Annotated in this window: 46 protein-coding genes; 32 read left to right on the top strand and 14 right to left on the bottom strand. The window is 56.2% G+C overall.

What is annotated here, in order from left to right; translation table 11 throughout:
* Window positions 1-136: 136 nt before the first annotated feature.
* Window positions 137-940: a trehalose-phosphatase gene (gene otsB, locus DEO48_RS11125; protein WP_109845189.1), complete on the top strand. Its 804-nt coding sequence runs from the start codon at window positions 137-139 to the stop codon at window positions 938-940.
* Entirely contained in the window at window positions 915-2339 is a 1425-nt protein-coding gene (gene otsA / locus DEO48_RS11120; RefSeq protein WP_109845188.1) for an alpha,alpha-trehalose-phosphate synthase, read from the top strand. Before otsB ends, otsA begins: the two co-directional genes overlap by 26 nt.
* A gap of 15 nt (window positions 2340-2354) precedes the next feature.
* Here otsA and uspC read toward each other — a convergent pair whose 3' ends face one another.
* Complete coding sequence (gene uspC / locus DEO48_RS11115; protein WP_023312265.1) at window positions 2355-2783, bottom strand: universal stress protein UspC; 429 nt, start codon at window positions 2781-2783, stop codon at window positions 2355-2357.
* A 794-nt stretch (window positions 2784-3577) separates the two neighbouring features.
* Here uspC and flhD point away from each other — a divergent pair.
* From flhD to cheW, 6 genes are all read left to right on the top strand, one after another.
* Complete coding sequence (gene flhD, locus DEO48_RS11110) at window positions 3578-3928, top strand: flagellar transcriptional regulator FlhD (protein ID WP_008500415.1); 351 nt, start codon at window positions 3578-3580, stop codon at window positions 3926-3928.
* Window positions 3929-3930: 2 nt separating this feature from the next.
* Window positions 3931-4509: a flagellar transcriptional regulator FlhC gene (gene flhC / locus DEO48_RS11105; protein WP_013096051.1), complete on the top strand. Its 579-nt coding sequence runs from the start codon at window positions 3931-3933 to the stop codon at window positions 4507-4509.
* 123 nt (window positions 4510-4632) lie between these two features.
* Window positions 4633-5520, top strand: coding sequence for a flagellar motor stator protein MotA (motA, locus tag DEO48_RS11100; protein WP_008500417.1), 888 nt, complete (start codon window positions 4633-4635; stop codon window positions 5518-5520).
* Entirely contained in the window at window positions 5517-6446 is a 930-nt protein-coding gene (gene motB, locus DEO48_RS11095) for a flagellar motor protein MotB (RefSeq protein WP_109845187.1), read from the top strand. The genes motA and motB overlap by 4 nt, the downstream gene beginning before the upstream one ends.
* Window positions 6447-6450: 4 nt before the next feature.
* The gene (gene cheA, locus DEO48_RS11090) at window positions 6451-8487 is read left to right on the top strand and encodes a chemotaxis protein CheA (protein WP_109845186.1); all 2037 of its coding nucleotides are present in this window, start codon (window positions 6451-6453) and stop codon (window positions 8485-8487) included.
* A 19-nt stretch (window positions 8488-8506) separates the two neighbouring features.
* Complete coding sequence (gene cheW / locus DEO48_RS11085; protein WP_023312262.1) at window positions 8507-9010, top strand: chemotaxis protein CheW; 504 nt, start codon at window positions 8507-8509, stop codon at window positions 9008-9010.
* Window positions 9011-9113: 103 nt separating this feature from the next.
* Here cheW and DEO48_RS11080 read toward each other — a convergent pair whose 3' ends face one another.
* Entirely contained in the window at window positions 9114-10373 is a 1260-nt protein-coding gene (locus tag DEO48_RS11080; protein WP_109845185.1) for a dicarboxylate/amino acid:cation symporter, read from the bottom strand.
* Between the two features lie 429 nt (window positions 10374-10802).
* On the opposite strand from DEO48_RS11080, the gene DEO48_RS11075 reads away from it, so the two are divergent.
* The 11 genes from DEO48_RS11075 (at window position 10803) to cheZ (ending at window position 22419) form a co-directional block, all read left to right on the top strand.
* Complete coding sequence (locus DEO48_RS11075; protein ID WP_023312260.1) at window positions 10803-11375, top strand: spore coat protein U domain-containing protein; 573 nt, start codon at window positions 10803-10805, stop codon at window positions 11373-11375.
* Window positions 11376-11387: 12 nt separating this feature from the next.
* The gene (locus DEO48_RS11070; RefSeq protein WP_109845184.1) at window positions 11388-11936 is read left to right on the top strand and encodes a spore coat U domain-containing protein; all 549 of its coding nucleotides are present in this window, start codon (window positions 11388-11390) and stop codon (window positions 11934-11936) included.
* Window positions 11937-11952: 16 nt separating this feature from the next.
* Complete coding sequence (locus DEO48_RS11065) at window positions 11953-12708, top strand: molecular chaperone (RefSeq protein ID WP_109845183.1); 756 nt, start codon at window positions 11953-11955, stop codon at window positions 12706-12708.
* The gene (locus DEO48_RS11060; RefSeq protein WP_109845182.1) at window positions 12684-15068 is read left to right on the top strand and encodes a fimbria/pilus outer membrane usher protein; all 2385 of its coding nucleotides are present in this window, start codon (window positions 12684-12686) and stop codon (window positions 15066-15068) included. The genes DEO48_RS11065 and DEO48_RS11060 overlap by 25 nt, the downstream gene beginning before the upstream one ends.
* Window positions 15065-16027, top strand: coding sequence for a spore coat U domain-containing protein (locus DEO48_RS11055; protein WP_109845181.1), 963 nt, complete (start codon window positions 15065-15067; stop codon window positions 16025-16027). The genes DEO48_RS11060 and DEO48_RS11055 overlap by 4 nt, the downstream gene beginning before the upstream one ends.
* An 84-nt stretch (window positions 16028-16111) precedes the next feature.
* Window positions 16112-17779: a methyl-accepting chemotaxis protein II gene (gene tar, locus DEO48_RS11050; RefSeq protein ID WP_109845180.1), complete on the top strand. Its 1668-nt coding sequence runs from the start codon at window positions 16112-16114 to the stop codon at window positions 17777-17779.
* A 44-nt stretch (window positions 17780-17823) separates the two neighbouring features.
* Entirely contained in the window at window positions 17824-19425 is a 1602-nt protein-coding gene (gene tap / locus DEO48_RS11045) for a methyl-accepting chemotaxis protein IV (RefSeq protein WP_045356785.1), read from the top strand.
* Between the two features lie 19 nt (window positions 19426-19444).
* Window positions 19445-20311: a protein-glutamate O-methyltransferase CheR gene (cheR, locus tag DEO48_RS11040; RefSeq protein ID WP_023312253.1), complete on the top strand. Its 867-nt coding sequence runs from the start codon at window positions 19445-19447 to the stop codon at window positions 20309-20311.
* Window positions 20308-21357 (top strand): chemotaxis response regulator protein-glutamate methylesterase, encoded by a 1050-nt coding sequence (locus DEO48_RS11035; RefSeq protein WP_023312252.1) that lies wholly within the window; start codon window positions 20308-20310, stop codon window positions 21355-21357. Before cheR ends, DEO48_RS11035 begins: the two co-directional genes overlap by 4 nt.
* Window positions 21358-21374: 17 nt before the next feature.
* Window positions 21375-21764, top strand: coding sequence for a chemotaxis response regulator CheY (cheY, locus tag DEO48_RS11030; protein WP_008500431.1), 390 nt, complete (start codon window positions 21375-21377; stop codon window positions 21762-21764).
* A 10-nt stretch (window positions 21765-21774) separates the two neighbouring features.
* Window positions 21775-22419 (top strand): protein phosphatase CheZ, encoded by a 645-nt coding sequence (gene cheZ, locus DEO48_RS11025; RefSeq protein WP_023312251.1) that lies wholly within the window; start codon window positions 21775-21777, stop codon window positions 22417-22419.
* A 48-nt stretch (window positions 22420-22467) separates the two neighbouring features.
* Here the strand turns inward: cheZ and DEO48_RS11020 are convergent, their stop codons facing one another.
* The 4 genes from DEO48_RS11020 to DEO48_RS11005 form a co-directional block, all read right to left on the bottom strand.
* Window positions 22468-23634 (bottom strand): fimbrial protein, encoded by a 1167-nt coding sequence (locus DEO48_RS11020; RefSeq protein WP_109845179.1) that lies wholly within the window; start codon window positions 23632-23634, stop codon window positions 22468-22470.
* A 4-nt stretch (window positions 23635-23638) separates the two neighbouring features.
* Window positions 23639-26095, bottom strand: coding sequence for a fimbria/pilus outer membrane usher protein (locus DEO48_RS11015; RefSeq protein ID WP_258306093.1), 2457 nt, complete (start codon window positions 26093-26095; stop codon window positions 23639-23641).
* Between the two features lie 93 nt (window positions 26096-26188).
* Complete coding sequence (locus tag DEO48_RS11010) at window positions 26189-26881, bottom strand: molecular chaperone (RefSeq protein WP_109845177.1); 693 nt, start codon at window positions 26879-26881, stop codon at window positions 26189-26191.
* Between the two features lie 133 nt (window positions 26882-27014).
* Window positions 27015-27590, bottom strand: a complete 576-nt coding sequence (locus tag DEO48_RS11005) for a fimbrial protein (protein ID WP_109845176.1) — start codon at window positions 27588-27590, stop codon at window positions 27015-27017.
* A gap of 506 nt (window positions 27591-28096) precedes the next feature.
* Here DEO48_RS11005 and flhB point away from each other — a divergent pair.
* Genes flhB through DEO48_RS10990 form a run of 3 tightly spaced genes read left to right on the top strand, consistent with a single transcriptional unit; the run spans window position 28097 to window position 31708 of the window.
* Window positions 28097-29245 (top strand): flagellar biosynthesis protein FlhB, encoded by a 1149-nt coding sequence (flhB, locus tag DEO48_RS11000; RefSeq protein ID WP_029741778.1) that lies wholly within the window; start codon window positions 28097-28099, stop codon window positions 29243-29245.
* Complete coding sequence (gene flhA, locus DEO48_RS10995; protein ID WP_109845175.1) at window positions 29238-31316, top strand: flagellar biosynthesis protein FlhA; 2079 nt, start codon at window positions 29238-29240, stop codon at window positions 31314-31316. The genes flhB and flhA overlap by 8 nt, the downstream gene beginning before the upstream one ends.
* Window positions 31316-31708: a flagellar protein FlhE gene (locus DEO48_RS10990; protein WP_109845174.1), complete on the top strand. Its 393-nt coding sequence runs from the start codon at window positions 31316-31318 to the stop codon at window positions 31706-31708. The genes flhA and DEO48_RS10990 overlap by 1 nt, the downstream gene beginning before the upstream one ends.
* Before the next feature lie 56 nt (window positions 31709-31764).
* On the opposite strand, the gene argS is transcribed toward DEO48_RS10990, so the two are convergent.
* Entirely contained in the window at window positions 31765-33498 is a 1734-nt protein-coding gene (gene argS, locus DEO48_RS10985; protein WP_047647442.1) for an arginine--tRNA ligase, read from the bottom strand.
* A 239-nt stretch (window positions 33499-33737) separates the two neighbouring features.
* On the opposite strand from argS, the gene DEO48_RS10975 reads away from it, so the two are divergent.
* Window positions 33738-34298 carry a VOC family protein gene (locus tag DEO48_RS10975; RefSeq protein WP_109845172.1) on the top strand — a complete coding sequence of 187 codons (561 nt, stop codon included), beginning with the start codon at window positions 33738-33740 and terminating at the stop codon, window positions 34296-34298.
* Window positions 34299-34376: 78 nt separating this feature from the next.
* Window positions 34377-35120 carry a copper homeostasis protein CutC gene (gene cutC, locus DEO48_RS10970; protein WP_109845171.1) on the top strand — a complete coding sequence of 248 codons (744 nt, stop codon included), beginning with the start codon at window positions 34377-34379 and terminating at the stop codon, window positions 35118-35120.
* Window positions 35121-35325: 205 nt separating this feature from the next.
* Here cutC and cmoB read toward each other — a convergent pair whose 3' ends face one another.
* Genes cmoB through DEO48_RS10945 form a run of 5 tightly spaced genes read right to left on the bottom strand, consistent with a single transcriptional unit; the run spans window position 35326 to window position 38906 of the window.
* On the bottom strand, window positions 35326-36297 hold the full coding sequence (cmoB, locus tag DEO48_RS10965) for a tRNA 5-methoxyuridine(34)/uridine 5-oxyacetic acid(34) synthase CmoB (RefSeq protein WP_109845170.1): 972 nt from the start codon (window positions 36295-36297) through the stop codon (window positions 35326-35328).
* Complete coding sequence (gene cmoA / locus DEO48_RS10960; RefSeq protein ID WP_109845169.1) at window positions 36294-37037, bottom strand: carboxy-S-adenosyl-L-methionine synthase CmoA; 744 nt, start codon at window positions 37035-37037, stop codon at window positions 36294-36296. The genes cmoB and cmoA overlap by 4 nt, the downstream gene beginning before the upstream one ends.
* 40 nt (window positions 37038-37077) lie before the next feature.
* The gene (locus tag DEO48_RS10955) at window positions 37078-37473 is read right to left on the bottom strand and encodes an MAPEG family protein (RefSeq protein WP_021240443.1); all 396 of its coding nucleotides are present in this window, start codon (window positions 37471-37473) and stop codon (window positions 37078-37080) included.
* Between the two features lie 51 nt (window positions 37474-37524).
* The gene (locus DEO48_RS10950; protein ID WP_109845168.1) at window positions 37525-38343 is read right to left on the bottom strand and encodes a DUF72 domain-containing protein; all 819 of its coding nucleotides are present in this window, start codon (window positions 38341-38343) and stop codon (window positions 37525-37527) included.
* Complete coding sequence (locus tag DEO48_RS10945) at window positions 38340-38906, bottom strand: hydrolase (RefSeq protein WP_109845167.1); 567 nt, start codon at window positions 38904-38906, stop codon at window positions 38340-38342. The genes DEO48_RS10950 and DEO48_RS10945 overlap by 4 nt, the downstream gene beginning before the upstream one ends.
* Before the next feature lie 263 nt (window positions 38907-39169).
* Between DEO48_RS10945 and aspS the strand changes: the two genes are divergently transcribed.
* The 6 genes from aspS to ruvB all read left to right on the top strand — a co-directional run bounded on the left by aspS (window position 39170) and on the right by ruvB (window position 44425).
* Window positions 39170-40942 carry an aspartate--tRNA ligase gene (gene aspS / locus DEO48_RS10935; protein WP_109845166.1) on the top strand — a complete coding sequence of 591 codons (1773 nt, stop codon included), beginning with the start codon at window positions 39170-39172 and terminating at the stop codon, window positions 40940-40942.
* 1 nt (window position 40943) lies between these two features.
* Window positions 40944-41387 (top strand): dihydroneopterin triphosphate diphosphatase, encoded by a 444-nt coding sequence (gene nudB, locus DEO48_RS10930; protein WP_023312237.1) that lies wholly within the window; start codon window positions 40944-40946, stop codon window positions 41385-41387.
* Window positions 41388-41414: 27 nt separating this feature from the next.
* Window positions 41415-42155, top strand: a complete 741-nt coding sequence (locus tag DEO48_RS10925; protein ID WP_008500447.1) for a YebC/PmpR family DNA-binding transcriptional regulator — start codon at window positions 41415-41417, stop codon at window positions 42153-42155.
* Window positions 42156-42189: 34 nt separating this feature from the next.
* Window positions 42190-42711: a crossover junction endodeoxyribonuclease RuvC gene (gene ruvC, locus DEO48_RS10920; RefSeq protein WP_003859749.1), complete on the top strand. Its 522-nt coding sequence runs from the start codon at window positions 42190-42192 to the stop codon at window positions 42709-42711.
* A gap of 80 nt (window positions 42712-42791) precedes the next feature.
* Window positions 42792-43406: a Holliday junction branch migration protein RuvA gene (ruvA, locus tag DEO48_RS10915; protein ID WP_023312236.1), complete on the top strand. Its 615-nt coding sequence runs from the start codon at window positions 42792-42794 to the stop codon at window positions 43404-43406.
* Window positions 43407-43414: 8 nt separating this feature from the next.
* On the top strand, window positions 43415-44425 hold the full coding sequence (gene ruvB, locus DEO48_RS10910; RefSeq protein WP_023312235.1) for a Holliday junction branch migration DNA helicase RuvB: 1011 nt from the start codon (window positions 43415-43417) through the stop codon (window positions 44423-44425).
* Window positions 44426-44482: 57 nt separating this feature from the next.
* Here ruvB and znuB read toward each other — a convergent pair whose 3' ends face one another.
* Window positions 44483-45268 (bottom strand): zinc ABC transporter permease subunit ZnuB, encoded by a 786-nt coding sequence (gene znuB / locus DEO48_RS10905; protein ID WP_047061093.1) that lies wholly within the window; start codon window positions 45266-45268, stop codon window positions 44483-44485.
* Entirely contained in the window at window positions 45265-46020 is a 756-nt protein-coding gene (gene znuC, locus DEO48_RS10900) for a zinc ABC transporter ATP-binding protein ZnuC (RefSeq protein ID WP_109845165.1), read from the bottom strand. Before znuC ends, znuB begins: the two co-directional genes overlap by 4 nt.
* Window positions 46021-46097: 77 nt before the next feature.
* Between znuC and znuA the strand changes: the two genes are divergently transcribed.
* Both znuA and DEO48_RS10890 read left to right on the top strand, forming a co-directional pair.
* The gene (gene znuA, locus DEO48_RS10895) at window positions 46098-47042 is read left to right on the top strand and encodes a zinc ABC transporter substrate-binding protein ZnuA (protein ID WP_146198265.1); all 945 of its coding nucleotides are present in this window, start codon (window positions 46098-46100) and stop codon (window positions 47040-47042) included.
* A gap of 15 nt (window positions 47043-47057) precedes the next feature.
* A partial coding sequence (locus DEO48_RS10890) for an OapA N-terminal domain-containing protein (RefSeq protein WP_181366996.1) occupies window positions 47058-47457 on the top strand: 400 nt, incomplete at its 3' end.

Below are 47457 nucleotides of genomic sequence, written 5' to 3'. Positions count from 1 at the left end.
TTCCCCCCTTAACCGCCTCGCCAGTAATACTGGCGGGGCGGTTGTCAAATGGCGAGCCACGTCACACTGTCTATACTTACATGGCTATGAAAGAGGTAAAGGCGTTTACCTCTCGTAAACCGTAAGGAGGAAAAGGGTGGCTGACTTGTTAACCGCACCGCCTGTACTGCCCGGAAAATATGCTTTCTTTTTCGACCTCGACGGGACGCTCGCCGGGATCCAGCCGCATCCTGACGACGTGGTCGTCCCGGATACGGTGCTAGAGAATTTGCAGCAGCTCTCAAGACTGAACGAGGGCGCATTGGCATTGATTTCAGGGCGCTCAATGGCCGAGCTGGACGTGCTCGCCAGTCCTTACCACTTTCCGCTAGCCGGTGTACACGGAGCGGAGCGCCGCGATATCCATGATCAACTGCACGTTGTATCACTTCCTGAGACCTTAATTAAGGCGTTACACACTCAACTTTCCTCGGCGCTTGAGTCGCTTCCGGGCACTGAACTGGAAGAGAAGGGCATGGCTTTCGCTTTGCACTATCGGCAGGCACCGCATCACGAGGCGGCGGTCTTTGCGATTGCTCGCAGCGTGGCCGATGCACACCCGCAGCTCGCGCTGCAGCCGGGGAAGTGCGTCGTTGAGATAAAACCTGAGGGGATTAATAAAGGTGCTGCTATTGCGGCGTTTATGGCGGAACCGCCATTTAAGGGACGTACACCGGTATTTATTGGCGATGACCTGACCGACGAGGCCGGGTTTCGCGTGGTGAATCAGGCCGAAGGGATCTCCGTCAAGGTGGGGCCTGGTGACACCGTTGCCGAATGGCGACTGGCGGATGTCGCTAGCGTCTGGCAGTGGATATCTGACATCGCTAACCAGCAACAACAACAAATAGCGCAAAGCAAAGGGGGAAACCATTATGGGTCGCTTAGTCGTCGTCTCTAACCGAATCGCACCGCCTGACGATAAAAAAGCCAGTGCAGGTGGCCTGGCGGTAGGGGTGTTAGGTGCCTTAAAAGCCGCTGGAGGGCTGTGGTTTGGCTGGAGTGGGGAAATCAGTGAAGAAGAGAAACCGCTCAAAAAGGTGACGCGCGGAAACATTACGTGGGCTTCATTTGCATTGAAAGAGAAAGACTATGACGAGTATTACTCGCAGTTCTCAAATGCCGTCCTGTGGCCTGCGTTTCACTATCGTCTTGACCTGGTCAAATTCCAGCGTGAATCTTTCGAAGGCTATTCGCGCGTGAATGCGCTGCTGGCGGATAAACTGCTGCCATTAATCGAAGAAGACGATATTTTATGGATCCACGATTATCACCTGTTGCCCTTCGCGCGCGAGCTGCGAAAGAGGGGGGTGAAAAACCGGATCGGCTTCTTCCTGCACATTCCTTTCCCGACGCCGGAAATTTTTACCGCGCTGCCGCCGCATGAAGAGCTGCTGGAGGCGCTGTGCGATTACGATTTGCTGGGCTTCCAGACCGAAAATGACCGCCTCGCGTTCCTTGACTCCGTGTCTGGCAAAGCGCGTCTGGTGACCAAAGGCGGGAAAACCCATACGGCGTGGGGGAAAACCTTCCACACCGAGGTCTATCCAATAGGGATTGAACCTGACGAAATCGCGGAGCAGGCTTCCGGCCCGCTGCCGCCGAAGCTGGCGCAGCTTAAGAATGAACTCAAGCACGTGAAAAATATCTTCTCGGTTGAGCGTCTTGATTATTCCAAAGGGCTGCCGGAACGCTTCCTGGCGTATGAAACGCTGCTGGATAAATACCCGCAGCATCACGGGAAAATTCGCTATACCCAGATTGCGCCGACGTCGCGCGGTGAGGTTCAGGCCTATCAGGATATTCGCCATCAGCTGGAGACAGAAGCAGGGCGCATTAATGGCCGCTACGGCCAGCTGGGCTGGACGCCGCTGTTTTACCTGAATCAACACTTTGACCGTAAGATCCTGATGAAGGTCTTCCGCTATGCGGACGTTGGGCTGGTCACGCCGCTGCGCGACGGGATGAACCTGGTGGCGAAAGAGTATGTGGCTGCCCAGGATCCTGCCGACCCGGGTGTTCTGGTGCTTTCCCAGTTTGCCGGGGCCGCAAATGAGCTCACGTCGGCACTCATCGTTAACCCTTACGACAGGGATGACGTGGCTAACGCGCTGAATCGCGCCCTGACAATGCCGCTCACGGAACGTATTTCCCGCCATGCTGACATGATGGAAACAATCCGGAAGAACGATATTAACCACTGGCAGGCGCGTTTTATTCAGGATCTCCGGGATATCGCTCCGCAAAGTCATGAAGGCGATCTGCAAAAAAAGATCGCTACCTTCCCTAAACTCGCCTGATTTACTGCTGGGGGGCTAATGCCCCCCAAGCGGCACTAATAGCACATCGACCTGGCTCGACGCGACAATAGATTTCGCCGCGCAGGCTGCCCGCGATAAAAAGCTGTGGTTATGGTTCCCGCAAATCACTAAATCAATATTTTGTTTACGACACATATCGAGAATATGGGCGTTAAGTTCCCCGGTCGCAATAACGGTCTCATAAACAGGATATTGTGCCTTTTCCACTAGTTCGCGCAGAAATTGCTGCGTTTCTTCCTGCAGAACCTCGCGAATATCCTCCAGCATGGGCGCGGCCAGCTGATTATACATCTCTGGCTCTGCGGCGAGCGTGATGAGGCTGATGCGGGCATTGTGGGGTCTGGCAATGGAAACTGCCCGGGCGACGAGCTGATGGCTTTCGGGGGAAACTGCAACGGAAACAAGAAGATGGGAGTAACTCATGGCGCACTCCTTGGGTGTCTGAAAGACAGCGTTTTACCACCTTTACCGCGAAATCCCTGGTTCTGCAAGAGCAGATTACGACATTAGTGTGAAGCTTATCATAATTATTCATTAATTATTCTTATAAGAAGAATAACTGAAAAATGCGCCTAAATGAAAAAAATTAACAACTTAACGTAAATCACACAAATCCACGCTTTGACTGTTAAATCGTTTTGATGCGTTACAAACTCATTTCGAATGATCACGTCCTGAAACATCTTTTTTGTGCTACCTGCATAACTATATGTTTTTTCACGGTAAGAAAAATGTTTCCAGGAGAGGGGCTTGATGTAAATGTTTCCGCGCGACGCTTACGGCTGGAAAAGCACGTTGCATGCCAGTTTGGATCACCCTTCTGCATGAGTATTCGTCAATTAAGAATACAAAACAGTACTGATTGGCTAAATATTGAACAAATTACAAGTCATACTGATGGATTTATGGGTCATATTCACTTAAATTGTGTGACGTGGATCACATTTTTTTTAAATTTGAGGGTGGCTGGATTGTATGTGTCAAAACTGACGAGTAGAGTTTGCGTCGAATTAGGAAAAATCTTAGTTATTTGTAAGAAATGATAAATCATGTAAGAGACGCATTCGCGGTTTCTCTCTTACGGTTTCAGTGAATACAAACCTAAATTCAACTATGCATTTAGCCTTTTCTTTTTTATACCGGGTGATTTCCCGGCGACATCACGGGGTGCGGTCTTTCCGCATAAAAATAATAGTTGGTTATTCGGGATGGGAACAATGCATACATCCGAGTTGCTAAAACATATCTATGACATCAATTTGTCGTATTTACTGCTCGCGCAGCGTTTGATTAGTCAGGACAAGGCGTCCGCGATGTTTCGTCTGGGTATTAACGAAGAAATGGCAACCATGCTGGGCGGCTTAACCCTCCCGCAGATGGTTAAACTGGCTGAAACGAATCAACTGGTTTGCCAGTTCCGTTTCGATGATTCGCAGACAATAACGCGTCTGACGCAGGAATCCCGTGTGGACGATCTCCAACAGATCCATACCGGTATTCTTCTTTCCACTCGCTTGCTTAACGAAATCAGCCAGCCTGATGACGTAGCCCGTAAGAAAAGGGCCTAGCAATGAGCGAGAAAAGCATTGTTCAGGAAGCGCGTGACATACAGTTGGCCATGGAGCTGATTACGCTGGGTGCTCGTTTACAAATGCTGGAAAGCGAGACTCAGCTGAGCCGTGGTCGTCTCATCAAACTGTACAAAGAGTTACGTGGTAGTCCCCCGCCGAAAGGCATGCTGCCGTTTTCTACCGACTGGTTTATGACGTGGGAGCAGAATATTCATGCTTCGATGTTCTGTAATGCCTGGCAGTATCTTCTCAAAACCGGTTTGTGCAGCGGCGTTGACGCCGTGATCAAAGCGTACAAACTTTACCTTGAACAATGCCCACAGCAGGAAGAAGGCCCTCTGCTGGCGCTGACCCGCGCATGGACGCTGGTGCGTTTTGTTGAGAGCGGAATGCTTGAACTGTCGCGCTGCAACTGCTGCGACGGCAATTTTATTACCCATGCTCATCAGCCTGCAGGCAGCTTCGCCTGTAGTTTATGTCAGCCTCCATCCCGCGCAGTAAAAAGACGTAAACTTTCCCGGGATGCTGCCGATATTATTCCACAACTGCTGGATGAACAGATCGAACAAGCTGTTTAACCCGAACGTGTGGGAAAGATTCCAGCAGCGGTAAGCAATTACCGCTGCTTTTTTTTACCCCGCAAACGGTAAACGCTGCGAGCTGGACGTCCTTGCCATAGTCACTAGCGGAAGGATGATGTCGTGCTTATCTTATTAGGTTACCTGGTAGTTCTCGGTACAGTTTTCGGCGGTTACATGATGACCGGCGGGCACCTTGGAGCACTCTATCAACCGGCTGAACTTATTATCATCGGCGGCGCAGGGGTAGGGGCTTTTATCGTTGGTAACAACGGTAAATCAATCAAGGGCACGCTGAAAGCGATTCCGTTGCTGTTCCGTCGCTCGAAATACACCAAAAGCATGTATATGGATCTGCTGGCATTGCTCTATCGCCTGATGGCGAAGTCGCGTCAGCAGGGCATGTTCTCGCTTGAACGGGATATTGAAAACCCGAAAGAAAGCGAAATTTTTGCCAGCTATCCGCGAATTCTTGCTGACGCCATGATGCTGGATTTCATCGTCGACTATCTGCGACTCATCATCAGCGGCAACATGAATACCTTCGAAATCGAAGCGCTGATGGACGAAGAGATTGAAACCCACGAAAGCGAATCTGAAGTGCCGGCCAACAGCCTGGCGCTGGTCGGCGACTCGCTTCCGGCATTCGGTATCGTTGCCGCGGTAATGGGCGTGGTTCACGCCCTGGCCTCGGCAGACCGTCCGGCAGCCGAGCTGGGCGCGCTGATTGCCCACGCGATGGTGGGGACTTTCCTCGGTATTTTGCTGGCGTACGGCTTCATTTCGCCGCTGGCGAGCGTTCTGCGCCAGAAGAGCGCGGAAACCACCAAAATGATGCAGTGCGTGAAGATCACGCTGCTCTCTAACCTCAACGGTTACGCGCCACCGATCGCGGTTGAGTTTGGCCGTAAAACGCTTTACTCCAGCGAGCGTCCGTCGTTTATCGAGCTTGAAGAACACGTGCGTGCGGTGAAAAACCCAAACCAACAGACGACAACTGAGGACGCATGAAAAACCAGTCCCATCCGATCGTCATCGTAAAAAAACGCAAGCACAAGGGCGGCGGGCATGGCGCACACGGCTCGTGGAAAATTGCGTACGCCGACTTTATGACGGCAATGATGGCGTTCTTTCTGGTGATGTGGCTGATCTCCATCTCCAGCCCAAAAGAACTGATCCAGATTGCCGAATATTTCCGCACGCCGCTGGCAACGGCGGTAGCCGGCGGGCCGCGTATCTCTAACAGCGACAGCCCGATCCCGGGCGGCGGCGATGATTACACCCAGCAGAAGGGTGAGGTGAAAAAAGAGCCGAACATCGACGAGCTGAAAAGAAAGATGGAGCAGGCGCGGTTGAAGAAACTGCGTGGCGATCTCGATCAGCTGATTGAGGCAGATCCGAAACTGCGCGCGCTGCGCCCACATCTGAAGATCGACCTGGTGCAGGAAGGGCTGCGTATTCAGATTATCGACAGCCAGAACCGCCCAATGTTTAAAACCGGGAGTGCGGAAGTCGAACCGTATATGCGCGACATTCTGCGTGCCATTGCACCGGTGCTGAACGGCATTCCTAACCGAATCAGCCTGTCAGGACACACGGATGATTTCCCGTACGCCAGTGGGGAGAAGGGATACAGCAACTGGGAGCTTTCTGCCGATCGTGCCAACGCCTCGCGTCGCGAGCTGGTGGTAGGTGGGCTTGATGATGGCAAGGTACTGCGCGTAGTCGGCATGGCCGCAACCATGCGCGTTTCCGACCGCGGGCCGGATGATGCCATCAACCGTCGTATCAGTCTTTTAGTGCTGAACCAGCAGGCGGAGCAGGCCATCCTGCATGAAAACGCCGAAAGTCAGAATGAGTCACTGGACGATTTAAAACAGCCTGGGGCCGTTCCTTCGGCTGCCGTTCCAACATCGCCACCAGCCAATCCGAGGTGATAGCGTGAGCATGGATATTAGCGATTTTTACCAGACATTCTTTGATGAAGCCGACGAATTGTTGGCCGATATGGAGCAACACTTGCTCGATTTGGTGCCCGAAGCACCGGACTCCGAGCAGCTCAATGCCATCTTCCGTGCGGCGCACTCTATTAAAGGCGGAGCCGGAACGTTTGGATTTACCATCCTGCAGGAAACGACCCATTTAATGGAAAACCTGCTTGATGAAGCACGACGCGGTGAGATGCAGCTCAATACCGACATTATCAACCTGTTTTTGGAAACCAAAGATATTATGCAGGAACAGCTCGACGCCTATAAAAGTTCGGCAGAGCCTGATGCCGCCAGCTTTGAATACATCTGCAACGCGCTGCGCCAGCTCGCCCTGGAAGCAAAAGGTGAGGTCGCTGCAGCCGTTGTCCCTGCGGCGAAACTGAGCGTTGTCGATGCGGTTGCTGCCGACGAGGCCGCGCCAGCCGCTGCACAAGCGGGCAAACTGCGCGTTGTGCTGTCACGTCTCAAAGAGAATGAAGTTAACCTGCTGGAAGAAGAGCTGGGTAACCTGGCGAAATTAAGCAACGTGGTAAAAGGCAAAGACAGCCTTGCCGCGACGCTTGATGACGGTATTGGGCAGGACGATATCGTGGCGGTGCTGTGCTTTGTGATCGAAGCTGACCAGATCGCCTTCGAAACCGAAACGGCTGCGGTTGACGCCCCTGCCGCTGCGGAAGAGGTGGCCGCTGTCGCTCAGGCCGCCGCACCGGCTGTGGCTCCTGCGGCTCCGGCGCTGAAGGCCGTGCCAAAAGAGGCCGCGGCACCTGGCCGTGGAGAGAAACCTGCCGCGCGCTCCAGCGAGTCAACCAGTATCCGCGTTGCCGTTGAGAAGGTCGACCAGCTGATTAACCTGGTTGGCGAACTGGTGATCACCCAGTCGATGCTGGCCCAGCGTTCTAACGAACTGGACCCGGTCACGCACGGCGATCTGATCACCAGCATGGGCCAGCTGCAGCGTAACGCCCGCGACCTGCAGGAATCGGTCATGTCCATCCGTATGATGCCGATGGAATATGTCTTCAGCCGCTTCCCGCGTCTGGTCCGCGACCTTGCCAGCAAGCTGAATAAACAGATTGAACTGACCCTGATGGGCAGCTCAACCGAACTGGATAAGAGCCTGATCGAGCGCATTATCGACCCGTTAACGCACCTGGTGCGTAACAGCCTCGACCACGGTATCGAACTGCCGGAAAACCGCATTGCCGCCGGAAAATCCCCGGTCGGTAACCTGATCCTCTCTGCTGAACACCAGGGCGGGAACATCTGCATCGAAGTGACCGACGACGGCGCGGGTCTTAACCGCGAGCGCATCCTTGCAAAAGCGATTTCGCAGGGGATGGCGGTCAATGAAAACATGACCGACGAAGAAGTGGGCATGCTCATCTTCGCGCCGGGCTTCTCTACCGCAGAGCAGGTGACCGACGTCTCCGGGCGCGGCGTAGGCATGGACGTGGTGAAACGTAACATCCAGGAGATGGGCGGCCACGTTGAGATCCAGTCTAAACAGGGTTCCGGCACCACCATTCGCATCCTGCTACCGCTGACGCTGGCGATCCTCGACGGCATGTCTGTCAAAGTGGCGGACGAAGTCTTTATCCTGCCGCTGAACGCCGTGATGGAATCCCTGCAGCCGCGTGAAGAAGATCTGCATCCGCTGGCGGGCGGCGAGCGCGTCCTCGAAGTGCGCGGTGAATACCTGCCGCTGGTGGAACTGTGGAAAGTGTTCGAAGTGGACGGGGCGAAGACAGAGGCCACGCAGGGCATCGTTGTGATCCTGCAAAGCGCGGGCCGTCGCTACGCGCTGCTGGTCGATCAGCTGATTGGCCAGCACCAGGTGGTAGTGAAGAACCTCGAAAGCAACTACCGCAAAGTGCCGGGTATTTCTGCCGCCACCATTCTGGGTGATGGTAGCGTGGCGCTGATCGTCGATGTGTCGGCGCTTCAGGGTTTAAATCGTGAACAACGTGTGGCGTACACAGCCGCCTGATTAAGTAGAAGGTAATAACATGACCGGTATGAGTAATGTAACGAAACTGGCGGGCGAGCCATCAGGGCAGGAATTCCTGGTATTCACTTTAGGCGATGAGGAGTACGGCATCGATATCCTGAAAGTGCAGGAAATCCGTGGTTACGACCAGGTTACCCGCATCGCTAACACGCCTGCTTTTATTAAAGGTGTCACCAACCTGCGTGGCGTCATTGTGCCAATCGTGGACCTGCGCGTGAAGTTCAGCCAGGGCGACGTTGACTACGACGACAACACCGTGGTGATCGTTCTGAATCTGGGGCAGCGCGTGGTAGGTATCGTGGTGGACGGCGTATCTGATGTGCTTTCCCTGACCTCTGACCAAATTCGTCCTGCGCCGGAGTTTGCGGTCACGCTGTCGACCGAATACCTGACCGGCCTGGGCGCGCTCGGCGAGCGTATGCTGATCCTGGTGAACATTGAGAAGTTGCTGAACAGCGATGAGATGGCGCTGCTGGATATCGCCGCGAGTCACGTAGCGTAGGTAAATGCAAAACGGCAACCCAGGTTGCCGTTTTTGTGTTTGCACCCTCTCCCTGTGGGAGAGGGCTGGGGTGAGGGCATCAGGCCTCACCCTTTTTTTCACCTTACGCTTCCTGCTTTACCAGTTCAGCTTCAGCTTCCCGCGCGCCTTCATTCTGCGACAGCATCGCGGTCGCGATCCCATTCCCCAGCACGTTAATTGCGGAACGGCCCATATCCAGGAAGTGGTCGATCCCCATCAGCAGCAGAATACCCGCCACCGGAATGTTAAAGCTTGGAATGGTTGCTGCCAGCACTACCAGGGATGAACGAGGCACGCCCGCAATCCCTTTCGACGCCAGCATCAGAGTCAGCATCAGTACCGTCACTTCAGAGAAGCTCAGGTGAATGTTGTACGCCTGAGCGATAAACATCGAGGCGAAAGAGCAGTACACCATCGAACCCACCAGGTTGAAGGAGTAGCCAATCGGCAGAACGAAAGAGGCGATGTTGCGCGAGCAGCCAAAGCGCTCCAGCTGCTCCAGCGTTTTCGGGTAGGCGGCTTCAGAGCTGCTGGTGGTAAACGCCACCAGGACCGGGTCTTTCAGCATGCTGACCAGGCGAAACACCTCTTTTTTCAGCACCATGTAGCCCACGGCCAGGAGCACCATGCAGGTGAGAAGAATGGCAACATAGTAGCCGCCAATAAAGGAGGCGTAGTTCAACAGAATGCCCAGACCCTGCGTGGCAATGACGGATGAAATCGCCGCGAAAATGGCCAGCGGAGCAACGTACATCACGTAACCCGTTACCTTCAGCATGATATGGGAAACCACATCCAGCGCGGCCACCAGCGGCGCGTTGAATTTCTGCCCCAGCGACGCGCCGCCGATGCCGAAGAACATCGAGAACACCACAATCTGCAGGATCTCATTGTTCGACATCGCCCCCGCGATGCTGGTCGGAATGGTGTGCGACAGGAACGCTTTCAGCGTCATGCCGCTAACGGCCAGGCCGGTATCTACCGCTTCTGTCGGAACCGTCAGGTTCAGACCGCTTCCCGGATGCTCCAGCGTGACGATGAACAGGCCAACCAGAATTGAGAGCACGGATGAGCTGATAAACCACACCATCGCTTTGCCGCCAACGCGGCCAATGGTGGAGGTTTCGCCCAGCTTCATAATGCCGACGGTGAGCGTGCTGAAGACCAACGGTGCAATGACCATTTTGATTAGACGGAGGAAAATATCGGTCAGAAGGGTAATATTATCCGACCAGGCTGTGATGGCATCCGCAGATGCATACTCATGAATTGCTGCCCCTGAAAGAATACCCGCCAGCATGAATATCACGATGAAGAGTGTGAGTTTGTTTGCACTTGCCACGAAAAAAGACCCTCTATGCGCTTCAGATGTAGCCCGCATCGATACATATAAATTTTTTATTACGATGCGGGAAATTATTCGGCACATAAATTGACGCAAAGTGTAGGGGGATACAACTCCTTTTTAAGTTTTATTAATTTTGTTGTTAATGCGTCGACGATATATTGTGATCGATGTCACACTTTAATGGATATATTCTCCCCGAATAGAATAAAATTGCTGTCTGAATTAATTTAACCTTCTGTTATTTATAAGAAAAATGAGTCAATAAGATATATGCCTTATGCGTTAAGGGTCAGGTGGTCGAAGCGATATCCGTAAACTAAATTCTCAATAACCCCCTCAGAGGAACGTTAAGCGGGGCTAACATCTTGAACGACAAAAATAAAATGTGGCAAGGGAACGGAGACGTCATCTGGAGGGTGGTAAATGAAAAGAAAACTTCTTTTGATCTGCGCAGGCACCTTACTGGCTGCGACAACGGCGCATCAGGCGCTGGCCGTCACCAGCAGCGGCACCATCGGTGCAACGCTGACGCTGACAAACGGGTGTCTGATAAACGGCTCGCCCGCACAAAGTGGCATTAACTTCGGTACGCTCGATTTCGGTACCCATCCGGCAACCTTTTCCACGCTTACGACGCAGCTGAGCGGCGCCAGCGGCGGAAACACCTTCACCATTCAATGTACGACCGCCAGCTATACGGTCGCGATCACCGGTAATACCCACTCCACTGCGCCCGGCTCGGTTGTCGGTTCGCCGGGCACGCCTGAACGCTATCTGGTAAATACGGCCAACGCGGCACAGGGCGTAGCCTACAGCCTGTACAGCGACAGCGGGTTTAACACCGTGATTGCCAATAACGCCGCGCTGCCGATCGCGTCCACGGCAGGCGGGGTGGACAGTTATACCCTCTACGGACGGATTACCGGCGGCGGTAACAGCGTGACGGTCGTCCCGGGAACCTACACCGACACGATTAACGTCAGCGTCACCTACTAGTCCCGAACCGCCATGAAGGCATCTCTCACAGGTCTGCGCAAATGCGCAGAGGGACGCGTGCAGCCTTTTTTCGCGCTGATCGTCGGATTGCTCATGATGCCCACGGCGGATGCGGTGACATCCCAGTCGTTTAAGGTCAGCGCGATGATTGTCCCGGGATGCGCGGTGGTTACCGGTAGCGGAGGGCTTCTCGGTACGCTGGATTTTGGCAGCCATAACGGCGTCGAGAGCGCGCCGGTCAGCACCAGCTTTGTGCCAAACGGGGCGTTGTCTATTGCCTGTACGCCAGGCGTGGCGCTGAGCATGAGCATTAATGGCGGTCAAAATTATTCATCCGTTCGCCGCATGAAGCGCGCGAACGGCGTCGATATGGTGCCATACCGACTCTACAGCAGCAGCTCGCTGGCCGCGAACAGCGAAATTGGCGTCAACCAGGCGATAGCGGTGACCTATACCAACAGCAATAACATCGCGCTGCCGCTTTTTGGCGTGGCGCTACTGACCGGGTTTAGCCCGGCGGGAACCTATTCCGATCAGCTCACCGTGACCTTGTCATGGTAATAAAGGGAGAGTGTTGATGAAGCCATTTTTCAGACCGGTTTGTCTGGCGGGCGCGTTGGGAATGGCGGTTGCTGGCCAGGCGCAGGCGGCGGCCACCATCCTGCTCTGGCCGATCGATCCCTGGCTTGCTGCGGACGCCAACGCCACGGAGCTGTGGATCCAGAACCAGGGAAACAGCGCCACGACGATGCAGGTTCGCATCGTGCGCTGGAAGCAGGAGGACGGACACGAGCGCTATACCGCGCAGCAGGACGTGGTCGCCAGCCCGCCCATCGTCACGATTGGCACGGGCAGCAAGCAGCTCATTCGCCTTATCAAACAGGCTACGGTTCCTGCAGGGGTCGAACAGGCCTATCGCATTATCGTCGATGAAATCCCCCAGCCAGATGCCAAAGCCGAACCCGCTATCGGCCTGAAATTGCAGATGCGTTACTCCATCCCTCTGTTCGTATATGGACAGGGGATCCCGACCATCAAAGAGGGGGCGCATCACGCGCTGGTGGAGACCCAAAACCTGAGCTGGCGGGTGACGCAGGCTGAGGGTAAGCCTGCGCTGGAGGTCAAAAATCGGGGGGATGTCCACGTCAGGCTGAGCCAGGTGGCGCTGGAGCAGGGAGGTCAGAAACGCACGGTGGCGGAAGGATTGCTGGGTTACGTTCTGCCGGGCAGTACCCGCAGCTGGCCTATACCCGCTGGCGTTCGTCAGCCAGAGCGGATGAGCGCGCAGATTAATGCCAGGGACGAACAATGGCAGTCGACGCCCGTCAACTGAAGCCGGCGATGATGATACTGCTATGCGTCAGTTCCGCGACCCTGGCCGAGCCCGGCGACGACAGTTTACCGCCGCCTCCCCAGGCACAGGCGGTAAATGATGAAGCGGTTTTCCAGCTGGCCCTCGTGCTCAACCACTACGATACCGGCCTGGTCGTGCCCGTGACGCAGCGTAAAGGCGCTTTCTTTATCTCCAGCGCCGATTTGCTGCGCGCGGGGCTGCCCCCGGCGCACGTTCCCACCGGCGAGGTAAATCTCTCCTCGCTTGCTCAGGTTCGGGTGGAGTACGACAGCGCCGCGCAGCGCCTGCTGCTGACCGTTCCCCGCGACTGGGTGACGGCCCGCGTGACGCCTTTCAGCGCGCAAGCGGCGCAGGCCAAACCGCACTTCGGGCGCGGCGCGCTGCTGAATTACGATCTCTACACCAACCACACGGAACATATCGGCGGTCAGGCGTCGATCTGGCATGAGTTCCGCTACTTCAACGAGAACGGCTCGTTTTCCTCGACCGGTTACGCGCGGGAAAATTTTACCGGTAACGACGGACAGCAGGAAGGGTATGTACGCTATGACACGACCCTGCTGTTCACCAACGAAGATGACGCGATGAGCTGGAGCGCCGGGGACGTGATCAGCGATGCCCTGAGCTGGAGCTCCAGCGTGCGAATGGGGGGGATAAGCGTCGGGCGGGATTTCTCCCTGCGTCCTGACCTGGTGACATGGCCGCTGCCCGAGTTCGCGGGTGAAGCCGCGGTACCCACTTCGGTCGATCTCTTTATCAACGGCTATCGCTCCGGTTCAACCCAGCTTCAGCCGGGGCCCTTCACTCTGACTAATCTGCCCTATATCAACGGCGCCGGGGATGCGGTTCTGGTCACGACGGATGCGCTGGGGCGCCAGGTAAGCACCACGCTACCGTTTTACGTCACCAGCGACCTGCTCAAACAAGGGCTGAGCGACGGCGCCGTGACGCTCGGCAGCCTGCGGCGCAATTACGGTATCAAGAATTTTGACTACGGTCCGGCAGCCGGCAGCGGCTCGTATCGCTACGGGATGACGGACTGGCTAACCCTCGAGGGCCACGCGGAAGGGGCGCAGGAGCTGGCGTTGGGCGGCGCGGGGACGGTAATAAAACTCGGCCAGTTTGGCGTAGTGAATACCTCTTACTCGCAAAGCCGCATGCGCGGTGATGCGGGCGGGCAAATCAACTGGGGTTACCAGTACAGTACCAGCGAGTTTAGCGTCGCCACCCAGCACACGCGCCGTGACCGCGGCTTTGGCAATCTGGCCCTTTACGATCAGCCGACGGTGTATGACGAAAACGATAAGCCCATCGCCAGCTTTAGCCGTAATACGGACCAGTATTCGCTGACCTTCAATCTGGGACGGTACGGCAACATCGGTGCGGCCTGGATCGGCGTGGAGAGTTTTGACAGCCAAAAAACCGAACTGCTCAATCTCTCCTGGAGCCGCAATCTCTGGGGGGCGAGCAGCATTTACCTGGCCGGCAGCCGGGATCGGCAGCGGGGAGACTGGACGGTCGCGCTGTCGCTGCAGGTGCCGCTGGGGGCTCGCGACAGCGCTGCCGTCACCGTCGAAAACACTCCGGATGCAGGCAGTACCCAGCGCATTAACTACAACCACTCCATGCCTTCTGACGGTGGGTTCAGCTGGAACATGGCCTGGGCCAACCAGTCGAGATCCAGTGATTATCAACAGGGTACGCTGGGCTGGCGCAATAACAATATCGAGCTGCAGGGCGGCGGCTATGGCGAAAGGGATACCATGACCTGGTGGGGCGAGGCGATGGGCGCCGTTGTGCTTATGGACGGCGAGCTGTTCGCGGCGAATAAGATTAACGATGCGTTTGTGGTCATCAGCACCGACGGCCACCCGGACGTGCCCGTCAGCTATGAGAACCAGCCCGTCGGTAAAACCAATAATAACGGCTACCTGCTGGTGAGCGGGGTGTCGGCGTATTACCCGGCCAGCTACCGGATTGATACCCTGAATCTGCCCGCGGATACCCGTCTGAAAGAGACCGAGCGCCGGATCGCGATTCGGCGTCACAGCGGCTATCTGGTCGATTTCCCGATGGAGCAGGAGCGGGTGGCAAGCGTTATTCTGCATGATACGAACGGGAAGGCGTTGCCGGTGGGAAGTCAGGTTCGACGCGCCTCGCGCAGCAATGCGGTGGTGGGGTATGACGGCATCGCCTGGCTGGAAAATCTCAGCGATGTGAACCCGCTGGAGGTGATCGCACCTGACGGGAGGCGCTGCAAGACTACTCTGACCGTGGGGGCCAATCCGGAGCATAAGCTGAAAACCTACGGGCCGCTGATTTGCCGGGAGGCGCCATGACGCGCCTGCTGCTGTTGATCCTGCTGCTGTTCTCCGGCGGCAGCTGGGCGGCGTGTACCGTCAGTACGGTTAATGCGTCGTTTGGCAGCGTCACCTCGTTCGCGCTTAGCGGTACCGGAGAAGTTCAAACGACCGGCACGCTGGTGGTGGCCTGCGATGCCGTACTGAATCTGCTGACCAGCGACTCGGTAACGCTGACCTACACCGCGGCATCGGTTTCGGGCAGCAGCCGGGCCACGATGAAACGCACGGATAATGCGGCCATCACCGACGTGATCCCCACCCGGCTGTGCGGGTTATCGGGATGCGCGAGCAGCAGCGAGGTACAGATAAGTAAATCGTATACCTGGAGCGGGAATACCCTGCTGGGGTTGCTGGGGTCAAAGCAGTACAACATTCCGCTCTATTTCCGCACCGTCGCCGGGCAAAACGTCACTGCCGGGCCATATCAGGTGCAGTTAACCTTCAGCATTAACTACAGCGTGTGCTCCGTGGGCGCGCTCGGCGTTTGCACAATCAATCAGACGGGAACCGCGACAACCACCATCCTGCTCGATATGACCGTCACCAACGACTGCAGCGCCATGACCACGCCAGATGTGAACTTCAACAGCGCACCGCTGGTGCAAAGTTTCCCCACCGTCTCGCAGGCGATTGCCGTCACCTGTACCAAAGGAAGTTCGTATACCATCGGCATTAATAACGGCGCCAACGCGCTGAACAACGTGCGGCGGATGGTGAGCGGCAGCAACGCCATGAGCTACGACATCTATAAGGAAGCCACCGGTAACCGCTGGGGCGGCAGCGGCAGCGAGCGCTGGTCCAGCGCGGTATCGTCCCAGGTCAGTACCGACGGTTTACTGCGCACCTACAACTACACCGCTAAAGTCCTGACCAATCAGGCCACGCCGCCCGCCGGAACCTACACCGACACGTTGATTGTCGACGTGGCGTTTTAACCCCGCGCTTTTCCCTTTCGCAAATGTAAAGTTCCTGTGGGCTGTGCCGATAACACCGTTAATAAATCTATGAGAAGGTGTTGTATGTTGAACCGTATCCGCGTTGTCACAATGCTCATGATGGTGCTGGTCATTTTCGCACTTCTTCAGCTCATCTCCGGCGGGCTTTTTTTCTCGTCATTAAAACAGAACCAGGACAGCTTCGCGGCCTCGAACGATCTCCGCCTGCAGCAGAGTGAACTCACGTCGACGTGGGATCTGATGCTGCAAACGCGCATCAACCTGAGCCGCTCGTCCGCGCGCATGATGATGGACCCCAACAATCAGCAGAGCAGCGCCAAAACCGATCTGTTGAAAAATGCCCGTGCGACCCTCGCTGACGCCGCGAAACATTACGACGCCTTCAAAAAGATTACCCCACAGCCTGCAATGGAGCAGGTGAGCCAGAACATTGACGAAAAATACAACGCCTATCATGCCGGTCTGGCAGAGCTGATTCAGTTCCTGGAGAGCGGCAATATGGACGCCTATTTCGCGCAGCCAACGCAGGGGATGCAAAACGCGCTCGGCGCGGCGCTGGGGGAATACGCGAAGGCCAGTGGCGATCTCTATCACTCGGCCTTTACGGCAAGCCAGAATGACTACCGCTTTGCGAAATGGCAGATGGCGGTGCTGGCGCTGGCGCTGGTTATTGTGCTGGTTGCGGTCTGGTACGGCATTCGCCATATCCTGCTGAACCCACTCGGCCGCGTCATTGCCCACATTCGCGAAATTGCCAGCGGTGACCTGACCAAAACGCTGACCGTTTCCGGGCGCAATGAGATCACCGAGTTGGCAAACAGCGTTGACCATATGCAGCGTTCGTTAATCGAAACCGTCGCCAACGTCCGTAACGGGTCGGAGGCGATCTATACCGGCACCAGCGAAATTGCGATGGGCAATAACGACCTCTCTTCGCGCACCGAACAGCAGGCTTCCGCCCTGGAAGAGACGGCCGCCAGCATGGAGCAGCTCACCGCGACCGTGAAGCAGAACGCCGATAACGCCCGCCAGGCGTCTCAGCTGGCGGAAAGCGCCTCCGAGACGGCGCAGCGCGGCGGACGCGTGGTGGATGGCGTGGTGAAAACCATGCACGAAATCGCCGACAGCTCGAAGAAAATTGCCGACATCATCAGCGTCATCGACGGCATTGCCTTCCAGACCAACATTCTGGCGCTGAACGCCGCCGTGGAAGCGGCGCGCGCGGGCGAACAGGGGCGCGGGTTTGCCGTGGTGGCCGGGGAAGTGCGCAACCTGGCCAGCCGCAGCGCCAACGCGGCAAAAGAGATCAAGTCCCTGATTGAAGATTCCGTCTCCCGCGTGGATACCGGCTCCGTGCTGGTGGAAAGCGCCGGGGAGACCATGAATGACATCGTGAATGCCGTCACCCGCGTGACGGACATCATGGGTGAAATCGCCTCTGCGTCCGATGAGCAGAGTCGTGGTATCGACCAGGTTGCCCTGGCGGTATCGGAAATGGATCGCGTGACACAGCAAAACGCCGCGCTGGTGCAGGAGTCCGCTGCGGCGGCCGCTGCTCTGGAAGACCAGGCGAGCCGTCTGAAGATGGCCGTCTCGGCGTTTCGTCTCGCTTCACTCGCTGGAAACTCGGTCACCCCGCAGGCGACGTATCGCGCGCCAGCCGTTGAATCGGCTGCTAACCGTACGCGTACCGCGACGACCGGACAAGATGAAAACTGGGAAACATTTTGACTGACAATTAAACCGCGGCTGCTTGCCGCTTGATGGGAGCGTGGATGTTAAATCGTATTCGTATCTCGACCACACTGTTTTTGATTCTGATCCTTTGCGGTGTGTTGCAGGTTGGCAGTAACGGGTTGTCTTTTTGGGCGTTTCGCGATGGCTATCAGAATTTGCAGGAAGTTGAGGCGAGTAATCAGCAGCGCTCCGCACTGGCACAAACGCGTGCCGTGCTGTTGCAGGCAAGCACTGCGCTGAACAAGGCGGGAACCTTAACCGCGCTGAGTTATCCGCCGGATGACATTAAAGCGCTGATGGCGACCGCGCGCGACAGCCTGAAGCAGGCTGACGCACAGTTTAAAGCCTTTACGGCGCAGGCCGCCGACAGCGAGAAAGAGAAAGCGCTGAAGGCCGCCATGAAGACGAACTTTGAACAGTGGTATAGCGATCTGGACCACCAGGCGACGTGGCTTGAGAACAACCAGCTTTCGGACTTTATGACCGCACCGGTTCAGGCGTCTCAGGCGGCGTTTGACGGCAGCTTTAACGCGTGGCAGCAGGATATTAACCAGTCTGTTCAGCGTGCCGGTGACCAGAGCCGTCAAAGCTATCACATGTCGGGCATCATCTTTGCCGTGGTGGTGATTCTGGCAGGGCTGCTGACCGGCGGGGCGCTGCTCTGGTCGCGCAGGATGATCGTGCAGCCGCTGGCGATTATCAGCAGCCACTTCGACAGTATTGCGAAAGGGGACCTGGCGCGTCCGGTAGCGGTGTTCGGCAAGAACGAAATTTCGGCGATCTTTGCCAGCCTGAAGGCGATGCAGGGATCGCTGCGGGAAACGGTGAGCGACGTGCGGCAGGGCAGCTATGCCATGCACACCGGGATCTCTGAGATTGCGGCGGGTAACAACGATCTCTCGTCCCGCACCGAGCAGCAGGCGGCCTCGCTGGCGCAGACGGCGGCCAGCATGGAGCAGTTGACCGCGACGGTAGGCCAGAACGCCGATAACGCGCGTCAGGCTTCAGATCTGTCAAAACAGGCGGCGATGACGGCGAAGAAAGGCGGTGACCAGGCGTCACATGTCGCGAGCACCATGCAGGAGATTGCCACCAGCTCGCAGAAAATTGGTGACATCATCAGCGTGATTGACGGTATCGCGTTCCAGACCAACATTCTGGCCCTGAATGCCGCCGTGGAAGCGGCGCGCGCCGGTGAGCAAGGGCGCGGGTTTGCGGTGGTGGCGGGGGAAGTGCGTAACCTGGCGAGCCGCAGCGCCAACGCGGCGAAAGAAATTAAGGTCCTGATCGAAGAGTCGGTCTCGCGCGTTCAGCAGGGCTCAACGCTAGTGGATACGGCGGCGAAAACCATGCACGAGATCGTCACCTCCGTCACGCGGGTTAACGACATCATGGGCGAGATCGCCTCGGCGTCGGACGAACAGCGCCGCGGCATTGAGCAGGTTGCCCAGGCCGTCAGCCAGATGGATCAGGTGACGCAACAGAACGCCTCGTTAGTTGAGGAAGCGGCAGCGGCAACCGACCAGCTGGCAAGCCAGGCGGATCGTCTGACCGGACTGGTCGCGGTATTTAATGTGAAAGAGCACGTTGAAGCAGTAACAGAAGTCGGGCGGTCGCAGGCCGTGCCAGTTGTATCCTGAATGTAATTAAGAAGGCGCTATGACATCACCAATGCCCCCTGGGCAAACGTCATTATTGTTGCAGATGACACAGCGCCTCGCGCTGTCCGACGCGCATTTTCGTCGGATATGTCAGTTAATCTACCAGCGTGCGGGGATCGTGCTTGCGGATCATAAGCGGGACATGGTCTACAACCGTCTGGTGCGGCGCTTGCGTACGCTGGGGCTGGATGATTTTGGCCGCTATCTGAGCATGCTCGAGGCGAACCAGAACAGCGCAGAGTGGCAGGCTTTCATTAACTCGTTAACCACCAACCTGACGGCGTTTTTCCGGGAGGCTCACCACTTCCCGGTACTGGCCGAGCATGCGCGCCGTCGCACCGGGGAGTATCGCGTCTGGAGTGCGGCCGCCTCGACGGGTGAAGAGCCGTACTCCCTGGCGATCACCCTTGCCGACACCCTGGGCATGACGCCCGGACGCTGGAAAGTCTACGCCAGCGATATCGATACCGAGGTGCTGGAGAAGGCGCGTAACGGCGTGTATCGCCAGGATGAACTGAAAACGCTGTCGCCGCAGCAGCTGCAGCGTTATTTCATGCGCGGCACGGGCCCGCATGAAGGCCTGGTGCGCGTACGCCAGGAGCTGGCGAACTGTGTCGAATTCGCGCCCGTTAACCTGCTGGATAAGCAGTACAACGTGCCGGGGCCGTTCGACGCCATTTTTTGCCGTAACGTTATGATCTATTTTGATAAAACGACGCAACAGGACATTCTGCGTCGGTTTGTTCCGTTGCTCAAGCCTGACGGTTTACTGTTTGCCGGGCACTCGGAAAACTTCAGCAACCTCGCGCGTGAGTTTAGCCTGCGTGGGCAAACGGTATATGCGCTGAGTAAGGAAAAAGCATGAGTAAAATCAGGGTGTTGTCTGTCGATGATTCAGCGCTGATGCGTCAGATCATGACTGAAATTATCAATAGCCACAGCGACATGGAGATGGTGGCCACTGCGCCCGATCCTCTGGTAGCGCGGGATTTAATTAAAAAATATAACCCCGACGTGCTAACGCTGGATGTCGAGATGCCGCGCATGGATGGCATAGATTTCCTCGAAAAATTAATGCGGCTTCGGCCCATGCCGGTGGTGATGGTCTCCTCCCTGACCGGAAAAGGATCGGAAATCACCCTGCGCGCGCTGGAGCTGGGGGCGGTGGATTTTGTCACCAAACCGCAGCTCGGCATACGCGAAGGGATGCTGGCCTACAGCGAAATGATCGCGGAGAAGATCCGCACCGCGTCGCGTGCGAAGCTTGCTGCCCATACGCCATTGGCCGCGCCTGCGACCCTGAAGGCCGGTCCCTTACTCAGCTCGGAAAAACTGCTGGTCATTGGGGCGTCAACCGGAGGAACAGAGGCAATTCGTCATGTACTCCAGCCATTGCCGCTTTCAAGTCCGGGTATTCTGATCACTCAGCATATGCCGCCAGGCTTTACCCGTTCCTTCGCCGAACGCCTGAACAAGCTGTGCCAGATCAGCGTGAAGGAGGCGGAAGACGGCGAGCGCGTGCTCCCGGGGCATGCCTATATCGCCCCGGGCGACAAGCATATGGAGCTGGCGCGCAGCGGCGCTAACTATCAAATCAAAATTCATGACGGACCGCCGGTCAACCGGCACCGTCCGTCGGTGGATGTGCTGTTTCATTCGGTGGCGAAACATGCGGGGCGCAACGCCGTTGGGGTGATCCTGACGGGGATGGGCAACGATGGTGCCGCCGGAATGCTTGCAATGCACCAGGCTGGCGCCTGGACGATTGCGCAGAATGAAGCAAGTTGTGTGGTGTTCGGCATGCCGCGCGAGGCCATCAATATGGGTGGCGTGAGCGAAGTGGTCGATCTTAGCCAGGTAAGCCAGCAGATGCTGGCGAAAATCAGTGCCGGACAGGCAATACGTATTTGACTCAGGAGTATTATTTTATGGCGGATAAAGAGCTTAAGTTTTTGGTTGTGGATGACTTTTCCACCATGCGTCGCATCGTGCGCAACCTGCTGAAAGAGCTGGGCTTCAACAACGTTGAAGAAGCAGAAGACGGCGTTGATGCGCTGAACAAACTGCAGGCTGGCGGGTTTGGTTTTGTTATCTCCGACTGGAACATGCCTAACATGGACGGTCTGGAACTGCTGAAAACCATTCGTGCCGATGCGGGAATGGCGTCTATGCCGGTTCTGATGGTTACTGCAGAAGCGAAAAAAGAGAACATCATTGCCGCTGCACAGGCGGGCGCAAGCGGCTATGTGGTGAAGCCATTCACCGCGGCAACCCTGGAAGAGAAGCTCGGTAAGATCTTCGAGAAACTCGGCATGTGAGGTGATGGAAATGTTGCAACCTGCTATGAAACCCGTTGAAGAACATTCGCCGAGCGATATCATCGTCCGCATCGGCAGCCTGACGCGCATGCTGCGTGACAGCCTGCGCGAGCTGGGTCTGGATCAGGCGATTGCCGAAGCGGCGGAAGCCATTCCTGATGCCCGCGATCGTCTGGACTATGTTGTGCAGATGACCGCTCAGGCTGCAGAGCGTGCGCTGAACAGCGTTGAAGCGTCACAGCCGCACCAGGATGCGATGGAAAAGGGGGCGAAAGCGCTGAGCAAACGCTGGGACGAGTGGTTTGAGAATCCTATCGAGCTGGCGGATGCCCGCGAGCTGGTGACGGATACCCGTCAGTACCTGGGTGATGTGCCGGGCCACACCAGCTTCACCAACGCCCAGCTGCTGGACATCATGATGGCGCAGGATTTCCAGGACCTCACCGGTCAGGTGATCAAGCGCATGATGGATGTTATCCAGGAGATTGAGCGTCAGCTGCTGATGGTTCTGCTGGAGAACATTCCGGAACCGGCAGCCCGTCCAAAACGCGAGAACGAAAGCCTGCTCAATGGTCCACAGCTCGACGCCAGCAAGGCGGGCGTTGTGGCAAGCCAGGATCAGGTCGACGATCTGCTGGACAGCCTCGGCTTCTGATTGTTGTGATTACCCTCAGGCTGCGGCGTCAGCCTGAGGGTATTTCGGTTAGCGAAGATCCATCTTCACCGTCACGTTACCTTCAAAGCGGCCCGGGGCCGGGGGGGCATTCGTCGTGCTGACCGGTACAGCCTGAATTTTGACCACACCATTTCCCTGCTCGTCCATTGTTACCGGAAACTCATAGGTACCATCCAGCGCAACGTTCTGACTGTTTTCATCATATACGCGCACCCCGAGATCGTCCCTGTCCAGAAGTTTTGCAATGTACGGCGTACTGCTATCCGCGACCCCCTGATCTGCTGTCAGCGTGAGCTTTATGCGGTCCGTGTTTCCCACTGCGTTATCATCACAGTGGTAGGCAATATCAACGTTTTTGATGGCATAACGTTTTGGCGGTTGCCCCTTGATGACGAATTGCTTGCTGACGATGCTGCCGAACTCAACCTCAATGGTGCTGCCGGCGTTGATAACGCAGCTTAGCGGCGCAGAAAGCGTGCCGCTAAACCAGATATCAGAGACCTGATCTGCCTGCCCTGGATCGCAGCTTCCCCCCGAGCCGAAATAAAGACAGGCGTAGTTTTGAGCGACGATCGTCGAAGGGATAACCTCTTGACCCAGGATGGGTTTTTTAACGTGAAGCAGGATCGCAACGACGTTCCAGCGGAAATTACGCTTTACTGTAGCGGCGTTGCTCGGCTGGGTGCCACTACTGCAAACGTTGGCATCTCCCTCCGTTTTGGCGAGTGCATTCTCGGTAGTGTTACGCATATTAGCTCTGGACGTCGGGTATTCATTGATAGCTAACGGGTTCAATGAAGTACCGTCCGGAGAGTTGATTGCATCCGCGTAGGCGGTGATATCAGCATCGATCTTATCGGTCAAATAGCCGTATCCGTTTGTTCCCGGACTCAGCGGGCTCCCGGCAAACGTTTTTTCATAGACCATGCTCGAAGAAAACATATTTCCGGGACAGCTGCAGTTGGCCACTATCACCGGGCCATTGCCGACCAGATGATTTGGCACATCATAGTCATGATTGGCGACATTTTCGCTGGACGAAAACTCATGATCGAACGACGTGGTGTAGGCTTGCGGCGCACCGAAGCAGTTACGAAGTAAAGTCGCGGCTCCCCTGCACGGGCTGGTTGCGGTCAGGCTCAATGCCGTAGCCAATAAAGCCCAGATGGCCCGTTTCGTGAGTATAGTTTTCATGTGCTTATTCCTGCTGACAAAGCTCGCTAACCGAGCGAATACCGTTAGGGCTTTCGGTTTGGTTGGCTGACTGTTGCGTAATGCTGGCGCGGCACTGTTGGCCCGTGCCGTTGCCCCATTTCACGGTGATCTGCGCGGTCTCTCCAATGCCTGCCAGATAGACGGTGCCGGTTTCATCGACAATACCGCTCATCACCGGGTCGCTACTGGTCGCGATGGCGCCGAACGGAACGGGGAGGCCGTTTGGACGCTTCAAGGTCACCAGCATCCGATAGCCTGTGTGGGCGTCAAATCTGGCCAGCACCGCCGCGTTGCGCGAGGGAATGACGGTGATGGCGGTATCGCTGCTGTCCACATTTTCCGGCAGGCTCGCGGTATCAATACGAATATTGTTCTCCTGGTACGGAGTGAGCGATGGAATGACTGCGTTACCCTGCCAGTCGGTCTGAATACCCCGCTGGTTCAGGAAACGGACGCCGGACGCGTCGTTGGCGTTGACGATAGCAAACTGGCTGCCTAAAGGTTGAGCCAGCGTGACGCCCTGAGGATGGGCAACAATACCGCCGCTAATGCCGTAGTTAAGCTGCTGAGAGTCATCAGTGGAGGCGTAATAGCCTGCGGTCAGGTTGGCGTATTGCGAGCGGTAGCTGCCGTAGACGCTGCTGACATCTTCCCCGTCGTGGTTGGAATGGCTCTGCTGCAACGAGTAGCTCAGACGCTCGTCGTCCAGCAGCGTGCCGCTGAGGCCCACGTTTTGCCGCGTATAGCCATTTTTAGTATTGCTGATGTTATAGCTACTCCAGGCGCGTGGCAGCCATCTGGCGAGAGGAATGCTAAACCCTAAAGAGACCATTCTGTCAGACTCTTCGTCGTTGGTTTTGCTGTACGTATAGGCCACGTGATAACTCGTGCCGGCAATAACGGTATTTAATCCAACCGACAGGCTGCGCTCTTTTTTAGATGTGCCCCAGTAATCCTGCTGATAACCGTTAAGATACAGACTCAACCCAGCAACGGTTTGGCTCACGCTGGCCTGAATGCGGTTGCGTTTATTGTAACGAAACAGCAGATCGTCTTCGTGACCGTCACGCTTTTGGTTGGCGTCGGCAAAGCTGTAATACCCGCGGCTGGTGTATCGGTAGCTGCCGAGGCTGAAGTTGGTATTGGTCGAATCCAGTTTACCGGTATAAAGCAGACGCCATGACTGGCCGGTATGCTGGCTGTTATCGTCTAGCCGGGTGTCGGCCAGGGTAACGTCAGCCGACAGCGAGCCCAGCGGCCCGAGCGCCAGACCGGCTCCGGTATTGGCGGCGTTATAGTCTTTCGAGAGGGTCAGCCCTCCAAACCAAGTGAGAAGGTTATTTAAACCGTAAATCATGCTTCCCTGGAAAAAGTCGGGTTCCTTTTGGTCGCTCCCGCTTTCAGCACGATAACGGCCTGCGGTCATTTCATACTTCATACGCCCTGGCCGCAGCATAACCGCGATACTGGAGTAGGGCTGCGTAAAGCGATGCTCGGTGCCGTCAGCCTCTTTCACCGTAACGTCCAGATCGCCGCTGTTGGTCGTGGAGTAGAGATCGTTGATTTCGAACGCGCCCGGCGCGACATTTTGCTGATAGATGAGATAGCCGTTCTGGCGCACCGAGACTTCTGCATTTGAACTGGCGATGCCGCGTATGACAGGGGCATAGCCGCGTTGGCTATAGGGAAGCATCTCTTCATCCGACGCAAGGTTAACGCCCCGGTACTGTAAGCTATCAAATACCTCGCCACGCGTGCTGCTTTCTCCGGCCGTGAACTGCGCCTTGAGGGCGTCAACATCATGCTGCAGAAAGGTATTGATATTTTCCCACAGGTTTTCACTCTCTGAATTGCTCCACGTAGAATAGTTGCGCACTCGCCAGCCACCCAGGTTGGCGCCGGTGCGCAAATTCAGATACTGACTGGTGGCGCTGCTGTCGCCGCTGTCCTTATTTTTTGATCCTGAAAAAGCGTAGTCACTGAACAACACGGGAACACCGTCGTCCCAGCGCGAGGGATCGATGTAATCGTGACCAGTCCCACTTAACGCAGCCTGAGGAATACTCAACGCTAACGTCATGGTTGAAAAATCAAGCCGCGCGGAGGCCAGAGGGATATAGTTGCTGATATCTTTGGGCAAAGCCGTATTGGCGGGTAACGTAAGCAAGGCGGGATACCGGTCGATAGCAATCCCCCATGCCCGCAGCATATCCGGTGTGAGCTGCGGTATCAGTGACCCTTCCGGCGAGCTGACGTAAGCGATATTGGTGGTACTCAGGCGGCGTTTGTTCACCTGCACTCGTGAAGAATAGGTGCCGGGTAGCTGAGCATTCGACTTTGAAAAGAGTGAAAGGTCGATATCCTGCTGTGCCAGCATGTCTCCTTCCAGCGATGAGGGAGAGAAACGATACTCACGGGCCAGCGTCGAGAAGCTCGCCATGAGCAAGACACCGCCAAGGCAGCGAAGAAGCGGATTCAGTCTAAAGAGCCGCCCGTATGACAAATCAATACGTCCTGTCATCATCGCGGTCTTTTAATCCTGCGCCAGTGTGGAAGTGTATTTTTCTGAAGCATTGCCGTAATCGGTGATGCAGCGCCAGGTGACGCTCGTCCCTTGAGCATTGTCAGGGAGAGGAATGTCAACGCGGGATTTAGGGGCAGCCATATCGGCTTTCTCCACTTTGTGCGAGCCCAGCGCAAGCGAATCAAAGACGCTGTAGAACTCCCCCGCGTTGATGACAGTGAGCTGCTGACCATGACGAGCGAAGCGCAGGTTTTTGCAGGTTTCAGAGGGTGTTCCGCTCAGACCTACAGGGCGCCAGAACAGTTTCAGACGCGTTTTATAGATTAACCGCAGGACGTTTTTGCCACCCTCATCTGTAGCCGTGGCAGGAACGGTTCGCACGTTCATATAGAACAGCGACTCTTTATCCCCTGCTAAGGCTGTCCCGTTCCAGGTAATGCGCAGGCTTTGCTCTTTTTGCGGATCGAGTCGAAAGAGAGGGGGTGTCACGATAAACGGTCCGTGCGTTTTACCATCACCCGTATCCGTCCATGACTGTATTAACCATGGAAGCTCTTTATCATTATTTTGTAAGGGGAGGGCAACTTCCTTTTTCGCGGCATCGTAGATTATGCGTGTGCGACCGATCTGAATACCTGCTGCGTGACAAAAAGTGCTTGCAATGACAGGAATGCATAATAAGACCTGGAGTGATATGCGCATAGTGAAACCTTTAATAAAGGACGTTGAGGGGGATGATAATAGTCCGAATCCGGATTCGGACTATTATCAGAGCATGACTCCTTAAACGTCATGACGCCTAATATATATATTCTGAATGTCAGTGATGCGTTTATTAACGGTAAAGAATATTTACCGTCATATCAGCATCTGCCGGACCGGCGGTAACCGCAGTTGCAAATGATTTATAGCGGGCATTAAAATCAGCTTTAATTGTATCTTCGGGTTTTGATGCCAGTTCGATATAGACCTGCCCTTCGGCGCCATCCATCGTGATGAGCTTATCATCTTTACCCGCCAGGCTGACGGCAACACCGATACCGGTAGCCGCGGTATCGCCCGTGGTGGTAATTTTACTGACGTCCAGTAGCGTATTGGTCCCGGTGAGGGTTGTTGGGCCGTTAAAGGTCAGCTGTACAGCCGGAAGCCCATCGCTTTTCAACGGACAGTTCGCCAGCGTAACGGAGAAGGGCATAAGTGCGGTTTCCGTTCCAACATCAGTAAACAACGATATAGGATAGGTACCCAGTGGGATAGTACTGTCCGTGCCATCGTCGCCCTGAATCGTACAGCTCGATTCGATAATTTCACCCGTGAAATGAATAGTGCCGGCATTCATTTCTGCGGCGAAACCATTCATCGACAGTGTTGCAAGGGTTAAGCCTGCAATAATATTCTTTTTCAAATCCATCTTAAATGTTCCTTTAAGTGAAAAGAAATATCTGGCATATAATTTGCTTTCTCGTGAGAAGTAAATTATGTCGCGTGAAATTATAACATTTAAATTTCTTCTGGTAAGTGAGTTTCAGGACTAATGTTATATTGATTAATCCCTTTTTGGATTTTCCAGGGTAATGGATAAATAGAGTTTCAATTGCTCTGAATTATTGGATTTACATACTTATATCATTTCTGAAATATTGAGTGGTTAAAATCGACGACTATGTTAATTTTCTTTCGGGATATTTTTTGAATAAGCATTTTTAAAACTTCGCTTAATTCATTTTGTGATATGAAGCGCATCACACAAGTCGGAACAATGTTTGTTCGAACATTACGCGTCCTCTCTTCGCTCTCCCAACGTACGGAGTGCGGTCTTAAACTGAATAAAAAGACCCGGTTATAGGGGTTTATCAGCCCATTGATGAAAGGCGGTGCTGGCATGATACCCGTGACGTAATGGGCTGAGCATGCACTGTGGCAGAAGAGAACGACGACAAAACGGAAGCCCCCACACCCCACCGACTAGAAAAAGCGCGTGAGGAAGGGCAGATCCCCCGATCCCGAGAATTAACCTCCCTGCTGATCCTTATCGTAGGGGTGTGCATTATCTGGTGGGGCGGGGAGTCGCTCGCCCGAAAGCTGGCGGGAATGTTGTCCACCGGCTTACGTTTTGACCACAGCATGGTCAACGATCCGAATCTGATCCTCAGCCAGATTATTCAGCTTATTAAGGGGGCCATGGTCGCGCTGTTGCCCCTGATTACCGGGGTCGTACTTGTCGCGCTGGTCTCTCCGGTGATGCTCGGCGGTCTGGTTTTCAGTGCCAAATCGCTGCAACCGAAATTTTCCAAACTGAACCCGCTGCCGGGTATTGCGAAAATGTTCTCTGCGCAGACCGGGGCTGAGCTGCTCAAAGCCGTCCTCAAATCGGTGCTGATGGGCAGTTCCGCAGGCTTTTACCTCTGGTACCACTGGCCGGAAATGATGCGTCTTATCAGCGAATCGCCTCTCACCGCGATGAGCAACGCGCTGAATCTGGTCGGGCTCTGCGCGCTGCTTGTGGTGCTCAGCATTATCCCGATGGTGGGTTTTGACGTGATCTTCCAGCTTTATACCCACTTCAAAAAGCTGCGCATGTCGCGTCAGGATATCCGTGACGAATATAAGCAGATGGAAGGTGACCCGCACGTAAAAGGGCGTATCCGCCAGATGCAGCGTGCCGCCGCCCGTCGCCGCATGATGGACGATGTGCCGAAGGCCGACGTCATTGTTACCAACCCAACGCACTATTCCGTTGCGCTGCGCTATGACGAAAACAAAATGAGCGCGCCGAAAGTCGTTGCGAAAGGGGCGGGGCTGATCGCACTCCGTATCCGGGAAATTGGCACAGAGCACCGCGTGCCGATCCTGGAAGCCCCTCCGCTGGCGCGTGCCCTGTACCGCCATGCGGATATTGGACAACAGATCCCGGGACAACTCTACGCCGCCGTGGCGGAAGTGCTGGCCTGGGTGTGGCAATTGAAGCGCTGGCGTCTGGCTGGCGGTCAGCGGCCTGTAAAACCTGAAAACCTTCCGGTGCCTGCCGCGCTGGATTTTATGAACGAGAAGGACTCTGATGGCTAATCTGGTGGCAATGTTGCGCCTGCCCGGCAACCTGAAATCGACCCAATGGCAAATCCTTGCCGGGCCGATTCTGATCCTGCTAATTCTATCGATGATGGTACTGCCGCTCCCGGCGTTCATCCTCGATCTGCTTTTCACTTTCAATATTGCGCTGTCCATTATGGTGCTGCTGGTGGCGATGTTCACCCAGCGTACCCTGGAGTTTGCCGCGTTCCCGACCATTCTGCTGTTTACCACCTTGCTCCGACTGGCGCTGAACGTCGCGTCCACGCGTATCATCCTGATGGAAGGTCACACCGGTGCGGCAGCGGCAGGTAAAGTGGTTGAAGCGTTCGGTCACTTCCTGGTGGGCGGCAATTTCGCTATCGGTATCGTGGTGTTCGTTATCCTCGTTATTATCAACTTTATGGTTATCACCAAAGGTGCAGGGCGTATTGCGGAAGTGGGCGCGCGTTTTGTGCTGGACGGGATGCCGGGCAAGCAGATGGCGATCGACGCCGACCTGAACGCCGGGCTAATCGCCGAAGATGAAGCCAAAAAGCGCCGTGCGGAAGTGACGCAGGAGGCGGACTTCTACGGTTCCATGGACGGTGCGAGTAAGTTTGTGCGCGGTGACGCCATCGCGGGCATCCTGATCATGGTGATTAACGTGGTCGGCGGCCTGCTGGTGGGCGTGTTGCAGCACGGGATGGACATGGGCCACGCGGCGGAAAGCTATACGCTGCTGACCATCGGTGACGGTCTGGTCGCGCAGATCCCGGCGCTGGTGATCTCCACTGCGGCGGGTGTCATCGTGACCCGCGTGAGCACCGATCAGGACGTTGGCGAGCAGATGGTTGGCCAGCTGTTCAGTAACCCGCGCGTGATGCTGCTGGCCGCGGCGGTTCTCGGGTTGCTCGGTCTGGTGCCGGGGATGCCAAACCTCGTCTTCCTGCTGTTTACGGCGGGTCTACTGGGGCTTGCCTGGTGGATGCGCGGTCGTGAAACCAAACCGGCAGCGGAGCCTGTTCAGGTAAAAATGCCGGAGAATACCCAGGCCGTCGAAGCGACCTGGAACGACGTTCAGCTGGAAGATTCCCTGGGAATGGAAGTGGGCTATCGCCTGATTCCGATGGTCGATTTCCAGCAGGACGGTGAGCTGCTCGGCCGTATCCGCAGTATCCGTAAAAAATTCGCCCAGGACATGGGCTTCCTGCCGCCGGTGGTTCACATCCGCGACAATATGGACCTGCCGCCCGCGCGCTATCGCATCCTGATGAAGGGCGTTGAAATCGGCAGCGGCGATGCCTATCCGGGCCGCTGGCTGGCGATTAACCCCGGCACCGCCGCAGGCACGCTGCCGGGCGAGCAAACTATCGACCCGGCCTTTGGTCTGGCCGCGATCTGGATTGAAAGCGCGCTGAAAGAGCAGGCGCAGATCCAGGGTTATACGGTTGTGGAAGCCAGTACCGTGGTGGCAACCCATCTTAATCACCTGATTGGGCAATTCTCGGCCGAGCTGTTTGGCCGTCAGGAAGCGCAGCAGCTGCTGGACCGCGTCACGCAGGAGATGCCGAAGCTGACGGAAGATCTGGTCCCCGGCGTGCTGACCTTAACCACGCTGCATAAGGTGTTGCAAAACCTGCTCGACGAGAAGGTGCCGATCCGCGATATGCGCACCATTCTGGAAACCCTTGCCGAGCACGCGCCGATACAAAGCGATCCGCACGAGCTGACGGCGGTGGTGCGCGTGGCGCTGGGACGGGCAATCACCCAGCAGTGGTTCCCGGGTACCGGGGAAGTGCAGGTTATCGGCCTCGATACGCCGCTTGAGCGTCTGCTGCTGCAGGCCCTGCAGGGCGGGGGCGGCCTGGAGCCGGGGCTGGCGGACCGTCTGCTGGCGCAAACGCAGGAGGCGCTGGCGCGCCAGGAGATGCTGGGCGCACCGCCGGTGCTGCTGGTTAATCATGCGCTGCGTCCGCTGCTGTCGCGTTTCCTGCGTCGTAGCCTGAATCAGCTGGTCGTGCTGTCGAATATGGAGCTGTCGGATAATCGTCATATCCGCATGACCGCGACGATTGGAGGAAAATAATGCGTAAATGGCTCTGGATTTTGCTCTTCCCGCTGGCGGCGTACGCTGCCGGGGAGGGCACCTGGCAGGCAAGCAGCATGGGGGTGACCCTCAGCAACCAGGGTGTTGCCATGTCATCTAACCCGCTGGCGCCTGCTGAAGAGGTTTCCGGTCTGATGGGTCTTGTGGTCTGGAATTACCGGCTGATTGGCCCAACGCCCGCAGGGCTGCGGGTGCGCCTTTGTTCTCAGACGCGCTGCACGGAAATCGACGGCGAAAATGGCACGACGCAGGCATTCAACGGCGTACCGGCTATTGAACCTTTGCGTTTCATCTGGGAAGTGCCGGGCGGGGGACGCTTAATCCCGGCGCTGAAAGTGCAGAGTAATTCTGTCATCGTGAACTACCGCTGAAGCTTGAATGAGCAGGAAGGCAAAAAAGAAAACCCGGCGATTGCCGGGTTTTTGTATTACATGCGTTCTACGGTTTCGATACCCAGGGTATCCAGACCCAGCTTCAGGGTCTTCGCCGTGAGCTGCGCCAGCTTCAGGCGGCTGTTGCGGACCGATTCGTTTTCCGCAGACAGAATAGGGCAGTGTTCGTAGAAGCCGGAGAACAGACCCGCCAGATCGTACAGGTAAGCACACATCACGTGCGGCGTACCGTCACGTGCGACAACCGTCAGCGTCTCTTCAAACTGCAGCAGGCGCGCCGCCAGCTGTGCTTCACGATCTTCCGTGATGGTCACTGCCGCATTCGCCAGTACGCTTTCATCAATGTTCGCCTTACGGAACACCGAGAGCACGCGGGTGTAGGCGTACTGCATGTAAGGCGCCGTGTTGCCTTCAAACGCCAGCATGTTATCCCAGTCGAATATATAGTCGGTGGTACGGTTCTTGGAGAGATCCGCGTATTTCACCGCACCGATACCCACGGCGTTGGCCAGTTTTTCCAGCTCATCGGCCGGCATATCCGGGTTCTTCTCGGCTACCAGACGGCGGGCGCGCTCCAGCGCTTCGTCCAGCAGGTCGGACAGCTTCACGGTACCGCCCGCACGGGTTTTAAACGGCTTGCCGTCTTTACCCAGCATCATGCCGAACATGTGGTGTTCCAGCGGAACGCAATCTGGCACGTAACCGGCTTTACGCACGATTGTCCACGCCTGCATCAGGTGCTGGTGCTGACGGGAGTCGATATAGTACAGCACGCGGTCAGCATGCAGCGTCTCGTAACGGTATTTCGCACAGGCGATGTCAGTGGTGGTGTAGAGGTAGCCGCCATCCTTTTTCTGGATGATCACGCCCATCGGTTCGCCTTCCTTGTTTTTATACTCGTCAAGGAACACCACCGTTGCGCCTTCGCTCTCTACCGCCAGGTTTTTCGCTTTCAGGTCAGCCACAATGCCGGGCAGCATTGGGTTGTAGAGACTTTCGCCCATCACGTCGTCACGGGTCAGGGTGACGTTCAGGCGGTTATAGGTCAGCTGGTTCTGAGACATGGTGATGTCGACCAGCTTGCGCCACATCTCGAGGAAGTATTGGTCGCCGCCCTGCAGTTTTACCACATAGCTGCGCGCGCGCTCGGCAAAGGCTTCGTCTTCGTCGTAGTGCTTTTTGGCTTCACGGTAGAACCCTTCCAGATCCGCCAGCGCCATTTCACCGGCGTTTTCCTGCTGCTGTTTTTCCAGGTAAGCAATCAGCATGCCGAACTGTGTACCCCAGTCGCCAACGTGGTTCGCGCGGATCACCTTGTGGCCGAGGAACTCGAGCGTGCGCACCGCGGCATCACCGATGATGGTGGAGCGCAGGTGGCCAACGTGCATCTCTTTCGCCACGTTCGGGGCAGAGTAGTCGATCACGACGGTCTGCGCCTCCGGCTGGGAAACGCCCAGACGGTCAGATTTCAGCGCCGCGTCAACGTGGCTTGCCAGGAATGCAGGCTCAAGGAATATGTTGATAAAGCCCGGACCAGCGATTTCGGTTTTGCTGGCAATGCCGGAAAGATCCAGATGCGTCAGTACCTGCTCAGCGAGCTGTCGCGGCGGCATGCCCAGTTTTTTAGCCACTGCCATCACGCCATTAGCCTGATAGTCGCCAAACTGTACTTTTGCTGACTGACGAACCTGCGGTTCGCAATCCGCAGGCGCGCCTGCGGCAATCAGTGCCTGACTGACTTTTTCGGAGAGAAGAGCCTGAATATTCACCTGGATACCTTACGTTTTTGATGCGGGCTTACAACCGCCCGCGCCAGTTAAAGAATTTAGGGCGGGAGTATACTGCAAATGCCCTCTGGCGTCAGCATTGCGGGGCCCGAAGATTGCTCAGAATCCAGGCGTTGAAGGTGTGCATAATCATGCAGTCGCAAAAAGCCGGATTCTGCGGTTGGTCAAAACAGGGCAACAGAGTAAATTAGCGGCTTTGCGACATGAAAAGAGAGTGACTTATGGCGAACTGGCAATCCATTGACGAACTGCATGATATTTCCGCAGATTTACCGCGCTTCACCCAGGCGTTCACAGAACTTGCCACCCGTCTCGGTCTGGAAATCGCGCCGCTTGAGGCCGATCACATCTCTTTGCGCTGTCATCAGAATGCCACGGCCGAGCGCTGGCGTCGCGGGTTCGAACGGTGCGGCGAGTTGCTCTCCGAGAACATCATCAATGGTCGCCCGATTTGCCTGTTTAAGTTGCATGAGCCGGTGAACGTGGCGCACTGGCATTTCAGCGTGGTTGAACTGCCGTGGCCGGGCGAGAAACGCTATCCGCACGAAGGCTGGGAGCATATCGAAATTGTCCTGCCGGGTGAGCCGGAAACGTTGAACGCGCGCGCGCTGGCCCTGCTTTCCGACGAGGGTTTAAGCAAGCCGGGAATTTTTGTGAAGACGAGTTCACCCAAAGGCGAGCGCGAGCGGTTACCAAACCCGACGCTGGCCGTCACTGACGGGCAGGTCACGGTGAAGTTTCATCCGTGGACCATTGAGCAGATCGTTGCCAGCGAAGCGTAAGAGATGTGAGTTCACGCCGGGACTGAAAACGGACGGCGTGTCATGATGTTTCGTTTAGTGGAATTTCAGGAGGATTAAATGGCGCTGCTGGAGATTTGCTGTTACAGCGTGGAGTGTGCCGTGACCGCGCAAAAGCACGGAGCTGACCGCATTGAACTGTGTGCGGCACCCAAAGAGGGCGGGCTGACGCCGTCTTACGGCGTGTTGAAGTCTGCCCGTCAGGCCGTCACCATTCCCGTTCACCCGATTATTCGTCCGCGCGGCGGTGATTTTTGTTACACGGCGGGCGAGTTCAGTGCCATGCTTGATGATATCGCGCTCGTTCGGGACCTTGGGTTTCCAGGGTTGGTGACCGGCCTGCTGGATGAAGACGGCAATATCGATATACCGCGCATGCGTCAGATTATGAGCGCCGCGCAGGGGCTGGCCGTCACTTTTCATCGTGCATTTGATATGTGTAAAGATCCGCTTCAGGCCTTTGAAACGCTTGGAGAACTTGGCGTGGCACGCATCCTGACATCGGGTCAGCAGGCGTCAGCTGAAAAAGGACTGCAATTAATTACGGAACTAAAAGTACATTCCGGTGTTCCAATAATAATGGCGGGTGCGGGAGTCCGCGCCAGCAATCTGGAACGGTTTTTAAACGCAGGGGTAGAAGAGCTGCACAGCTCCGCGGGTAAATGGATACCTTCGCCCATGCGTTATCGCAATACAGGATTGTCAATGTCGACGGATGCTGAAGCGGATGAGTATTCACGCTATGGCGTAGAGGGAGAGTCGGTTGCGGAAATGAAGTCGCTGATTGAGCGCCATCACGTGTAGCAACGTACCGATTTTTACCGCGCATCATGTCGCCCAATATGATGCTTGCTTGTACCAGGCCCCTGCAATTTCAACAGGGGCCTTTTTTTCTCCTTCATATTTCATGCCGCAGCTGCGTTGGCCGCCTCGCTGCAACTTGAACTATTTCGGAGAAAACGTGCTACGAGTAGGCCGGGTAAGGCGTAGCCGCCACCCGGCAAAAAGGCTACGGCTTAGTCGCAATCAGCACCGCACGCATCGGGGCTGGATAGCCTTCGATAGTTTTGCTGTGGTCGGCCGGGTCGAGGAATTGCTCCAGCGATTCGGTGATCATCCAGTCGGTGCGGCGCTGTTCCTCGAGCGAGGTCACGCTGACGTCGGCAATCCGCACATCCACAAACCCGCACTTCTCCAGCCAGTTCTTCAGCGCCAGCGCGGAAGGGATGAAGTAAACGTTGCGCATCTGCGCGTAGCGATCGCCCGGCACCAGAACGGCATGTTCATCGCCTTCAATCACCAGCGTTTCCAGCACCAGCTCGCCGCCGCTGACCAGCTGATCCTTCAGTTGCCACAGGTGTTCAAGCGGGGAACGACGATGGTACAGCACGCCCATGGAGAAGACAGTATCAAAGGCTTTCAGGGCAGGGAGTTGTTCAATGCCAAGCGGCAGCAGGTGCGCGCGCTGGTCGTTACCCAGCAGCTTGCGCACCGCTTCAAACTGGCACAGGAACAGCTGCATCGGGTCAATTCCTACCGCCAGCTGCGCGCCCGCGCCAATCATGCGCCACATGTGGTAACCGCTGCCGCAGCCCACGTCCAGAATGGTACGTCCCGTCAGGTCGGAAAGGTGAGGCAGAACGCGATCCCATTTCCAGTCCGAGCGCCATTCGGTATTGATGTTCACGCCGTAAAGTGAAAACGGCCCTTTGCGCCACGGCATCAGGTTACGCATCAGCGTTTCGATGCGGTTGATCTGTCCGGCCGGAAGCGGCTCTTCGCTCTCGGCGGTTACGCTGTGCAGAAGATCCAGACGATGCGGGGTCAGTTCGGGCAGAAACTCCACCGCATTTGACCACTGCTTTAACAGGCCGTGCTGCTGATCGCGCTGCCAGGCCGCAATCTGCGCGGGCAAGGTTTCCAGCCAGTGGGAAAGCTGGTTTTTGGCAATCAGCTGATAGAAGTTGCTGAATTCGATCATGCGGGTTCCCCCGCTTTCAGCGCCACCAGAGAGCCAAAGTTAAAGCACTGGAACCACAGTTCGCTGTGCTCAAACCCGGCTTTGCTCAGACGCGCTTTGTGGGTTTCTACGGAATCCGTCAGCATCACGTTTTCGAGCATGCTGCGCTTCTGGCTGATCTCCAGCTCGCTGTAGCCGTTCGCCCGTTTGAAATCGTGGTGCATATTGAACAGCAGTTCGCCAACCTCGGCATCTTCGAAGCTGAATTTCTCCGAGAGCACCAGCGCGCCGCCGGGATTCAGTCCCTGATAAATTTTGTCCAGCAGCAGCTGGCGGTCTTCAGGCACCAGGAACTGCAGGGTGAAATTCAGCACCACCATCGAGGCGTTATTGATCTCAATCTCGCGGATATCGCCTTCCACCACGTCTACCGGAACAGGGGCTTTATACGCGTCAATGTGGCGACGGCAGCGCTCAACCATCGCCGGGGAGTTATCGACGGCAATGATTCGGCAGCCTTCCTGGTGAACGTTACGACGAACCGACAGCGTTGCCGCGCCGAGCGAGCAGCCCAGGTCATAGACGTGCGTGCCGGGTTGAACGAAGCGCTCAGCCAGCATGCCGATCATAGAGATAATATTGGAATAACCGGGAACAGAGCGCTGGATCATATCCGGGAAGACTTCGGCTACCCGTTCATCGAAGGTCCAGTCGCCCAGGCTGGCGATAGGCGCGGAAAAAAGCGTGTCGCGATCTGACATAACGTAAAAATCCGGGAAAAATAAAGTGGCGTATTGTGCGCTAATGGAGGGAGAAAACCAACTCCCACGGCATATACCACAGGTTAGCCAGCACCATCAGCAAAAGCGAACACCAGGTCGCACTCATGCCGGAACGACGCCAGCGGATTAAGCGGTGGTGAAAACCGTAATAGTGCATCAGGCGGCCAGCAATTAGAAGCAGGCCACAGATGTGCACCATCCAGGTTTCTGCGCCATTCATCTCCATAAACAGCAGCAGGATTAAGGCTGCGGGGATGTATTCGACCGCGTTGCCATGAATGCGGATAGCGCTTTGTAGCTCGGAAAATCCGCCGTCACCGTAAGAGACGCGGTACAGCGTTCTGAGGCGCACAACATCAAATGAAAACTTAATCAGCAGTAATGCACCTAACACCGCATACAGCGCGCTGACCATACAAACTCCCTGTTTTTGGCAGATGGCACTTCACTATGATAGGGGGTGATATCAGAAAAGAGAAGATTGTTGTGGGATGGAAGGGGCGCTGCCCACGGACGGCACCGCAGCCTGCAAGGCCTGCCAAAGAGCATCGACCAGTTCGGGGGCCTGGGCGATATCCGGCGTATGCAAAAAGAGATACGGCGTGGTGGTGTGTTCCCACTTCGCTAACGTTTGCAGCCAGACGGCGAACATCGCCTGATTTTGCTGCATGTTATCGCTGCCGATAAACCTGACCATTGGGTTATGCGCGGTCACGATGGCGTGGACCGGCACTTTCGGTTTTTTACGCTGAGCTTCAACGATGGCTTCGCTATGGGGCACAGCGCTGTGCACCGGGCGGCTATCGAGGATCACCCGGTTAACGGAACGCTCAAGCAGGCCGCGATTGAGCGCTTTTTCTGCTTCGCCCTTCGCAAAAAATTCAGGATGCCTGACTTCGACGCCGTAGGTGAATTCGCGGGGCAGGGTATCCAGGAACTGCCAGAGCGCAGGCAAATCGCGCGGGCCAAACGTGGAGGGTAGCTGGATCCAGTACTGACCGATGCGGTTCGCCAGCGGCGACATGCGCGTAAAAAACTCTTCGGTCAAATCACCGCAGTTGCGCAGCGCGGCCTGGTGGGAAATGGTGGCCGGAAACTTAAAGCAGAAGCGGAAGTCGTCGGTGGTTTGTTCCCGCCAGCGCGTAACAATCTCGGCTTTGGGGAGCGCATACAGGGTGGTGTTACCCTCGACACAGTTGAAGTGCCGGGCATACTCCTCAAGGCTGGTGATGCCAAGGCGCACCCATTTCGGGTGCGACCACTGGGGCAGGCCCACGTACATCATAGCGCGCTGACAATCTCATCCGTGCTGCGCACGCGGCCGATGCGCGGGAAGATATGGGTCATGCTGCCCTGGTGCTGTTCCGCGGAGGCCGCGCTGCAGGCATCTTCGGCAATCACCAGATTAAAGCCCAGCTCCCAAGCGTTGCGGGCGGTAGACTCCACGCCGATGTTGGTGGAAATGCCGCACAGGATGATGGTGTCGATGCCGCGACGGCGGAGCTGCAGTTCGAGATCGGTACCGTAAAATGCGCCCCACTGGCGTTTGGTCACTTCAATATCGCTGTCGCGTTTGCCGAGTGCGGCCGGGTACGTCCACCAGTTTTCAGGCAGGGCGCGTGCTGGAACCTGGGCATCAACGGGCTGTTTTAACGCTTCGGCGTAATCAGCGGACCAGCCGACGCGCACCATGACAACAGGCGCACCGCTGGCACGACATGTTTCCGCCAGGCGAGCAGCGCGGTTGACCACATCATCCGCAGTATGCGGGCCACCGGCGAAGGGCAGAATGCCTTCCTGTAAATCAATCACAATAAGTGCGGTTTTACTGGCATCAAGTGTTAACATCGTTACTCCCGTTAAATGAATCACTTCCAAACACCATACGACGTCATGGCCTGTTCCTGGTCGGATAATTTTGTTAATTTTTGTGAGAATGCGCAATAAGAGTGCAGCAAACGACCGCCTGGCCGTGGTTCGCTCTTATCGTCCGGCGGAATTTCCAGTATAATAGCCGCCTTTTTTCATCCAGTTGTGACATACAGAAAGCTGCGACATAGTAGCCTGCATACCAGGCGACATTTAGCCTGCGGCTAATTAAGGGATATCTCATGCGTACAGAATATTGCGGGCAGCTGCGTCAGTCCCACGTTGGACAGCAGGTAACCCTGTGTGGTTGGGTCAATCGTCGTCGTGATCTTGGTAGCCTTATCTTCATCGATATGCGCGACCGCGAAGGTATCGTTCAGGTGTTCTTCGATCCGGATCGCGCAGATGCGTTGAAGCTGGCCTCTGAGCTGCGTAATGAGTTCTGCATTCAGGTTACCGGCACAGTGCGCGCGCGTGACGAGAAAAACGTCAACGCCGACATGGCGACGGGGGCCATCGAAGTGCTGGCGTCCGATCTGGTGATCATCAACCGTGCAGAAGCGCTGCCGCTGGACTCCAACCACGTCAACACTGAAGAAGCGCGTCTGAAATACCGCTACCTGGATCTGCGTCGTCCGGAAATGGCTCAGCGCCTGAAAACCCGTGCGAAAATCACCAGCCTGGTGCGCCGCTTTATGGATGACCATGGTTTCCTCGACATCGAAACCCCGATGCTGACCAAAGCCACGCCGGAAGGCGCGCGCGATTACCTGGTCCCATCCCGCGTACATAAAGGCAAATTCTACGCGCTGCCGCAGTCTCCACAGCTGTTCAAACAGCTGCTGATGATGTCCGGCTTCGATCGCTACTATCAGATCGTTAAATGTTTCCGCGACGAAGACCTGCGCGCTGACCGCCAGCCAGAATTTACCCAGATCGATGTGGAAACCTCCTTCATGACCGCCGGGCAGGTGCGTGAAGTGATGGAAGCTCTGGTGCGTAGCCTGTGGAACGACGTGAAAGGCGTTGAGCTGGGCGATTTCCCTATCATGACCTTCGCTGAAGCCGAGCGTCGTTACGGCTCCGACAAACCAGACCTGCGTAACCCGATGGAGCTGGTGGACGTAGCAGACCTGGTGAAAGGCGTTGAGTTTGCCGTCTTCGCTGGCCCGGCTAACGATCCTAAAGGCCGTGTGGCTGCCCTGCGTGTACCGGGTGGTGCTGCCCTGAGCCGCAAGCAGATCGACGACTACGGCAACTTCATCAAGATCTACGGCGCGAAAGGTCTGGCCTATATTAAAGTGACCGAGCGCGCGAAAGGTCTGGAAGGCATCACCAGCCCGGTAGCGAAATTCCTGAACGCGGACATCGTGGAAGCGATCCTTGAGCGCACCGGCGCGCAGGACGGCGATATGATCTTCTTCGGCGCAGACAACAAGAAAGTCGTGGCGGATGCGATGGGCGCGCTGCGTCTGAAGCTCGGCAAAGACCTGAGCCTGACCGATGAAAACAAATGGGCGCCGCTGTGGGTTATCGACTTCCCAATGTTTGAAGACGACGGTGAAGGCGGCCTGACCGCAATGCACCACCCGTTCACCTCGCCTAAAGACATGACGGCGGCAGAGCTGAAAGCGGCACCGGAAGATGCGGTCGCGAACGCTTATGACATGGTTATCAACGGCTACGAAGTGGGCGGTGGTTCCGTACGTATTCACAGCGGCGAAATGCAGCAGACCGTGTTCGGCATTCTGGGCATCAACGAGCAGGAGCAGCGCGAGAAGTTTGGCTTCCTGCTGGACGCCCTGAAATACGGTACGCCGCCGCACGCGGGTCTGGCCTTCGGTCTTGACCGACTGACCATGCTGCTGACCGGCACCGATAACATTCGTGATGTTATTGCCTTCCCGAAAACCACTGCCGCAGCGTGTCTGATGACCGAAGCGCCAAGCTTTGCCAACCCGGCCTCTCTGGCCGAGCTGGGCATTGAAGTGGTGAAGAAGGAAGAGAAAAACTGATATGGCATATAAGCTTCCCGTTTCGGTCCTGGTGGTCATTTATGCAGAAGACACGAAGCGGGTGCTGATGTTGCAGCGGCGCGATGACCCTGATTTCTGGCAGTCGGTAACCGGCAGTCTGGAAGAGGGGGAAACCGCGTTGCAGGCCGCCGCGCGCGAAGTAAAGGAAGAGGTCACCATTGACGTTGCCCGCGAGCAACTGACCCTGAAGGACTGCCAGCGCACGGTGGAGTTTGAAATTTTTAGCCATTTACGTCATCGCTACGCACCGGGTACCGAGCGCAATACGGAGTCGTGGTTCTGTCTCGCGCTCCCCCATGAACGGGAGATCGTGTTTACCGAACACCTGACCTACCGCTGGGTGAGTGCGGCGGATGCCGCCGCACTCACCAAGTCGTGGAGCAACCGGCAGGCGATTGAAGAATTTGTAATTAACGCAGCCTGAGAAGGCGCGATTTTTGGAGAACTTTTTATGGCAGGTCATAGTAAGTGGGCCAACACCAAACACCGCAAAGCGGCACAGGATGCCAAGCGCGGTAAGATCTTTACCAAAATCATTCGCGAGCTGGTGACAGCAGCGCGTCTGGGCGGCGGCGACCCGGCTTCTAACCCGCGTCTGCGCGCGGCGGTAGATAAAGCGCTGTCTAACAACATGACGCGTGACACCCTGAACCGTGCTATCGCACGTGGCGTGGGCGGTGATGAAGACGCGAACATGGAAACCATCATTTATGAAGGTTACGGCCCTGGCGGTACTGCGGTGATGGTTGAATGTCTGTCCGACAACCGTAACCGTACCGTTGCGGAAGTGCGCCACGCGTTCACCAAAACCGGTGGCAACCTGGGCACCGACGGTTCCGTGGCTTACCTGTTCAGCAAAAAAGGCGTCATCTCCTTCGAGAAAGGCGACGAAGATGCGATCATGGAAGCGGCGCTGGAAGCCGGTGCGGAAGACGTAGTGACCTTCGATGACGGCGCTATCGACGTTTATACCGCGTGGGAAGAGATGGGTGCCGTGCGCGACGCGCTGGAAGCGGCTGGCCTGAAAGCGGACAACGCTGAAGTGTCCATGATCCCGTCTACCAAAGCGGACATGGATGCGGAAACGGCACCAAAACTGCTGCGTCTGATCGACATGCTCGAAGACTGCGACGACGTGCAGGAAGTGTACCACAACGGTGAAATCTCTGATGAGGTTGCAGCGACTCTCTGATGAGAGCCTGTAAACCGTTTACGGGAGACGCGTGATGTCGATTATTCTCGGGATTGACCCAGGCTCACGCGTCACCGGTTATGGCGTTATCCGTCAGGTGGGACGCCAGTTAACCTACCTGGGCAGCGGCTGTATTCGCACCAAAGTGGACGATCTTCCTTCGCGCCTGAAGCTCATTTATGCGGGCGTGTCGGAAATCATCACCCAGTTTCAGCCGGACTATTTCGCCATCGAGCAGGTCTTTATGGCGAAAAACGCCGATTCGGCGCTAAAGCTCGGTCAGGCGCGCGGTGTCGCCATCGTCGCTGCCGTGAACCAGGATTTGCCGGTATTCGAATACGCTGCGCGTCAGGTCAAGCAGACGGTAGTGGGCATTGGTAGCGCGGAGAAAAGTCAGGTACAGCATATGGTGCGTACCCTGCTGAAGCTTCCCGCGAACCCGCAGGCCGACGCCGCCGATGCGCTGGCTATTGCGATTACCCACTGTCACGTCAGCCAGAATGCGATGCAAATGAGCGAGTCGCGGCTCAATCTGGCGCGAGGCAGATTACGATAATCAGAAATCAGGCTGGATAAACATCCAGCCTTTTTTTATTATGTCGGCAGTTAATTTCTCCCAGAACGCAGGAGCGTCACGTGATAGGCAGACTCAGAGGCATCATCATTGAAAAACAACCCCCGTTAGTGCTGCTGGAAGTGGGTGGCGTGGGCTATGAAGTCCATATGCCGATGACCTGCTTCTACGAGCTGCCGGACGCGGGCAAAGAGGCGATTGTCTTTACCCAGTTTGTGGTGCGTGAAGATGCCCAGCTGCTGTACGGCTTCAATAACAAGCAGGAACGCACCCTGTTCCGCGAGCTGATTAAAACCAACGGCGTTGGGCCGAAGCTGGCGCTGGCGATTTTGTCCGGCATGTCGGCACCACAGTTTGTGAATGCCGTTGAGCGCGAAGATCCTGCGGCGCTGATTAAGCTTCCGGGCATCGGTAAGAAAACCGCCGAGCGCCTGATTGTCGAAATGAAAGACCGCTTTAAAGGTCTGCATGGCGATCTGTTCACTCCGGCAGCCGATTTGGTACTGACCTCACCTGGCGGCCCTGCGACGGATGATGACGCCGAGCAGGAAGCGGTTGCCGCGCTGGTGGCGCTGGGCTATAAACCTCAGGAGGCCAGCCGTATGGTGAGCAAAATTGCCAAACCGGACGCCAGCAGTGAAACCCTGATTCGTGAAGCGCTGCGCGCTGCATTGTGAGGTAAAGGATGATTGAAGCAGACCGCCTGGTGTCGGCAGGCACTATTCAGGCAGATGACGTGGTGGACCGCGCGATCCGCCCAAAACTGCTTGATGAGTATATCGGCCAGCCGCAGGTTCGTTCCCAGATGGAGATTTTCATCCAGGCGGCAAAGCTGCGCGGCGATGCGCTCGATCACCTGCTGATTTTTGGCCCTCCCGGTTTAGGCAAAACCACGCTGGCGAATATCGTCGCCAATGAGATGGGCGTCAACCTGCGCACCACCTCTGGCCCCGTGCTAGAAAAGGCTGGCGATCTCGCGGCGATGCTGACCAACCTCGAACCGCATGACGTGCTGTTTATCGATGAGATCCACCGCCTGTCGCCGGTGGTGGAGGAAGTGCTCTATCCGGCGATGGAAGATTACCAGCTGGATATCATGATCGGTGAAGGCCCGGCCGCGCGCTCCATCAAAATCGATCTGCCGCCGTTTACCCTGATTGGCGCCACCACCCGCGCCGGGTCGTTGACCTCTCCGCTGCGCGACCGTTTCGGCATCGTGCAGCGTCTTGAGTTTTACCAGGTGGCGGATCTCCAGCACATCGTTGGCCGTAGCGCCCGCTATATGGGGCTCGAAATGAGCGAAGAGGGCGCGTTTGAAGTAGCGAAGCGTTCCCGCGGTACGCCGCGTATCGCCAACCGTCTGCTGCGCCGCGTGCGTGACTTTGCCGAGGTGAAGCACGATGGCTCGATTTCCGCGGAGATCGCCGCTCAGGCGCTCGATATGCTGAACGTCGATGCCGAAGGCTTTGACTATATGGACCGTAAACTGCTGCTGGCGGTGCTGGATAAGTTCTTTGGCGGCCCGGTCGGGCTGGATAACCTGGCTGCGGCTATTGGGGAAGAGCGTGAGACGATTGAAGATGTGCTGGAGCCGTATCTGATCCAGCAGGGCTTCCTGCAGCGTACCCCGCGTGGACGTATGGCAACGGTGCGGGCGTGGAATCATTTCGGCATTACGCCACCGGCAATGCCGTAATGTTGTGTTCCCTCTCCCCGAGGGAGAGGGCCGGTGAGGGCTTCTGCGCCCGCCATGTTAATTCGCGGTCTTTTTCATCATACTGAAGATAAACAGCACCGCCGCACTCAGCACCACTGACGGCCCCGCAGGCGTGTCATAGAACGCCGAGAAGGTTAACCCACCCGTTACCGCAATCATTCCGATAATCACGGCTATGCCGGCCATCTGCTCCGGCGTACGGGCAAAGCGACGCGCCGTGGCGGCAGGGATGATCAGCAGCGACGTAATAATCAGCGCGCCGACAAACTTCATTGCGACACCAATCGTTAATGCCGTCACCAGCATCAGCAGCAGTTTTACGCGCTGCAGCTTCACGCCGTCGACAAATGCCAGATCAGGACTGACGGTCATGGCCAGTAAATTCCGCCACTGCCAGAGCAGAATAGCGAGCACCACCACCACGCCAACGGCGATAGCGATGAGATCTTCCGGCGTCACGGCCAGCAGGTCGCCGAAGAGGTAGGCCATCAGATCCACGCGGATGTTCGACATCAGGCTGACCACCACCAGGCCCAGAGACAGGGCACTGTGCGCCATAATGCCAAGCAGCGTATCAATGGCGAGGTGAGGGCGCTTTTCCAGCCAGACCAGACCGGCGGCCAGCAGCAACGTGACCACAATCACCGCGTAGAAGGGGTTGACATCCAGCAGCAGACCAAAGGCAACGCCCAGCAGAGACGCGTGCGCCAGGGTATCGCCAAAATAGGACATTCTGCGCCAGACAACAAACGAGCCGAGTGGACCCGCGGCGCAGGCAAGCATAATCCCGGCCAGCCAGCCGGGCAGTAACAGTTCAATCATGAGTGTCCATTTCCCCGACGCAGTACGATTCGTCCCTGTAGATCATGGCGATGATTATGATGATGACGGTAAATACCCAGCTGTTCAGCGCCGCGGGGGCCGAACATGGAGATAAACTCCGGATGCATTGACACCACTTCAGGCGTACCGGAACAGCAGATATGGTGGTTGAGACACAGCACTTCGTCGGTTTTTGCCATCACCAGATGCAGGTCGTGAGACACCATCAGCACGGCGCAATCAAGCTCCCGACGTAGCTGGTCGATCAAATCATAAAGCGCAACCTGACCATTCACATCCACACCCTGAGTTGGTTCATCCAGTACCAGCAGCTGCGGGCTGCTCAGCAGCGCGCGGGCAAGTAAAACACGCTGAGTTTCACCGCCGGACAGTTTTTGCAGCGGCGCATCGACAAGATGGCTCGCCTGCACGCGTTTCAGCGCCGGGAGAATATCGGCTTTACGGGTGCCGGGGCGCAGACGCAGGAATCGGCTGACCGTCAGCGGCAGCGTGGCGTCGAGGTGAAGTTTTTGCGGCACATAGCCAATACGCAATTTTTCCTCGCGCTTAATCACGCCTTCATCGGGGGCGACCAGACCCAGCACCACGCGCACCAGGGTGGATTTGCCTGCGCCATTGGGGCCGAGCAGCGTCAGAATTTTGCCGGGCTTCAGATCGAGCGACACGTCAGAGAGGACGCGGCGCTGCCCGAATGAGACCGAAATATTTTCAAGAGAAACCAATGTCGTCATGTCATTTTAAGCTTGAAGAAGTCAACGAATGTTATAATATCACATTCCACGCATTCACTACGATGATTAGTCGCATTATGTTACATAAAAATACGCTTCTTTTCGCAGCATTATCCGCTGCCCTTTGGGGTACAACCGCACAAGATGTTAACGCTGCGGTTGTCGCTTCGCTTAAACCACTCGGTTTCATCGCGTCCGCCATTGCCGACGGGGTAACGGAAACCCAGGTTCTGCTCCCTGATGGTGCATCCGAGCATGACTATTCCCTGCGCCCGTCGGATGTAAAACGCTTACAAAACGCGGACTTAGTTGTCTGGATTGGTCCTGAAATGGAAGCGTTTATGCAAAAGTCAGCAAAACAGGTTGCTGGCGAAAAACAGGTCGCGATTGCCGAACTCTCCGGGGTGAAACCGTTGCTCATGAAAGGGGCGGATGACGACGTCGACGAACATGATCATCATGCCGCAGACGGCGAAAAAGGTGATGGAGATCACCATCACGGCGAGTACAACATGCATCTTTGGTTATCCCCAGAGATAGCGCGGCTTTCAGCGGTTGCAATCCATGACAAATTAGTGGAACTTATGCCGCAAAGTCGAGCCAAACTAGACGCCAACCTGAAGGATTTTGAGGCACAATTAGCCGCAACCGATAAGCAGGTTGGTAATGAGCTCGCACCGTTGAAAGGTAAAGGGTATTTCGTTTTTCATGACGCCTACGGCTATTACGAAAAACACTACGGTTTGACCCCACTGGGCCACTTCACCGTCAACCCTGAAATTCAGCCTGGTGCGCAGCGTTTACATGAAATCAGAACACAGTTGGTTGAGCAAAAAGCGACATGCGTTTTTGCTGAGCCACAGTTCAGGCCAGCGGTCGTAGAAGCCGTGGCCAGGGGAACATCCGTGCGCATGGGAACCCTTGACCCGCTAGGTACGAATATCCAGTTGAGCAAAGCGAGCTATTCGCAGTTCCTCAGCCAACTGGCGAACCAGTATGCGAGCTGCCTGAAAGGAGATTAACGAGGAAGTGAATACGTGCAACAGATAGCCCGCTCTGTCGCCCTGGCATTTAACAATCTGCCACGACCCCACCGCGTTATGCTGGGGTCGCTTACAGTTCTCACCTTAGCGGTCGCCGTCTGGCGGCCCTATGTTTACCACCCGAGTTCTGCCCCTATCATTAAAACCATTGAGCTTGAAAAGAGCGAAATCCGTTCTTTGCTGCCTGAAGCCAGTGAGCCTATCGACCAGGCGGCTCAGGAAGATGAAGCTATCCCGCAGGATGAGCTGGACGATAAAACCGAGAATGAGGCGGGTATCCACGAATATGTTGTCTCTACCGGGGATACGCTGAGTAGCGTGCTTAACCAGTACGGCATCGACATGGGCAATATCAGCCAGCTGGCGGCTGCGGATAAAGATCTTCGCAACCTGA

The organism is Enterobacter sp. CGMCC 5087 (assembly GCF_003144775.1).
GTDB lineage: Bacteria > Pseudomonadota > Gammaproteobacteria > Enterobacterales > Enterobacteriaceae > Enterobacter > Enterobacter cloacae_M.
The sequence above is the reverse complement of the archived record's forward strand: the minus strand, read 5'-3'. Positions and strand labels throughout refer to the sequence as shown.

Bases quoted from the DNA above. Each gene is read 5' to 3' on its own strand.
- otsA (WP_109845188.1), top strand. From the start codon at position 915: ATGGGTCGCTTAGTCGTCGTCTCTAACCGAATCGCACCGCCTGACGAT.
- uspC (WP_023312265.1), bottom strand. From the start codon at position 2,783: ATGAGTTACTCCCATCTTCTTGTTTCCGTTGCAGTTTCCCCCGAAAGC.
- flhD (WP_008500415.1), top strand. From the start codon at position 3,578: ATGCATACATCCGAGTTGCTAAAACATATCTATGACATCAATTTGTCG.
- flhC (WP_013096051.1), top strand. From the start codon at position 3,931: ATGAGCGAGAAAAGCATTGTTCAGGAAGCGCGTGACATACAGTTGGCC.
- motB (WP_109845187.1), top strand. From the start codon at position 5,517: ATGAAAAACCAGTCCCATCCGATCGTCATCGTAAAAAAACGCAAGCAC.
- cheW (WP_023312262.1), top strand. From the start codon at position 8,507: ATGACCGGTATGAGTAATGTAACGAAACTGGCGGGCGAGCCATCAGGG.
- DEO48_RS11075 (WP_023312260.1), top strand. From the start codon at position 10,803: ATGAAAAGAAAACTTCTTTTGATCTGCGCAGGCACCTTACTGGCTGCG.
- DEO48_RS11070 (WP_109845184.1), top strand. From the start codon at position 11,388: ATGAAGGCATCTCTCACAGGTCTGCGCAAATGCGCAGAGGGACGCGTG.
- DEO48_RS11065 (WP_109845183.1), top strand. From the start codon at position 11,953: ATGAAGCCATTTTTCAGACCGGTTTGTCTGGCGGGCGCGTTGGGAATG.
- DEO48_RS11060 (WP_109845182.1), top strand. From the start codon at position 12,684: ATGGCAGTCGACGCCCGTCAACTGAAGCCGGCGATGATGATACTGCTA.
- DEO48_RS11055 (WP_109845181.1), top strand. From the start codon at position 15,065: ATGACGCGCCTGCTGCTGTTGATCCTGCTGCTGTTCTCCGGCGGCAGC.
- tar (WP_109845180.1), top strand. From the start codon at position 16,112: ATGTTGAACCGTATCCGCGTTGTCACAATGCTCATGATGGTGCTGGTC.
- tap (WP_045356785.1), top strand. From the start codon at position 17,824: ATGTTAAATCGTATTCGTATCTCGACCACACTGTTTTTGATTCTGATC.
- cheR (WP_023312253.1), top strand. From the start codon at position 19,445: ATGACATCACCAATGCCCCCTGGGCAAACGTCATTATTGTTGCAGATG.
- DEO48_RS11035 (WP_023312252.1), top strand. From the start codon at position 20,308: ATGAGTAAAATCAGGGTGTTGTCTGTCGATGATTCAGCGCTGATGCGT.
- cheY (WP_008500431.1), top strand. From the start codon at position 21,375: ATGGCGGATAAAGAGCTTAAGTTTTTGGTTGTGGATGACTTTTCCACC.
- cheZ (WP_023312251.1), top strand. From the start codon at position 21,775: ATGTTGCAACCTGCTATGAAACCCGTTGAAGAACATTCGCCGAGCGAT.
- DEO48_RS11020 (WP_109845179.1), bottom strand. From the start codon at position 23,634: ATGAAAACTATACTCACGAAACGGGCCATCTGGGCTTTATTGGCTACG.
- DEO48_RS11015 (WP_258306093.1), bottom strand. From the start codon at position 26,095: ATGGCGAGCTTCTCGACGCTGGCCCGTGAGTATCGTTTCTCTCCCTCA.
- DEO48_RS11010 (WP_109845177.1), bottom strand. From the start codon at position 26,881: ATGCGCATATCACTCCAGGTCTTATTATGCATTCCTGTCATTGCAAGC.
- DEO48_RS11005 (WP_109845176.1), bottom strand. From the start codon at position 27,590: ATGGATTTGAAAAAGAATATTATTGCAGGCTTAACCCTTGCAACACTG.
- flhA (WP_109845175.1), top strand. From the start codon at position 29,238: ATGGCTAATCTGGTGGCAATGTTGCGCCTGCCCGGCAACCTGAAATCG.
- DEO48_RS10990 (WP_109845174.1), top strand. From the start codon at position 31,316: ATGCGTAAATGGCTCTGGATTTTGCTCTTCCCGCTGGCGGCGTACGCT.
- DEO48_RS10975 (WP_109845172.1), top strand. From the start codon at position 33,738: ATGGCGAACTGGCAATCCATTGACGAACTGCATGATATTTCCGCAGAT.
- cutC (WP_109845171.1), top strand. From the start codon at position 34,377: ATGGCGCTGCTGGAGATTTGCTGTTACAGCGTGGAGTGTGCCGTGACC.
- cmoB (WP_109845170.1), bottom strand. From the start codon at position 36,297: ATGATCGAATTCAGCAACTTCTATCAGCTGATTGCCAAAAACCAGCTT.
- cmoA (WP_109845169.1), bottom strand. From the start codon at position 37,037: ATGTCAGATCGCGACACGCTTTTTTCCGCGCCTATCGCCAGCCTGGGC.
- DEO48_RS10955 (WP_021240443.1), bottom strand. From the start codon at position 37,473: ATGGTCAGCGCGCTGTATGCGGTGTTAGGTGCATTACTGCTGATTAAG.
- DEO48_RS10950 (WP_109845168.1), bottom strand. From the start codon at position 38,343: ATGATGTACGTGGGCCTGCCCCAGTGGTCGCACCCGAAATGGGTGCGC.
- DEO48_RS10945 (WP_109845167.1), bottom strand. From the start codon at position 38,906: ATGTTAACACTTGATGCCAGTAAAACCGCACTTATTGTGATTGATTTA.
- aspS (WP_109845166.1), top strand. From the start codon at position 39,170: ATGCGTACAGAATATTGCGGGCAGCTGCGTCAGTCCCACGTTGGACAG.
- nudB (WP_023312237.1), top strand. From the start codon at position 40,944: ATGGCATATAAGCTTCCCGTTTCGGTCCTGGTGGTCATTTATGCAGAA.
- DEO48_RS10925 (WP_008500447.1), top strand. From the start codon at position 41,415: ATGGCAGGTCATAGTAAGTGGGCCAACACCAAACACCGCAAAGCGGCA.
- ruvC (WP_003859749.1), top strand. From the start codon at position 42,190: ATGTCGATTATTCTCGGGATTGACCCAGGCTCACGCGTCACCGGTTAT.
- ruvB (WP_023312235.1), top strand. From the start codon at position 43,415: ATGATTGAAGCAGACCGCCTGGTGTCGGCAGGCACTATTCAGGCAGAT.
- znuB (WP_047061093.1), bottom strand. From the start codon at position 45,268: ATGATTGAACTGTTACTGCCCGGCTGGCTGGCCGGGATTATGCTTGCC.
- znuC (WP_109845165.1), bottom strand. From the start codon at position 46,020: ATGACGACATTGGTTTCTCTTGAAAATATTTCGGTCTCATTCGGGCAG.
- znuA (WP_146198265.1), top strand. From the start codon at position 46,098: ATGTTACATAAAAATACGCTTCTTTTCGCAGCATTATCCGCTGCCCTT.